The sequence below is a fragment of the Rubrobacter calidifluminis genome (assembly GCF_028617075.1).
In the GTDB taxonomy this organism is placed as follows: Bacteria; Actinomycetota; Rubrobacteria; order Rubrobacterales; family Rubrobacteraceae; genus Rubrobacter_E; species Rubrobacter_E calidifluminis.
This window is the reverse complement of the sequence record NZ_JAQKGV010000015.1, coordinates 1-55,971: the sequence shown is the minus strand read 5'-3', so window position 1 is coordinate 55,971 and position 55,971 is coordinate 1. Positions and strand designations below refer to the sequence as shown.

Sequence of the window (55,971 nt, the reverse complement as noted above, 5' to 3'; positions counted from 1 at the left end):
CGAATCCATCCCCGCGGGGACCAGGATCGGTCACGTACACCTCAAGGTCTCCGACCTCGAGCGTGCCATCGGCTTTTACCGCGACCTGCTAGGCTTCGAACTGGTGACACGCTTCGGGGAGGCAGCGGCGTTTCTGTCGGCGGGCGGCTACCACCACCACATCGGGCTCAACGTCTGGGAGAGCAGGGGCGGCTCACCACCCCCACCCGGTTCCACGGGGCTCTACCACTTCGCCATAAACTATCCGGAGCGCAGGGACCTGGCCCGGGCCCTGAAGCGGCTTCTGGATGCCGGCTGGCCGATCGACGGGGCCTCGGACCACGGCACCCACGAGGCCATCTACCTCCACGACCCCGACCACAACGGCATCGAGCTCGCCTGGGACCGGGATCCGGGAGAATGGCCGAGGCTCGGCGGGAGGCCCACCTTCACCAGGCGGCCCCTGGACTTCGACGGGCTCCTCGCCGAGCTGGAGTCCCCGGTGACCGGCTAGGCCCTGGGGCCTGCCTCGCGCACTTCGCTGGGGACAGCCTCGCCGAACTTCTCGAAGTTCTTCTCGAAGAGCGTGGCGAGCTTCTTCGCCTGCCGGTCGTAGGCCTCTTTGTCGGCCCAGGTCTCGCGCGGGTCCAGGATCGAGGCGGGCACGTCCGGCACCCGCTCCGGCACCTCCAGCCCGAAGACCGGATGGGTGTGGGTGGAGACGTTATCGAGCTCCCCGGAGACCGCGGCGCGGACCATCCTGCGGGTGTAGGCGAGCTCGACGCGGCTTCCGACCCCGTAGGGCCCGCCGGACCAGCCGGTGTTGACCAGGTAGCAGCGCGAGCCGTGTTCTCTGATCCTGCCGGAGAGCATCTCGGCGTAGGTCGTCGCCGGGAGCGGCAGGAAGGGAGCACCGAAGCACTCGGAGAAGGTTGCCTCGACCTCGGACTCCATGTCCGCCTCGGTCCCGGCGAGCTTGGCGGTGTAGCCGCTGAGGAAGTAGTAGGCGGCCTGCTCCGGGGAGAGGATGCTTATCGGGGGGAGGACGCCGAAGGCGTCGGCCGTCAGGAAGAGGATGGCCTTCGGGTGTCCGCCCATCCCGTCCGGGACGACACCTTCTATGTACTCGAGCGGGTAGGCGGCGCGGGTGTTCTCGGTGATCGAGGCGTCAGAGTAGTCCTCCCTGCGGGTCCTGCGGTCCACGACGACGTTCTCCAGGATGGTTCCGAAGCGTATCGCGCCGAAGATCTGGGGTTCCTTCTCGGGGGAGAGGTCTATGGTCTTGGCGTAGCAGCCGCCCTCGAAGTTGAAGATCCCCCGGTCGGACCAGCCGTGCTCGTCGTCGCCGATGAGGTGCCGCTCGGGGTCGGCGGAGAGGGTGGTCTTGCCGGTCCCGGAGAGGCCGAAGAAGAGCGCCACGTCCCCCTCGTCGCCCATGTTCGCCGAGCAGTGCATCGGCAGGACCCCGTGCTCGACCGGCAGGACGTAGTTGAGGACGCTGAAGATGCTCTTCTTGATCTCCCCGGCGTAGCCGGTACCGAGGATCAGGACGACCCTGCGGGTGAAATCCAGCCCGACGAAGGTCTCGGAGTTGGTGCCGTCCTCCTCGGGTTCGGCGAGGAACCCGGGGAGCGAGATGACCGTCCAGTCGGGCTCGAAGTCGTCGAGCTCTTCGAGCGCCGGCCGGCGGAAGAGCTGGTAGGCGAAGAGAGCCTGCCAGGCCTGCTCGGCTATCACCTGCACGTTGAGGCGGTAGCGGGGGTCGGCGCCGGCGTAGACGTCGGCGATCCAGACCTCCTCCAGCCCGTCCACGTACGCCGCGGCCTTCTTGAGCAGCCGCTCGAAGTCCTCGGGGTCGAAGGGCTGGTTCGGTCCCCACGCCACCCGCGACTCGGTGTTCTCGTCGCGCACGATGAACTTGTCCTTCGGCGAACGCCCGGTACGCTTGCCGGTCTTCGCGACCAGGGCCCCCGAACCGGAAAGCATCCCCTCGCGCCTCCTCACGGCGGCCTCGATGAGCCGCGCGGGGGGCAGGTTCTCGTGCAGCGTCCCGGGTTTCTCGACCCCGAAGCGTTCGAGCGTCGCCTTGCGTACCAGCATGTCCATAGATGCTCTCCCTCTCACCCTCTGAGTGCGCCCCACATCCTCTGCGGAAGCGCAAAGACCTGCCCAGGAAGTTTAACATTTGGCATACTCCGCCGGCTCGCGCGCAAGACCGGCCGGTGGTAAACGGGTTCACTTCTCTGCGAGGAGGGAGAGCTTTGCGCGAGGTAAGGGTCGAGGAGGTGACCGCCGCGGTGCGCGACGCCTGCATCGAGGCGAACGTCTCGCTCGGGGTGGATCACCTGGCGGCGCTGCGCCGGGCGCTCGAGCGGGAGCGCTCGCCCCAGGGCCGCGAGGTGCTCGAGAAGCTGCTCGAGAACGCGCGGGTGGCCCGGGAGGAGCGGGTCGCCTTCTGTCAGGACACCGGGTATGCGGTCTTCTTCGTCGAGGTCGGGCAGGAGGTGCACTTCACCGGCGGGAGCCTCCCGGAGGCGATAGACGAGGGCGTCCGGAGGGGCTACCGGGAGGGGTACCTGAGAAAGTCGATCGTGAAGAGCCCGGTGGAGAGGATCAACACCGGCGACAACACCCCGGCGACCGTCTACTACGAGATCGTGCCGGGGGAGGCGCTCCGCTTCACCGTCCTGATAAAAGGTGCCGGATGCGACAACATGAGCGCCCTCAGGATGCTTACGCCGGCCGAGGGGGTCGAGGGGATGAAGCGCTTCGTGGTGGAGACGGTCGAGCGGGCCGGGCCGAACGCGAGCCCGCCGGTGACGGTCGGGGTGGGGATCGGGGGACCGTTCGAACGCGCGGCGCTCCTGGCCAAGAAGGCGCTCACCCGACGCTCGGGCGAGCCGAACCCGGACCCGGCGATGGCAGGGCTGGAGCGCGAGATCCTCGAGGAGATCAACGCGACCGGAATAGGCCCTGCCGGCTACGGCGGCACCGAGACCGCGATCGCGGTGCACATCGAGAGCGCACCGACCCACATCGCCGCCTTCCCCGTGGCGGTGAACCTGGACTGCCACTCACACCGGACCCTCTCGTTCGAGCTGTGAGTGGGACGATGGAGCTCAGGATTCCGCTCTCGCGGGAGGATATCGAGCCGCTACGTTCGGGGGACGTGGTGCGCCTGCACGGGGTGCTCTACACCGCCCGCGACGCCGCCCACGCCCGGATGAAACAGGCGCTGGAGCGCGGAGAGCCCCTGCCGTTCGACCCGGAGGGACAGGTGATCTACTACACCGGCCCGGCCCCGGCGAAGCCCGGCCACCCGATAGGCCCCGCCGGGCCGACGACCGCCTCCCGGATGGACCCCTACGCGCCGCTGCTGATAGAGCGGGGCCTGCGCGGGATGGTCGGCAAGGGTGTACGCTCACGGGAGGTCGTGGAGGCGATGCGCAGACACGGCTGCGTGTACTTCGGGGCGGTGGAGGGCACGGCGGCGCTCCTGGCGAAGTGTGTGAGGGAGGCGGAGGTCGTCGCCTACGAAGACCTCGGGGCCGAAGCGGTCCGCCGCCTCCTCGTCGAAGACTTCCCCGCCGTGGTGATCAACGACCTCCACGGCGGCGACCTCTACCGCGAGGGCCGGGAGCGGTGGCGCAGGCGCTGAAGAAAAAGTTGCGCGGGTTGAAACCCTAAGGCTCCCGGTGCGTAGAGTTGTGACAGAGCAGGCCGGGCCGCCACCCATCATCCCCCCTCCCTTCCGGCCCGGCCTCTCTGGTTCGAGACGCAGGGAGATGGAGATTGAGATCGGAGAGCATCCTTTCGGCCGTGGTACTGCTGCTCAGCGCGCTGCTCGCGGGCTGCTCCGCCGGTGGAGGGGCCTCCACCGGCGGGACCTCGGCCTCCGCGGGGACCGCGGGCGGTTTCACCGCGGGCGTCTCGTCGGGAGCATCCTCTGTAAGGCAGGGCTCCTCCACGGGTGGGACCAGCGGTCAGCAGGCGACCCTGAGGCTCTCCGGAACCCCGGGGGTGGCGTTCTCGGGACGCTGCACCGTCGGGGGCAGGACGGAGACCTTCGAAGGCAAGACGCCCGCCGTCTACACCTACGAACCCGGCGGACGACAGCTTGAGTGCCAGATCCACCGGCAAAGCACCGGCGGCACCCTGGAGGTCACCTTCGATGCCCCCGGAAGCCACACCACCCAGCGGATGAACTCCCCGAACGGTACGCTCGAGATCACCTACAGGAACGGCAGCCTCTCGGTCTCGCAGTCTTCGAGCTAGCCGAGAACGAGGTCCCTGACCTTCCGGACGTAGGCGTCGGGGTCGGTCTTGCGCCGCAGGCCGCCCTCGGACATGTAGCGCACCTTCCCGAAGATCTCCCTCTCGGGCCAGCCACGGTCGTGCAGCCCGAACACCCAGCCGACGTTGGCGTAGGAGTTGGGGTCGCGGCCATCGAGGAAGTACCTGTTGTTCAGGTAGAGCGCCGTCCTGTAGGCGTACTCGGGTGTGCCGGTCCACTCCAGGATCTTCTTTCCCCAGTACATCCGCATGTGGTTGTGCATGTATCCCGTATGACGGAGCTCGTTCATCGCCGCGTTCCAGTACGGATCGTGTGTGGCGGCGTCCTCGAGCTGGCTGCGGGTGTAGATGTGCTCGCGCTCATCATCCCTGTGCTCCGCCAGTGTCCTCCTCGCCCACTCCGGGAGGCTCGAGTAGCGGTGGTAATCCGGGGTGTAGAAAACGAAGTTGATCGCCAGCTCGCGCCGCACGACGAGTTCTTCGAGGAAGGCGGCGACGTCCTCTTCGGGGGCGCCAGAATCCAGGACGCGCAGTGCGACGTAGACGGGAGAGATCTGCCCGAAGTGCAGGTATTTGCTCATGTGCGAGACGTCGTCCGTGTGAGGCTGGTTGCGGTTTCTGGCGTAGGAGGAGAGGTGCTCGCGCAGAAACCTCTCCAGGAGCCGCCCTGCCTCCTTCGTCCCACCCCGGAAGAGGTGCCCGACGGGAGGAACGCTCCGGTCGAGGTCCATCGCCCGGAGCACCGCCTCTGCGTCCGTGAGGTCGAGCCCTTTGCACCTCAGGCCCAGCGAACTCCGCTCCACCTCCTGCTTCTCAGGCAGCACAAGGAAGTCCTCGAGGTGGTGTTTTATCTTCGGGCGCAGCGTCCGGGCGGCGGTCTCCCGCTTCTCCGAAGCCAGCTCGATGGGGACCACAACGTCCGACTCGACCTGTACGACCTCACACCGCGCCCCGCGGGCGACCTCCTCGCGCCAGCGCCTCTGGTGGTGGAGGTACCCGCGGTCGCAGACGACGAGCGCGGCGTCTTTTGCGGCCTCGAGCGCCACCTTCTTCGGCGATCCCCGCCGCACGAGCATCTTTATCCCGCGTTCTTCCAGGGCACGCTGCGTCTCCCGCAGTCCCTCCAGCATGAACGCGTGGTGGCGGAGGTTGGCCTCCGGGTAATCGTCGGTGAGGCCGAAGACGACGAGGAGAGGAAGATCCAGCGCGTTGGCGCGTGATACGGCGTACTCCAGGGCGGGGTTGTCTTCCGCCCGCTGCGACTGCTGCATCCAGTAGAGGACGTAGTCACCCCGCACCACGTCTTTACCATTCAGGGGTTGGACACGTTCCTCCCGGACCCCGTCTCCCGACATCTCACACCTCCGCGGCTCGCTCTACGGGGAGAATAGGGAGCCCGGCGGGAGGGTGTTGGGTGAGCGGACACAGCCGCGGCGGGATATGCCAGACTATCCGGAAGCGTCTCCCTGGCGCCCGGAAAGCCAGCCACCGAGAGCGGCGAGCAAACACGCGGGGGCGGAACCCGGACGGGTGAGGCCCGGAGATGCCTGGGGTCCGGCCCTACCTGGGCTCGAAGCGCAGCGCGGCGGAGTTGATGCAGTAGCGCTTGCCCGTGGGCTCCGGGCCGTCGTCGAAGACGTGGCCCTGGTGGGCGCCGCAGTTCGCGCAGTGGACCTCGATGCGGCGCATGAAGAGGCTGTCGTCGACCTCGGTTCCGATGTTCTTCTCGTCGATCGGGGCCCAGAAGCTCGGCCAGCCGGTCCCGGAGTCGTACTTGGTCTCCGAGCTGAAGAGGGGCGTACCGCAGACCACGCAGCGGTAGACCCCCTCCTCGTGGTTGTCCCAGTAGCGCCCGGTGAAGGGCGGCTCGGTCGCCTTCTGGCGGGTCACCGCGTACTCCTCGGGGGAGAGCTCCCGGCGCAACTGTTCGTCGGTCTTTCCTGTTTTCTCGCTCATACCCCGATTCTAGCACCACCTCCGGCGCGCTCCAGGAACGAGAGCGCCTCCTCCACAGAGACCACGTCGGCGTACTTGGCCTGGATGTCGAAGAGGTTCGCCTCGTGTGGAGGTGCGGCGCGGTCGCCGACGCACTCGCGGGGCACGAGCGCCGGGTAGCCGTGCTGCAGCAGGTCTATGGCCGTCGCCCGGATGCAGCCGCTCGTCGTCGCGCCGCAGAGCACCACCGTGTCCACCCGCAATGAGGTGAGGACAGCGGCGAGGTTCGTCCCGAAGAACGCCGACGCCCCCTTCTTGACGATGAGGGTCTCGTCCTCGCGGCGCCCCAGGCGGGGGTCCAGCTCGACCCAGCGGCTGCCGAGCCGCAACTCACCCAGAGAAGGGACCTTCCTGACCCAGAGCGCCCCGTCGACGAGGTTCTCCTCGAAGCCGATGGTGGTGAAGATCACCGGGAGGCCGCGCCGGCGGGCGGCGTCGAGCAGGCGACGGGTGGCCTCTATTTCGGCGGTCATGTCCGCCCCGAGGGGGCACTCGGGGTCGGTGAAGCCGCAGCTGAAGTCCACGACCAGGACCGCGGGTCGCTCTCCCAGGGCGCCGAGGCGCCCGCCCATCCGGGCCCGCTCGTAGACGCGGCGGGTCTGCTCGTCGGTCATCCGCGATCACCCAACGCTGATCGGGCGCTCACCGGCCGTCCCGGGAAGCTCCTCGCCGAAGCGCGCCCGCTTCACGAAGCGCCCGGCGCCGGGGCTCGCGACCAGCTCGCCGTTCTCGACCAGGACCTGCCCGCGCAGCAAAACGGTCTCCGGAACCCCGGTGACCTCGGTGCCCTCGTAGAGGTTGTAGTCGATGTTCGAGTGGTGGGTCGAGGCGGAGATGGTCTTCTTTTTGTTCGGGTCGAAGATTACGATGTCCGCGTCGGAACCCACGGCTATCGTGCCCTTGCGCGGGTAGAGCCCGAAGAAGCGCGCCGGGGCGGTCGAGAGCAGCTCGACCATCCTGTTGAGCGAGATGCGTCCCTCCCGCACGCCGAAGTTGTGGATCATCATCAGCCGATCCTCGACGCCGGGGCCTCCGTTTGGGATCTTGGAGAAGTCGTCTTTGCCGAGGGTCTTCTGGCCGTCGAACTTGAACGGGCAGTGGTCGGTCGAGATCACAGAGAGCACGCCCGTGGAGAGCGCGTGCCAGAGGTGCTCCTGGTTCTCCTTGGGGCGCGGCGGCGGGGTGTAGACGTACTTGGCGCCCTCGAAGTCTGGCTTGTCCAGGTAGCTCTCGTCGATGAAGAGGTACTGGGTGCAGGTCTCGCCCCAGGCCCGCCAGTCGGCCTCCCTCGCGCGGGCCACCGGTTCTATGGCCTCCCTGCACGAGACGTGGACGACGTAGAGCGGGGCGTCGGCGAGGTGGGCGAGCTGGATGGCGCGGTTGGTCGCCTCGCCCTCGGTTATCGGGGGACGGGTCGCGGCGTGCCACTTCGGCTCGGTCTTCCCCTCCGCGAGCGCCTGCTTGACGAGCACGTCTATCGAGTCGCCGTGCTCGGCGTGCACCATGACGAGGGCGCCCGTCTCGGAGGCCAACTGCATCACCTTAAAGAGCGTCTCGTCGTCCACCATGATCGCGCCCTTGTACGCCATGAAGAGCTTGTAGCTGGTGACGCCCTCCTCGGGGGCCTTCGCGAGGTCCTCGAGCGTCCCCTTCTCGTGGAGGTCGGTGACGGCGAGGTGGAAGCCGACGTCGATGACCGGCTTTGCGCGCTCTATCTTCTCGTGCCAGGTTTCGAGCGCCTCCGGGAGCGTCTGCCCGGCCTGCTGCAGGCAGAAGTCCACGATCGTCGTCGTCCCGCCGAAGGCCGCGGAGATCGTGCCGGAGGTGAAGTCGTCGCAGCTCACGGTCCCGCCGAAGGGCATCTCCATGTGGGTGTGCGGGTCGACGCAGCCGGGGATGACGTACCTGCCGCTCGCGTCTATGACCTTCTCCGCCCGCACGTCGAGCGAACGCCCGATGAGCGAGATCGTATCGTCCTCGATGAAGATGTCCCCCACGTAGTCGTCGGCGGCGGTGATGATGCGGCCGCCTTTTATCAGAACGGACATGCTTCTCCTTTCCTCGTCTCTCCTCCTCCAAGATACCCTATCCCGCGGCGACGAGCCTCCTTATCGCGTTGAGCATGACCTCGACCCCGAGCGCGGCGTCCGCCGGGTCGCCCTTCTCCTCGGGCGAGTGGCTCACGCCCTCCTCGCAGGGGACGAAGACCATCGCGGCCGGCACCCGCCCGGCGACGCACATGGTGTCGTGGGCGGCCCCGGAGGGCATGCGCAGGTAAGGCTCGCCGCTCGCCCGGGCGGCCTCCTCGAGCGCCCCGACCACCCGCTCGTCGAGCGGGGTCACCGACAGGCTCTGGCGCTCCGAGTAATCGGACGTGGCCCCGCGCCGCCGCGCGGATTCTGCGGCGAAGTCCCGCAGGCGGCGCGCCACGCCGCGGAAGGCGCTCTCGTCCACCCCCCGGATGTCTAGAGAGAAGCGGGCCCGGGCGGGGACCGCGTTGATCAGGTTAGGTTCCAGCTCCACCTCGCCCACGGTCCCGACCGTACCCCCCGGCGCCTCCCTGGCGAGGCGCTCCAGCTCGAGCATGCACTCGGCCATGACGAGCCCGGCGTCGCTGCGGAGGTCCATCGGGGTGGCCCCGGCGTGGTCGCTGCGCCCGAGGACGGTGATGTCCGCGTGGACGTAGCCGGCTATCGCGTCGACGATCCCCAGGCGGTTTCCGGTGTCCTCGAGCACCCGGGCCTGCTCTATGTGCAGCTCGATCCACCCGACGAGGTCGTCGAGGATGCGGGCGCACTCCCGCCACCGCTCCGGCTCGTAACCGGCCTCCTTCGCGTGCTCGAAGAAGGTGCGCCCGTCGTCTATCGCCCGGAAACTCCTGAGCTCCTCCTCCGAGAGCCGCCCGGCGACGATGCGGCTGCCCAGGACCATCTGCCCGAACCCCGAGCCCTCTTCCTCGAGGAACGAGATCACCTGCAGGGGCAGCCCGAGCTCGAGCTCCTCGTTCAGCCGGCAGACCTCGAGCGCCGCCACGACCCCCATCGTCCCGTCGTACTTGCCGCCGTTGCGGTTGGAGTCGCAGTGCGAGCCTATTCCGAAGACCCTCTCCCCGGCGGGACGGTTGCGGGCGACGAGGTTCCCGACGGGGTCCTCGGTGCACCCGAAGCCCACGGCCTCCAATTCCTTGATGAAGTAGTCGAGGGTGTTGCGGTACTCCGGGGTGTAGGCGTAGCGGCGTATCGCCTTACGCGAGCGGGTGTAATCCGGCCCGGCGAGCGTCTCGATGTCGCGCTCCATCCTGCGGGCGCTCCTCTCGCGGTCTATTGAGATCCAGCGTTCGCTCATGACGATCCTCCCCGGACCGAGACACGCTCTCCGAGCGGCACCGCCGCAGCGCCGAGCAGCCCGGAGAAACCCCCGAGCGAGGCGAGGAGGCTATCCTCCGGTATGTCGCGGGTGATGAAGACGACGCGCGAGCGGTGGTCCCTATCCGGCCAGCGGTCGAGGTGCTGCGGCGGGTGGATGACGTGCTGGACGCCGTTCAGGACGACGGGCCCCGGTCCCCCCGTGTCCAGGAGCCCCTTGACCCGCAGCACGCTCTCGCCGCGGGCGTGCAGGAGCATGCTGAGCCAGATCCCGAAGGCCGTCCAGTCCACCGGCCCGTCGAAGGTGACCGAGACGGTGTGGGTCGAGGCGGTGTCGTGCTCCTGCAGCCGCGGGAGATCCCGCTCCCCCACCCGCACCACGGGAGAGAGGAGCTCCCTCACGTCCACCTCTCCGAAGGATGCCTCGACGATGCGTACCGAGGGGTTTATCGCCCCGATGCGCGCCTCGAGCTCCTCCTTCGCTCCCGGACCGGCGAGGTCGGTCTTGGTGATGACGATCTCGTCCGCCGCGGCGACCTGCTTCGTCGCCTCGGGGCTCCCGGAGAGCTGCATCGCGCCGTTCACCGCGTCCACGGTGGTTATGACGAGGTCGACCGTGAAGTGGTGGGAGAGCACGGGGTGGGAGAAGACGGTGTGGAGTATGGGGGCGGGGTCGGCGAGCCCGGTCGTCTCTATGACCACGCGGTCGAGCGCGGGGATCTCACCCCGCTGGCAAAGGTCCAGAAGCTCCCCGAGCGCCGCCACCAGATCCTCGCGCTCGCTGCAGCAGACGCACCCGCTTCCCAGAAGGAGCGTCCTCTCGGCGACGGGCCTGAGCAGGTGGTGGTCGAGCCCGACCTCGCCGAACTCGTTGACGATGACGGCGGTGTTCTCGAGCTCCGGCTCCCGCAGCACACGCGAGAGCAGCGTGGTCTTGCCGCTCCCGAGAAAGCCGGTCACGACGGTCACCGGGATCGTCACCGTCCACCCCCTTCTTTCAGACTCTCGAGCAGCGCCGCATCGAGCGGGTCCGGCACCCTGCCCGAGAGCCGCTGCGCCGCGGGCCACAGAGCGCCCAAGTCCTGCACCAGCTCCGATCTGCCCTTGCGGTCACGCAGCAGGTACTTGCTCCCGCTCCAGTCCTCGACCTTCAGGCCGTAATGTGGGAGCACCCCGTTGAGCAGGGCCACCCTGTGGGCCCTGTCCCGGCGCCGGTCCCGCTGGTGCTCGCCCGGGTCGGAGCCCGGTCCGGCCGCGAGCGCCCGGTCCGTGACGTGACGGTCGGTCCAGTGGAGCCGCCCGACGAAGTCCTGCCCGCACAGCACACACACGAGGTGCTCCCCCGCCCGCTACTTCGTCGCCGGCGTGTCGATCCCGTACATGTTCAGCCCCGGGTCGTGGTTGGGCTGGTTGCGCGGGAAGCGCCTGACGAAGTCGTCGGCGATCTCCTCCATCGTCACCCACTTCGTCCCGGGATGCCCGTTTATGTAGTCGATGAGGCGCTCGAGCATCAGGAGAACCTGCGGCCTTCCGCTGACGTCCGGGTGGATCGTCAGGCAGTAGGTCGCGTAGTCCATCTCCCGGTAGACCCAGTCGAACTGATCCCGCCAGAGCTGCTCTATGTCGCGCGGGTTGACGAAGCCGTGGCTGTTGGGAGAGGCCTTGATGAACATCATCGGCGGCAGGTCGTCCAGGTACCAGTTGCCCCCGATCTTGACCAGGTCTATCTCCTCCCCGCGCTCGAGCGGCTTCATCCACTCCCGTGCGGGCCTGGAGTAGTCGATCTTGGTCCACGTGTCGCCGACCCGGGCGTAGTAGGGGGTGAAGTCCCTATGCTGCAGCGAGTGGTCGTACTTGTACCCGAACTCGAGCAAAAGCTGGTTGGTCGCGTTGGAGACCTCCCACCACGGGGCGACGTTCCCGACCGGCCGGCGCCCGGTCACCTTCTCGATGAGCTCGATGCAGTACTCGAGCACCTCCCGCTCCTGCTGCGGCGTCATCGCCACCGGGTTCTCGTGCGAGTAACCGTGGCTCCCGACCTCGTGCCCCGCGTCGACCACCATCTTCACCTGATCCGGGAAGGTCTCGATCGAGTGCCCGGGGATGAACCACGTGGTCCTCATCTCGTACCGCTCGAAGAGCTTGAGCAACCGCGGCACGCCTATCTCCCCCGCGAACATCCCGCGCGAGATGTCGTCCGGCGAGTCCTCACCCCCGTAAGAGCCGAGCCACCCGGCCACCGCGTCTATGTCCACCCCGATGGAGCAGAAGATCTCTTTCTCCGGCACCTTTCCTCCTTTCCTCGAAACGATCACCCAAAACACCCCTTGCCACACCACGGCCGGCGGCGCCCGCCCCCAGAGCCTTGCATTAGCCCCGGCCATGGCGGTAGTATTGTACGTACAAATAACGTCGAAATCAAGGAGGGAGAGGATGTTTCCGAAGGTGGCTGTTCTCTCGTTGGGTGGGACGATCTCTTCCGTACGGGGTTCTGGGCCCGGGGTGGTACCCAGGCTTACGGGGAAGGATCTGGTGGAGAGCGTGCCGCAGATCTCCGGGGTGGCGGAGGTCGAGGCGGAATCGCTGAGGCAGATGCCGAGCTCGGACCTTACCGTAGAGGACCTCATCGAGGTGGCCGGGGAGGCGCGGCGGAGGATCGCCGGGGGGGCGCACGGGGTGGTGATCACGCAGGGGACCGACTCGATCGAGGAGACCGCCTTCGCGATGGACCTGCTCGTCGAGGGAGATGCGCCCGTCGTCGTAACCGGGGCGATGCGCAACCCCACACTCCCCGGGGCCGACGGCCCGGCGAACCTGCTCGGTGCGGTGCGCGTCGCGGCGGCTCCGGAGGCGAGGGGTCTTGGGGCGCTGGTGGTGATGAACGACGAGATCCACGCCGCCCGTTTCGTCAGGAAGACGCACACCCAGAGCCCTGCGACCTTCCAGTCGCCCGTGGCCGGGCCTCTGGGCTGGCTCTCGGAGGGCGTGGTGAGGCTCGCCTGGCGGATTCCGGCGCGGCACACGGTGGAGCCCCCTCCGGCGGGAGCCGGGCAGCAGGTCGCGCTGCTCAAGCTCGCCGTCGGCGACGACGGGAGGCTGCTTTCGGCGGTGCGGGAGACCGGGTACGCCGGGCTCGTCATCGAGGCATTCGGCGGCGGGCACGTCCCGTCGAGGATGGTCGGGGAGGTCGAGCGGCTCGCCTCCGAGATGCCGGTCGTCCTCACCTCCCGCACCGGGAGCGGCGACGTACTCCGGAACACGTACGGGTTTTCCGGCTCCGAGATGGATCTGCTCTCGCGCGGGCTCATCTGGGGCGGGGTGCTCGACGGGCTCAAGGCCAGGCTCCTGCTCACCATCCTGCTGCGCCGGGGAGAGGGGCCGGACGAGATAGAAGCCGCCTTCGAGGGGTGGTACATCTAGAGCATCACGTCGCCCGAATTGGGGCCGAGCGTCTGTCCCACGTAGAGCGAAGCCCTATCCGAGACCAGAAACGCGACCGTCTCCGCGACCTCCTCCGGCTCGCCGAAGCGCCCCAGCGGGAGCTCCGCGGCCTTGGCGCGGCGCCACTCCTCGGAGAGGCCTTGCACGAGCTCGGTGTTGATGGGGCCGGGGGCGACGGCGTTAACCCGCACCCCTCGTGCAGAGACCTCGCGGGCGAGAGCCTTGGTCAGCCCGATGATTCCTGCCTTCGCGGCGCTGTAGTGACACAGCTCGATGCCCCCGATCTGTCCGAGCTGGGAGGCCACGTTGACGATCACCCCGCGCCCGCGGGAGAGCATCTCGGGCAACGCCTCCTTTATGCACAGGAAAGTCCCCCGCAGGTGCACGGAGATCATGCGGTCGAAGTCCTCGACGGTGAGCTCGACGAAGGGCTTCTGCTGCAGAAACCCCGCGTTGTTGACCAGGACCTCCGGCGCACCGAAAACTTCGTGCGCCCTCTCGAAGAAGGCGTGGACGCTCTCGGGGTCGGAGACGTCGCCGGGGACGGCCTCTGCGACGCCTCCGGCTTCGCGTATCGCCGAGGCGGTACCTTCCGCGGTATCGGGCTTCAGATCGTTTACGGCCACGGCGTAGCTCTCCTCCGCCAGCCGAAGCGCCACGGCGCGTCCGATCCCGCTCCCCGCCCCGGTGACGAGGGCGACCCTGATGCGGTTCGCTGTCAACGGCACCTCCTTTTGGACGAGGGCCGCCCACCGCAGCGGCCCCCAAACCGGCTTAACGAAAACCTCAGACCGAAGAGGGTTCTTCGAGGAGCTCGAGCTCGGCCTGGGTCGCTCCCCTGACCTCGCGGGTGCCGAACATCAGGAACCCGGAGACTATGACCGCCAGAGCCCCGGAGAGGAACGCGGCGGTGGTCACGCCAAGCCCGGCTTCGAGGAAGGCCGTCAAAAGCGCCGAGCCGACGATCGCGCCGATCGGGCCCATGGCGTTCACGACAGTAGTCCCCGTACCGCGCATCCTGGTGGGGAAGGACTCACCCATGTAGAACAGCAAGGCCGCGTACGGCCCGATGATGAAGAAAAGCCCTATCGTGTAGGTGGCGAGGACGAACGCACCGCTGCTCGGGCCGAAGAGCATCGCCGAGTAGGCCACCCCGGCGATGAGCCAGCCTATCGCGATCGTCCGCCGGCGTCCGACGATGTCGCCGACGAACCCGTGGCAGAGGTATCCGATGTAGGCTGCCGCGTTGGAGACGACGAGGAAGATCAGGGCGCTGCTGAAGGAGACCCCCTTGCCCTGGGTGAGGATCGTGGTTCCCAGAACGACCAGGACCTGGATTCCGATCCAGTTGGTCAGGAACGCCAGCGCCAGGAAGATCGTATGCTTCCTTATTCCAGGCTCGAAGATCTGACGGTAGGTGTTGCGGTCGCTGTGGCGTACGTCGATGCCGTACTGCCTGCCGAAGCGTACCGCCTCCTCGTGCCTCCCCTCCTGCTCGAGCTTCCTCGCGTGCTTCATAGCCTGGAACCGCGGAGACTCCCGAAGCTTGAACCCCAAAACGGCGATTATGATCGCCGGGGCGGTCGCGACCAAAAACGTCCCGCGCCAGCCGACGCCGGGAACCAGGACAGCCGCCAGCGCAGCACCGACCAGAACCCCGATCGGCCATCCACCCTGCACCATGCTGTAGATGAGCCCCCGCCGCCTGCGGTTGCCGTAGATCTCGTTGAGGTAGGCGGCGTTCACCGCCTGCTCCGAGTACCCAAGCCCGGAGAACGCCCGCACGACGATCACATACCACGCGGCGAAAGCGAGCGAGGTCAGCCCGGAGCTTATCGCCGCCCCCACCGTCGTGAGGATGAGCGAAGGCTTGCGCCCCAGCCGGTCGAGCATCGGGCCCACCAGAAGCGAGACCAGAAACACCGCCACCGAAACCCAGGTGGCCACAGCAGTGCTAGTAGCCGTCGACCACCCGAGATCCTGCGCCATCTTCGGCAGAAGCGTCCCGAAGAGCGTGTAGTCGTAGACCGAAAACACCCACGCGAGAAACGCAACGATCGAAGAGTAGACCAGCGCCCGCTGCGGAAGGCTCGTCTCTATGCGCGGCGCACCCTCGAACCTCCCATCCCCAGTCCCGCGAGACACCTCAGATTCACCAGTCGTCATCCTTCCTCCTCTCTACTCAGCCTCCCGACGGACGGCGCCATCCCGTCAACCCCGTCCATATTTGTCCGTACTAATATGATATGTACGCACAATATTCGTGTCAAGTACATCTTGTATTGCTCCGGGCATGCCGGGAACATAATAAAAATGTCCGTCCCTTTACACTTCGGCCAGGAAGCGAAAAATCCCGTGGGGTGAGACCGGGATATTCAGACCTGTGGACGAGGTCGCGATACTTTCGTCCGGTTCAATCGTGCTGGAGGATCGGGGGTCGGTAGCCGGCGGCGCGTGCCTGCCGGGCGGAGGCGAAGCAGCGCTCGGGGTGGGTGGCCTGGTAGTAGGGGTCGCCTGTGGGGAGGTGGTAGATCTTCTGTCCGTCGCGGGTGATGTTGCCCTTCACCTGGTAACCTCTCGGGCAGGACTCCTCGGATGAGGGGGCCACGCCCGGGGATCTTCCGGCGGAGCCTCTGGAGTCGGGGCCGGTGCCACAGCCGGGGGAGCCCTCGCCTATCCCGTTGCCCCGGTTGGTCTCCCGGCAGCGTTCGGCGCGGGGGAGGCCCCAGATCCCGCGGTGCGCGCGCCTGGCCTGCCGCTGGTCTGCGGCGAACCGTGCGGCGTAGCGGTCGTTGGGCGGGATGATGAGTAGCTGGGCGAGTCCCCTCCTCAACAGTTCATCCTCCAGCATGGTCTTCCGGTCCACCCACACGTAGGCGAGCAGCCTGCCGTAGCGGTCCTTTCGCTCCTCGTCGAAGGTCAGGCGCACCCGGCGGCCCTCCAGCCGCGAGCGGGTAAAGGAGGCCGCCCGGAGTGCGAGAGGCTGGACGGGATAGCCGGGACGCACGTCCTCGGGGGTGTCGGCGCCTATGATCCGCACGGTGCTCTCACCTCCCACCGGAGGCGAGACCTTCAGGGTGTCGCCGTCGACCACCCGGCTCACGACGACCCGGACGCCCGCGGAAGTGGTGGAGGCGGTGGATGACGGCACTCCCCCCACCTCCAGCCCCCCATCTCCGCTGCAGCCCGTCAGAACGAGCAGAGCTGCGAAGGAGAAGAGAAGCCCCAGCCTCGCGAGGAGGCAGAGCTCCGTCTCTCGTTCCATCTCCATTCTTTCTCCCGCCCAGAGACGACCATCACGGCCCTTCGACCACGCGTCCCCGCACACATCCTCCACACACCGGTTTGGCGCGTGGCCACACGCAAAACTATACTCGTTATCGCAAGATAACACCTGGTCCCGCAGGGACACGGAAGGGAGATCGTACATGGAAGGCCAGCGACGCAAGCCCGCTGCCTACCGCAGGCTGTCGGACATGCTGCGGGAGGCCATAGAGAGCGGCGAGTTCGAAGAGGGCGCCCAGATGCCGACCGAGGCCGAGCTCTGCGAGCGCTACGGCGTCAGCCGCCACACCGTGCGCCAGGCTTTCCAGTCGCTGGTCGCCGACGGTCTCGTCTACCGCGTCCCCGGGCGGGGCACCTTCGTCACCGGCCTCTCCAAACGCGGCAAGTACCTTCGCTCCATCGGCACCCTGGAGGAGATGATGTCCTGGACCGGCACCGAGATGGAGGTGCTCGATCCGGTCGAGATCATACACGATGAGGAGCACGCCACCAGCCTCGAGCTCCCCACGGACGAGGTCGCCACCCTCACCATCCGCCGCCTCTACGAGGGCAACCCCTTCGTCCTCACCCGCGTCTACCTCACCCCCGACGCCGGAGAACGCCTGCAGAAGAAGAAGCTCCCCAAAGACGGCCCCGGTACCGTCATCGGGACCGTGGAGAGCGTGCTCCCCTCACCCATCGTCGGGGCAAGCCAGGAACTCACCGCCATCCCGGCCCCAGAGTGCATCTCCCGCCACATCGACTGCAAACCCGGTGATCCCCTCCTCTACGTCGAACGCCTCTACTACCTGGAAGACGGTACCCCCGTAGAACTCGCCATCTCCTACTACAACCCCAGCCGCTACTCCTACCGCCTCGAACTGCGCCGTGGAGACATACACTGACCCCGTTTGACTCCAGAGATTTGTACGTACATAATTGGAAGAAAGAACATCTCTCAGCGGGAGGGTGTTGCATGGCAGGAAAAGAAGGCTGGAAGGGACGTTTCTACGAGGACTTCGAGGTGGGGGACGTCTACGAGCACCCGCTGGGACGGACGGTGACGCAGACGGACAACATCTGGTTTACGCTTCTGACGCAGAACACGGCGCCGGTGCACTTCGACGCGCACTACGCGGCGCAGACCGAGTTCGGGAGGCCCCTTGTGGACTCCACCTTCACGCTGGCGCTGGTGACGGGGCAGAGCGTCACCGACGTCTCGCAGAACGTCTTTGCCAATCTGGGGTGGGATGCGGTCAGGCTTCCGGCGCCGGTCTTCGAGGGGGATACGATCTACTCGCGCTCGGAGGTGCTCTCTAAGCGGGAGTCGCGCAGCCGCCCCGATGTGGGGATCGTGGAGGTGAGGACGGAAGGGTACAAGCAGGATGGGACCGTCGTCATCGAGTTCAGGAGGACCATCATGGTCTACAAGCGGGGGCGGGGGCCGAAGAGGGCACGCCCGCGTCCGCAGGAAAGGGGGGAGGGGTGAAAGGCGGGTGGAGGATGGAGGAGCTCGCCTCCTTCCTCGCGGGGCTCCGGTACGAGGATCTCCCGGAGGAGGCCGTGCTCCGGAGCGAGGAGCTCTTCCTGGACTGGGCGGGCTCGGCGCTCGCCGGGGGGCGGGAGCGGCCGGTCCGGGCGATAGAGCGGGTGGCGCGGGCGCTGGGGCCGCGGGAGGGGTCGTGTGAGGTTCTGGCCTTCGGGTGGCGCACCTCTCCCCTCTTCGCGGCGCTGGTGAACGCCGCCTCCTCGCACGCCGTCGAGCAGGACGACGTGCACAACGCCTCCGTGCTGCATCCGGGGGCGGTCGTCTTCCCGGCGGCGCTCGCGGCGGCGCAGGAGGAGGGAGCCTCGGGGAGGGAGCTCATCACGGCCGCCGTCGCCGGGTACGAGGCCGGGGTGAGGGTCGGGGAGTTCCTCGGGCGCTCGCACTACAGGGTCTTCCACACCACGGGCACGGCCGGGACGCTCGCGGCGGCGGCCGCGGCGGCGCACGTTCTCGGGGCGGACGAGGCGGAGATGGCCGACGCCCTGGGCTCGGCCGGGACCCAGGCGGCGGGGCTCTGGCAGTTCCTCTCCGAGGGGGCCGACTCCAAGCAGCTGCACACCGCCCGGGCCGCGAGCAGCGGGCTCCTCTCGGCGTACCTCGCGCGGGAGGGTCTCCGGGGTGCGCGGGGCATCCTGGAGGGGGAGAAGGGAATGGCCGCCGGGATGTCTTCGGATGCCGACGCGGGGAGGCTCACGGCGGACCTCGGGGAGCGGTGGGCCGTGCTCGAGACCTCGTTCAAGCATTACGCCTCCTGCCGGCACTCGCACCCGGCGGCCGACGCCCTGCTCGCCGGGATGCGGGAGCACAGGCTCGCCGCGGAGGACATAGAGGCGGTGCGGGCGAGGGTGCACGCCGGGGCGATAGAGGTTCTCGGGGACGTCGTCGAGCCCGCGAGCGTGCACCAGGCCAAGTTCTCGATGGGCTTCGTGCTCGCGCTCGTCGCGCTGAGGGGCCGCGCGGGGCTCGAGGACTTCACCGAGGAGTCGCTGGACGACGGGGAGATAAAGGCATTCGCCCGCCGGGTGGAGATGGTCCTCGACCCCGAGGTCGACGAGGCCTATCCGGGGCGTTGGATCGGGCTGGTGGACATAAGGACGAAGGACGGGCGGGAGGTCACCTCGCGCGTCGACGTACCCAAGGGCGATCCCGGCAACCCCCTGAGCCGCGCGGAGATAGAGGAGAAGGTGCGCCGCCTCGCCGCCCACGGTGGGACGAGAGAGGAGGTGGCGGAGCGGCTCGTCCGCTTCGCCTGGAACCTGCACGAAGAAGACGGGGTGGGCCCGCTGCTCGTCGAAGGAGCCGGGGAGGTGAGATCTTGAGCCACGAGAAGCTGCGGCAGAGCGTACGCCAGGTCTGCGCGCGCTTCGGCGAAGAGTACTGGCGGAAGCTCGACGAGCGGCGCGAGTACCCCGAGGAGTTCGTGCGGGCGATGACCGAGAGTAGGTTCCTCGCGGCGCTCATCCCCGAGGAGTACGGGGGGCTGGGGATGACGCTCGCCGAGGCCTCCGTGATCCTGGAGGAGGTCAACCGGAGCGGGGGCAACGCCCAGCCCGCCCACGCCCAGATGTACGTGATGGGGACGCTGCTCAGACACGGCTCCGAGGAGCAGAAGAGGGAGTACCTGCCGAAGATAGCTTCCGGGGAGATCCGGCTTCAGGCCTTCGGGGTCACCGAGCCCGGGGCCGGGACCGACACCACCTCCATAGAGACCTTCGCCCGCAAAGAAAGCGACCGCTACGTCATAAACGGGCGCAAGATCTACATCTCCCGCGTCCAGCACTCGGACATGATGGTCCTCCTCGCCCGCACCACCCCGCGCGAGGCGGTGAGGAAGAAGTCCGAGGGGCTCTCGGTCTTCCTCGTGGACCTGCGCGAAGCCGTGGGCAACGGCCTCACCGTGAAGCCCCGGCGGGTGATGCTCAACAACGAGACCAACGAGCTCGTCTTCGAAGACCTCGAGGTCCCGGCGCAGAACCTCCTCGGCGAGGAGGGCGAAGGCTTCCGCTACATCCTCGACGGGATGAACGCCGAGCGTATCCTGATCTCCGCCGAGTGCGTCGGCAACGGCCGCTGGTTCGTCGAGAAGGCCACGGAAAGGGCGAAAGAGCGGGTGGTCTTCGGGCGGCCCATCGGCGAAAACCAGGGGGTGCAGTTTCCCATAGCCCGCGCCCACGTCGACGTGGAGGCAGCGGACCTGATGCGCTTTAGGGCCGCGGAGCTCTTCGACCGGGGAGAGCCCTGCGGGGCCGAGGCCAACATGTCGCTCCTGCTCGCGGCCGACGCTGCCTGGAAAGCCGCGAACGTCGCGCTGCAGACCTTCGGGGGCTACGGCTTCGACACCGCATACCACGTCGAGCGGAAGTTCCGCGAGACCCGGCTCTTCCAGGTCGCCCCCATCTCCACCAACCTCATCCTCTCCTACGTCGCCGAGCACGTGCTCGGGCTGCCGAGGTCGTTCTAGGATGCTGCCGCTCGAAGGCATGACGGTCGTCTCTTTGGAGCAGGCGGTCGCCGCCCCCTTCGCCACCCGCCAGCTCGCCGACCTCGGCGCGAGGGTCATAAAGGTCGAACGTCCCGGGGTGGGGGACTTCGCCCGCCACTACGACGAGAAGTCCCGCGGGCTCTCGAGCCACTTCGTCTGGCTCAACCGCTCGAAGGAGTCGATCGCGCTGGACCTCAAGAAGGAAGGATCGAAGGAGGTGTTGCGGCGTCTGATCTCCCGCGCCGACGTCTTCGTGCAGAACCTGGCCCCCGGCGCCGCCGGGCGGCTCGGCTTCGGCGCGAAGGCGCTGCGCGCCGGGCACCCCCATCTCGTCACCTGCTCCGTCTCCGGCTACGGGGAGAGCGGCCCTTACCGCGAGAAGAAGGCCTACGACCTGCTGGTGCAGTGCGAGACCGGCCTCGTCTCGGTGACCGGCACGCCCGAGACCCCCTCGAAGGTCGGCATCTCCGTCGCGGACATAGCCGCCGGGATGTACGCCTTCAGCGGGATCCTCACCGCGCTGTTGAAGCGGGAGCGCACCGGGGAGGGCTCGCATATAGAGGTTTCGCTCTTCGAGGCCCTCTCCGAGTGGATGGGTTTCCCCGCATACTACACGATGTACTCCGGGGAACAGCCGCCGCGCACCGGGGCGGAGCACGCGGCCATCGCCCCCTACGGACCGTTCCCCTGCGGCGACGGCAGGACGGTGTTCCTGGGGATCCAGAACGAGAGGGAGTGGGAGCGCTTCTGCCGGGAGGTGCTGCAACGCCCGGAGCTCGCCGGAGATCCCCGGTTCTCCTCGAACCCCAGGAGGGTGGAGAACAGAGACGAGCTGCATGAGGAGATCGGACGGGTCTTCGGCGCCCTCTCCTCCGAGGAGGTCATAGGGAGGCTCGACGCCGCGAGGATAGCCAACGCCCGGCTGCGCAGCGTGCGGGAGTTCCTGGAGCACCCGCAGCACGAGGCCCGGAGGCGCTGGCGGAAGGTCGACTCCCCGGTCGGGGCGCTCGACGCCCTCCTGCCGCCCGCCGTCCCGAACGCGGAGGAGCCAGTGATGGGTCCGATCCCGGAGGTCGGGGAGCACACCGAGGCCATCCTCGAGGAGCTCGGTTACGACGAGGATGGGGTGGAAGCGCTACGCCGCGAGGGCGCGCTCTGAGCAACACACCATGAGGAGAGGACCGGGGACGCACCCCGTGAGACGCCCGGGAGGGCGGTGAGCGTGTCCATGCTCGGACTGCCAATGGATCTCCCGGTCTCTGCCGCCGGCACAATGGCCCTGGTGCTCAACCTCCCGCGGCGAGAATTCGCTCGTGGACCTCGAGGTCCTGCTCGCCGAAGAGGACGAAGCGTATGAGGCGTACGTTCTGGAGCCCGGGGGCCTCATCGAGCACGGTCCCGATGGCCACCCGGGCCGCCATCTCGACCGGGTAGCCGAAGACGCCGGTCGAGATGGCGGGGAAGGCTATGGAGGTGATACCGTGCTCGTCAGCGAGGCGTAAAGCGTTGCGGTAGCAGTTCGCGAGAAGCTCAGCCTCCGGGTGGTCCGAGCCGTAGACCGGGCCCAGAGTGTGGATGACGTGGGCGTTGGGGAGGTCGTGGCCGCCGGTGATGACCGCCTCGCCGGGGCTTATCGGGGCGAGGGGGCGGCATTCTTCCTCGAGGCCCGGGCCGGCTGCGCGGTGGATCGCCCCGGCCACCCCGCCACCGGTGGTGAGCCGGGCGTTGGCCGCGTTCACTATGGCCTCCACGTCCGGCTGCCGCGTGATGTCTCCCCGGACGCATTCTATCGTCACGCCGTCGACCTCGCGTTTCAAAATCCCTCACCTCCTCCGTTCCCGAGCGTCCTGCCGGTCCTGTCGACGTAGGAGAGCTCTCCCCCCTTCCAGACCGCCTCCACCGAGAGATCGGGTCTGAGCACGGTGATGTCGGCGTCGTAACCCGGGGCGAGCCGTCCCTTGCGCCGCCCCTCCCCGATCAGACGCGCCGGCGCGGTCGAGGCCATGCGGGCCGCCTCGGGCAGGGTACACCCGGTGAAGGCGAGGATGTTCTGGAAGGCCTCCTCCATGGTCAGGAGGCTCCCCGCGAGCGCGCCGCTTCCAAGCCGGGTGACGTTCGTCTCGCGGTAGATGCGGCGGGTGGCAAGCGCGTACTCCCCAGGCCCCATTCCGGTCGCCGCCGTAGAGTCGGTGACCAGGCAGATGCGGTCGGGGCCGAGCATGCGGAAGGCGAGCGCGACCATCTCCGGGTGGATGTGGATGCCGTCTGAGATTAGCCCGCATATCGCGAGCGGATGAGCGAAGGCCGCCCCGGGAAGACCGGGCTCGCGGTGGTGCATCCGGCTCATCGTGTTGAACAGGTGGGTGAGCGCCAGAACCCCGGCGTCGAGGGCCCTGTAGGCCTCCTCGAAAGAGGCGTCCGAGTGCCCGGCCGAGACGACGACCCCGTATCTACGGGCGGTCTTGATGAGCTCCTGCGCCCCCTCGAGCTCCGGGGCGAGGGTAACCATCCTGATAGGGCCGAGCTCGAGCAGTCTGGCGAAGAGTAAGGGATCTGGAGGGACGATGTGGGCGGCGGCGTGCGCCCCCCGGCGCCTCAGGTTGATGAAGGGTCCCTCCAGGTGTATGCCGAGCGGCTCGGCCATCCCGCCCCGGCGCGCGACCTTTTCGGCGAGGACGGGCAGGGTCTCCTCGTAGAGGCTCTCCGGAGAGGAGATCACGGTCGGCACGTAGGAGGTCGTCCCGGTGGCGAGCAGCCGCCGGGAGAGCTCGTCGATCCTCTCGGGCGAGGAGGCGACGTCAACGCCGAAGGCTCCGTTGACCTGCAGGTCGACGAAGCCGGGCACGAGCAGGGAGTCTCCATAATCCCTCACCTCACCGGGGTCCAGCGGCTCGCGGCTCAACTCCCTTATCGCGCCGCCCTCGATGAGGACCGTCCCTTCGGACCAGACTTCGTAGTCGGTCACCACCCTCCCCCTGAGGGCGATGCGCCCGGCGGGCTCTCTATCCGGCAAAATCTCGCCTCCCCCTGGCATCACGGTCCATCTTCCCAGTTATCCTCCGGGGTCTCAACCTCCCGTGACGCGCGGGACGCCGGGGCAGAAGCCGGGCGCACGTCGGGGGTGCGGGAGAGCAGATAGAGCCCGGCGAGCACCACGATCGCGAGCGCCCCTATGGCGATGCGGTAGGAGGGTGCCCCGAGGCCACCGAAGGCGTCCAGAAGGAGCGCTATGAGGGCGGGGCCAGCGACGGCGGAGAACCTCCCCGCGAGGTTGTAGAACCCGAAGAACTCCCCGGTCTTCTCGGGCGGGGCGAGCGCGACGAGCATCGCCCGGCTCACGGTCCAGGTGGCGCCGAGGGCGATCCCGACGACCGGCCCGACGAGGAGGAGCACCCGGGGACCGGGCGCGACCGCGGCCAGAGCTATCGCGACCAGCCACAGCAGGAGCACCACGACGAGCGCCCGCTTCGGCCCCACACGGTCGGAGAGGTGCCCGAAGCCGGCCGACCCCACGATGGCGAACACCGTGGAGAAGAGCAGCAGGTTGCGTATCCCCCCCGAGCTCATCCCGAAGACCTCCCGGCCGTAGAGCGCCATGTTGGAGACGGCGGTGTTCGCCGCGTCGGTGTAGAGCACGGTGGCGGCGATGAACGTCCCGGCCCCGGGGTAGGACCGGAGGTTCCGGATGGTGGTGATGACGTCCCGGTAGACCGCCGGGGGGCGTACGTCCATCGGCCGTCGCACCTTCGGGTCCGGTACGAAGAAGAAGGCCGGCAGGCTGAAGAGCAGATACAGAACTGCGGTGGGCACGAACGCGTTCGAGCTGCGGGCGGCGCCCGTCCCGATCCACCATCCCAGAGGGCCGAGAAGCTCCTTCACGGCTGAGGCGTCGCCGACAAAGAGCTGCAGGAAGAGGAGCGCGAAGATAGCGCCGACGTAGCCCAGCGCGGTACCGTAACCGCTCACCCTCCCGGTCCCGCGCCCGGCCGAGACGCCGGGCAGGAGCGCGTTGTAGAAGACCGTCGCCGACTGGTAGCAGAAGTTCGCCGCGACGAAGAGCGCCACGATCACCGCCACCTCCTCAGAAACGCCCAGCAATGCGGTGAGGACGACCGAGACCGACACCAACACGACGAGGTATGGTTTTCGGCGCTGGCCGAGGTCCGAGACGGCCCCGAGGAAGGGCGAGAGGAGGAGCACCAGCAGGGCGCTCCCGGCGGCGGCGTAGTTGACGGTGTCCGCCCCGGCGCCGAGCTCCGATCCGAGCCACAGCGGGAAGTAGACGCTCAGGATCGAGACGGAGAAGATCGTGCCGGCGAAGTCGTAGAGCGCCCAGGCGATCACGACGGGCCAGGTGGCCCGCCGGCCGGGGACGGTGGCCGCCGGTGTGCGCAAGTCCATCGTGGAAGCGATTATATGCCGCTACCCGATGAAGGTCCTGTAGAGCAGGAAGAGGTTCAGGCAGATGATGAGCCCGGCGACGACCGCCGCGGCCACCGTCGTGGTTCTCCCGTTCACCAGGGGCCCCATGAGTTTGCGGTCGCTGGTGAAAATCAGGAGGGGAACCAGCGCGAAGGGTATCCCGAACGAGAGGACGACCTGGCTTATGACCAGCGCCCAGCTCGGGTCCACGCCGAGCGCGATGACGACGAGCGAGGGGACTATCGTGATCGCCCGGCGCAAGAAAAGCGGGATCCTGCGCCGGATGAACCCCTGCATCACGACCTGACCGGCCATGGTCCCGACCGAGGAGGAGGAGAGCCCCGAAGCCAGAAGCGCTACGCCGAAGATGACCGCCACCGCCTCGCCCTCGACGTTCGCCAGGCCGTGGAAGGCCGACTCTATGCTCCCCCCCACTCCCCCCCGACCGTGGAAGAGCGCGGCGAAAACCACCATCATGCTGGCGTTGACCAGCCCGGCGATCCCCATCGCGACGATCACGTCTATCAGCTCGAAGCGGAAGATCCTGCGCCTCTCCTCGCTCGTGCGGCCTACGATCCGGCGCTGGGTCAGCGCGGAGTGAAGATATATCACGTGCGGCATGACCGTCGCCCCGAGGATCCCGGCGGCGAGCAGCACGCTCCCGTTCCCGGAGAAGCCTGGCACGAAAGCCCCCCGGAGAACGGCTGCGGGATTCGGCCTGGCATAGAACACCTCCAGCGCGAATGCGACGACTATGACCCCCACGAGAACGCCTATCCCAGCCTCGAGCGTCCTCGTCCCACGTCTCTCAAGCGCGAGTAAAGCGAAGACCGCCGCCGCCGTTATGAGCCCCGAAGGAAACAGTGGTAGCCCAAAGATCAGGTTCATCCCGATCGCCGCCCCCACGAACTCCGCCAGGTCGGTGGCCACCGCCACGACCTCCGCCTGCAGCCAGAGGAAGACCGTCACCGACCGGGGAAACCTCTCCCGGCACACCTCCGGAAGATTCCTGCCCGTCGCGATCCCGAGCTTCGCCGAAAGCGCCTGCACCAGCATCGCCATCAGGTTGGCCGCCAGGATGACCCACAGAAGCGTGTACCCGAAGCTCACCCCCCCGGAGACGTTCGTCGCGAAGTTGCCGGGATCCACGTACGCAACCGCCGCGATGAACGCCGGTCCCAGAAACGGCCACAGTCTCCTCAGAAAACCCTTCCTGCCCCCCTCGAGCGAGGCGTGGGCAGCCCGCGCCACCATCTCCTCGCCCCGCAGCAAAGGCTCCTCGGACCTACCGCTCAAAATACACGCCTCTCCATCTACGCCTTGAATTTAGCCGTGGCTAATATTACTATCAGCTCGCGTTAACCGTCAAGGGAAGACGGTTCTGGAAAAAGAGCTGTCCTGGGCTAACATTTACGATGACGCCGATGAATACGAATTCGCAAACCCAGCCCTCGGTTTCGGTCGGGGACTATCTGAAGAGCGTGTGGGAGGTAGCCGGCACCGGTGCGGCCTCGACGAAGGACGTGGCGGAGCGGCTCTCGGTCTCTGCTGCTTCGGTATCGAACATGTTCGTGCGGCTACAGGAGATGGGGCTGGTCCGGCACGAGCGCTACCACGGGGCGTCTTTGACGGAGCGGGGAAAGAGGGAGGCGATGCGGCTGGTCCGGCGGCACCGTCTGATAGAGACTTTTCTCCTGGAGCACCTGGGGTATTCGTGGGACGAGGTACACGAGGAGGCGGAGAGGCTCGAGCACGCGGTCTCGGACACGTTCACCGAGCGTCTGGCGGAGTACCTCGGGCATCCGGCGCACGATCCGCACGGAGATCCCATCCCGACCCCCGAAGGGATGCTGGAGCCGGACCGGAACAAGCCGCTGCGCGACGTCGAAGAGGGGGAAGAGGTTCGCGTCTCGCGGGTGGACCAGCGCGACGAAGCCGTGCTCGCCTATCTCGGGGAGCAAGGGCTGGTACCCGGCACGGCGATCAGGGTGCTGGAGGTACGCGGGGTGGACGGGGTGGTGACGGTCGAGGGGGAGGACGGATCCGTACACACCCTGGGTGAGCCGCTCACGCGTTCGATCTTCGTGCGCGCCGACAGCTGAAGGTGCCCTACTTCCCGCGGGGCAGTCCGTAGGCGCTCATCGTGCCGGACTCGTCGGAGACGTAGACTCTCCCGTTCGCCACGATGGGGCTCTCCCAGTGGATGTCCCCGATGGTCCCGCCCGCACCCTTCCGTTCGCTCGACCACAGGAGGCGTCCGCTGGTGGGGTCGAGCGCGAGCAGGTCTCCGTCCGAGGCCGCGAACAGCACCCCGCCCGCGACGACCGGCGTGGTCGTCCTGTAGTCCTTCTTCCACTCCAGACGCAGGCGGGTGCGGCCGCCCGCATCGGTCGCCACCCGGTAGGCCGCCATCCCGCAGGTGCCGGCGACGATGACGCGCAGCCTGCCTCCGTTCCTCCAGACCACGGGCTGGGTGAAGGTGGCGCATCCAGCGGAGCGTATGGTCTGAAGCGCTCCGCCGACGTGACCGGGACCGCCCCTCCCGCTCATGTTCCCGCGGGAGATCAGACGCAGCTTTCCGTCCTTGCCGCCCTGCACCAGCAGATATGGGGTTCTGCTCCGGAGTATCCGGGGCAGGACCGCGGGGGAGGCGCTCGCGAGGTCGAGGTCTTGCGCCTCGAGCTTCCGGTAGTTCTCCGGGGTGTAGGAATCGACGAGGCGCAGACCGGGAGCCGCGAGCCTCAGCACGCTGTCCGCGTAGTCGCCGCGGGAGGGGGCGTAGGGACCGTTGCCGCTCGCCGCGTAGACGCTTCCGTCCGCCGGATCCACGACGGCCCCGCCCCGGCCCCAGATGCCGGAGCGCTGCGAGTCGCACTCCCCGTTCGAGAGCAGATGCCGGACGTTCGCACAGAGGCTGTTGTAGACGTGCTCCTCTCCCGTCCTCTCGTTCACCGCCACGACGTGCCCCTGGTATGGCGGGGCGTCGCCGAGGTAGCCGCTCGTGGTCGCGTACACCCACCCGTCCGCTACGTTGAGCGCCGAGGAGCCCTTCTCGGTCTCGGGCATCCTGGTGACCGGAGCCGGCCAGCCGTTGCCTTCGATCTCCCTGCCGCTCGCAGCCCTGTACCGGTGGATTCTGCCGTCGAGCCCGTAGGAGAAGACGAGAGAGCGGGCGGGATCGGCGACGGGCGAGGAGGTGGTGATCTTTGGTCCGGAAGTCCTGCGGAGCCAGAGCCTCCTGCCGCTCGCGGCATCCAGCGCGACGAGCGAACCGTTCTCGAGCGTCGCGTAGAGCACGTCGCGCTCCTTCCCCGACGCCCTGACGCCGTGCAGCAGCACCGGGGAGGAGTCGGCGACGTCGGGGAGCTTCGCCCGCCAGATCCTGCGCAGCCTCCCCACGCTCTTGCGGTCTATGAGCCTCTCGTGCGGGTTGACCCCGTTGCGATCGGGGCTGAAGCCGAAGCGCACCCAGTCGACCTTCTCCGCGGCGGGCAGGGTCGAGGCGAGGTCCGGCGCCGCCTTCGTCCGCGTCCCGGCACCCTGGTTCCCGCCGCACGCGACGGCCGCGAGGAGCAAAACCAGGAGCGCCGTGCTCCATCCCTTCACGAAAACCGCAGGCTCCTCTCGCTCTGGCTACCGGTGAGTCTACATCACGTCGTGGCCCAGGCCCCGGCGGCCGGCGCATCCGGTTTCTTCCGCCGGGCGCGGACGGCCTGCGCGAGCTCGCGCAGAACCGGCACTGTCGTCTCCCACCCCATGCAGGAGTCGGTGACGGACTGGCCGTAGACGAGAGGTTTCCCGGCGTCGAGATCCTGCCGGCCGTCGACGAGGAAGCTCTCGAGCATCACCCCGACGATGCCCCGCTGCCCGCCGGAGACCTGCTCCGCCAGCGCGCTGGCCACCTGCGGCTGGCGCCGGTAATCCTTGCCGCTGTTGTCATGGCTCGCATCGACCATCACCCGCGGCGGCAGGCCAGCGCCGCGCAGCTCCCCGAGCGCGCCCTCCACGCTCTTCGCGTCGTAGTTGGGCCCGTTCTTGCCGCCGCGCAGGATCACGTGACAGTCCGGGTTGCCGCGGGTGGTGACGATCCCGGCGAGCCCCTGACGGGTCACCCCGAGGAAGCTGTGCGGGTGGGCGGCGGCCCGGACGGCGTCCACGGCGATCCTGACGCTCCCCCCGGTCCCGTTCTTGAAGCCGACCGGCATCGAGAGCCCCGAGGCGAGCTGGCGGTGCACCTGGCTCTCGGTCGTGCGCGCCCCGATCGCACCCCACGCGACGGCGTCGGCGAAGAACTGCGGGGAGATTGGGTCGAGGAACTCGCACCCGGCCGGGAGCCCGAGCTCCGCGATCTCCAGCAGCAATCTGCGCGCCAGATGCAACCCCTCGTTGATCGCGAAGCTCCCGTCGAGGTGCGGGTCGTTGACGAGGCCCTTCCAGCCCACCGTCGTCCGGGGCTTCTCGAAGTAGACCCGCATGACGACGAGGAGCTCCTCCCGCAACTCGTCGGCGATCCCCCGGAGCCTCCGGGCGTAGTCGAGGGCCGCCTCCGGGTCGTGTATCGAGCAGGGCCCGACCACGACGATGAGCCTGTCGTCCGAGCCGTCGAGCACCCGCACGATCTCCTCCCGCGCCCGGCCGACGCTCCGGGCCTGCCCCTCCGAGAGCGGGAGCTGCTCGGAGAGGATCGCCGGAGGCAAGAGCGGCCGGATGCCCGTGACGCGCAGGTCGCTGGTGCCCGCGGATCCGTCGGCGCGGAGTACCTCCTCCACCCCGGGCAGCAACTCGAGTGTCCTCTCGAGCCCGTCCGGGGGTTCTCCCTCCACCCACACCGCGATCCTCCCCGTCCCCGGGAACATGCCGGCCTCGAGCCCCGCCTCCCTGACCTGCGCCCGCACGGCCTCCGCCTGCGCCCGCGAACTCCCGGGCCGCATCAGGACGAGCATCTCCCTCATCACCATCTCCTCTTCTCCCTCCGTCTTCTCCCAAACGAAAGGCGGAGGCTCCAGGAGCCTCCGCCCTCCGAATCTTCCGCCGAACCGACCGCGGTTAAGCCGGGTGAACCCCGCCGGCCGGCCCGTCCCTCCGGAGGGCCCGCCGGATAAAGTAATAGAAGCGCACGTTCATCCCGTGACCGGCGATCATGGCCGGCATTCTACCCGCCCACACCCTACCGGTCAAAACTGCTCCGGCGCCCGAAAGCGAAGTACGCCACCGGCCCGAAGAAGTTCACCGCCTGCGCGACCACCCAGGCGGCCTTCGGCCCCCTCACCTCGCTCTCCTCGCGCCGGTAAAGATCCACGAGCGCCGCCACCTTCAGCCCGAGCTCGACCGTACCCGCCAGAACAATCGCCGCCCGCTGCCCCCGGCTCAGCTCCCCCCAGCGCCTCTTCCCGGCCACGGTAGCCTCCTCTCTTCCGAAGATCGACACCCGGCATGATAACATTATTTCGTTGTTTGGCGAAACAACGAAAAAGGAGCGAGGTGGACAGTACATTCAGGGCGCTGGGGGATCCGAGAAGGCGGGAGGTTCTGCGGTTGCTCGGGGAGGGTGATCTGAGCGCGGGGGAGCTTGCGGAGCGGGTGGGGGTGGCGCCCTCGACGATGTCGGGACATCTGAGGGTGCTCAGGGAGGCGAACCTGGTCGTGGCCGAGCGGCACGGGACGACGATCGTCTACAGCCTGAACGTCTCCGTCTGTGAGGAGATCGTGGGGGCGGTGATGGAGCTCTTCGGGGTGGGGAAAGAGGGCACGAGGAAGGTCCGGGATGCGTACGGGCTGGCGGACTGAGCTGCCGCTTTTGGTCCTGGTCGCGGCGATGTTCGCGGCCGGGGCCCGGGCGTGGCAGCTGGTACCGGGCCGGGTACCGGTGCACTGGGATCTCTCCGGGAAGCCGGACGGGTACGGGGGCAGGTTCGAGGGGCTCTTCCTGCTCCCGCTGATCACGCTGGGCGTCTATCTGTTGATGAGGTTCCTGCCGCGGGTCGACCCCCTGCGGGAGAGCTACGAAGCCTTCGGGGGGGTCTACCTCGTCTTCCGCTACGCGGTCGTGATCCTGCTCACCCTCGTCTACGGGTTCATGCTCGCGTGGGATCTGGGCTACGAACTCTCCCTCTCCCGGGCGATCACGGTCGTGCTCGGGATGCTGTTCGTGGTGCTGGGCAACTTCCTGGGCAAGGTGAGGCCCAACTGGTTCGTCGGCATCCGAACGCCGTGGACGCTCTCGAGCAGGCGCTCGTGGGTCAGGACCCACCGCCTCGGGGGATGGCTCTTCGTGCTCGCCGGACTGGCGCTGATGGGGATGGGCCTGGTGTACCCCGCGGCGGGTGCGGTCGCGATCGGGCCGACAGTCCTCGTCTGCGTCGCGGTGCCCCTCGTCTACTCCTACCGCGTCTGGAAGGCCGACCCGGACAGAGATTCTCCCGTATGGAAGAGACCTCCGCGCGGCGACTAGCGGCCCTGCTTGCGGCGGCGCAGGCTCTCCCAGCTCCCGTCGGCGTACCAGCCGCCGTCGACTGAGAGGGTGTGGCCGTTGACGAAGCCGCTCTCGCGCGGTTCGGCGAGGAACGCGACGGCCCGCGCGACGTCCGCGGGCGAGGCGAAGCGCCCCATCGGCACCCTTCCCTCGATGTCCGCGTCGGTGTAGCCGCCCCCGGCCTGATCCTCGGCGTCCATCTCCGTCTTCACCCATCCGGGGCAGACCGCGTTCACCCGCACGCCGCGCCCGCCCCACTCCGCGGCGAGGGTGCGGGTGAGGCCGACGAGGCCGTGCTTGCTCGCGTTGTACGCCGCCCGGTCCGCCACCCCCAGAAGCCCGGCCACGGAGCTCACGTTGACGATGCTGCCCGAGCCCCGCTCCAGCATCACCCGGCCGAACTCCCGGCACATCAGGAAAGGACCGGTCAGGTTCACCGCGAGCGTCCGGCTCCAGTCGGCCAGCGTCGTCTCCTCGGCGGGGACGATCCTGCTGATCCCGGCGTTGTTCACCAGCACGTCCACCCGCCCGAAACGCTCCAGGACGCTCGCGGCCATCCTCCGGACGTCGCTCTCCTCGGATACGTCACCCGGGAGTGCCATGGCCCCGGCCCCGAGGCTGCGCAGCTCGTCCAGCGTCGCCTCCGGCTCGCGCACGTCGTTCGCCGCCACCCGGTAGCCGCGCAGGGCCAGCTCGATCGCCGTGGCCCGGCCTATCCCGCGCCCCGAGCCGGTTACGACGGCGACCGGGATCTCCCCCCTCATCAGCAGGATCCCCCCGAAGAGCACGAGGAGGTGGCGGAGACGACGGCACCCGCCGCAGCCGCCTGGGCCGCGAAGAAGTCATCCTCCCGCGCCTGTCTCACGGCCCCGCTCACCGCCCGGCCGATCAACTCACCCCTGGTCAGAGAATCGAGCCGTTCATGGGCCCGCTCCCGCTCTCCCGCGCGGAAGACCACGTCCACGAGGTCACAGGCCTTGATCAGGCCGAGGAGCGCCGCGTCGCGCGGCAGCGGCTCCGCTCCGCCGAAGACGACCTCCCGCACCCTCTCCCTGACGTCACGTTCCGGCCGGCCGTCGAGCGTCGGGTAGCGAACGCTCGAGATGAGCCAGAGCACCCGCCGCCGGTCGCGCCGGAGTATCCCCTTCTCGACCAGACGAGGGAGCAGAGCGTCCTTCGGATCCCTCCGGCCGAGACGCTCGACCCAGAACCCGGGCTCGCGCGGCTCCCCGGAGCGTATCATCCCGGCGACCTCGTCCAGAAGCCCGTCGCCCGTAGGGGTTTCGTCCAGCGTCACGAGCCGGCCATCCTGCATCCCGAGCCTCCCCGCGAGCACGAGCTCCATCAGGAGAGCCCCGGCGATCCCGTACTGCAGCGACCCCGAGACCGCGGGCTCGACCGCGCCGCTCTCGTCGTCGAGGGCGAGAAGCAAGAGTTCTTCGGCCAGGGTGAGCATAGTCCCTCCCGGTCACGAACAGGATCGCAAGATCTTACTACAAAACCCGCTGCGGAGCCCTCATCGCCGGGTGACGACGGGGTTCGGCGGCTCCTCGCCGCGCAGGACGGCGAGGAGGTTGCGGGCCGCCATCTCGGCCATCCTGTTCCTCGTCTCAATCGAGGCGCTGCCGATGTGCGGGGCGAGCACCACGTTCTCCAGCTCCAGGAGCTTCGGGTGCACCCCGGGCTCGTTCTCGTAGACGTCGAGTCCGGCGGCGAAGATGCGGCCCTCTGCAAGGGCCTCCGCGAGCGCCTCCTCGTCCACCACGGGACCGCGGGCGGTGTTGACGAGCACGGAGGTGCTCTTCATCTTCCGGAGCTCCTTAGAGCCGATCAGACGATGCGTCTGCGGGGTGAGCGGGACGTGCAGCGAGACGAAGTCGCTCTCTGCCAGAAGCTCTTCCAGGTGCACCCGCCGGGCCCCGAGCTCGCGCTCGGCCTCCGCCTTGCTGCTGCGGGCGGTGTAGAGGACGCTCATACCGAAGCCCCGGGCGCGCCGGGCGACGGCCTGTCCGATGCGCCCCATCCCGACTATGCCGAGCGTCTTGCCCCACACGTCGAGGCCGACGAGGAGCTCCGGACCCCAGTGGCGCCACCTCCCGGCCCGGACCATCCGCTCGGCCTCCCCGAGCCGCCTCGCGGCGGCCAGCATGAGCATGAACGCGGTGTCGGCGGTGGTCTCGTCGAGCACGCCGGGGGTGTTGGTGACGATCACGCCGCGCTTCTCCGCCGCGGCGACGTCGATGTTGTCGTAGCCGACGGCCATGTTCGCGACGACCTCGAGCGAGGGTCCCGCGGCGTCGAGCACCTCCGCGTCGACCCGCTCGGTCAGCGTGGTGAGAATCCCCGAGGCGCCGCGGACGGCGCGAAGGAGCGCCGTCCGCGGCGGGGGATCTTCCTCCGAGAGAACCTCCACGTCGAGGCCTGAGAGGAGGTCCAGCCCGACCTCGGGGATCCTGCGGGCTACCAGGACCTTCTGCGGCAGCTCAGCCATCCTCCTTCAGGAGCTGGCGCAGGACGGTCTGGAGGATGCCGCCGTTTCTCACGTACTCGACCTCGACGGGAGAGTCGACCCGGGCCTTCACCCGGAACTCCCTGGTCTCGCCCTCTTCGGTGGTGGCGCGCACGGTGAGCTCCTTGCCCGGCGAGAGGTCTTCGAGGCCCAGGATGTCGTAGGTCTCGCGGCCGGTGAGGCCCAGTGAATCGGCGCTCTCCCCGTCCGTGAACTGCAGCGGAAGGACGCCCATCCCGATCAGGTTGGAGCGGTGGATGCGCTCGAAGCTCTCGGCGATGACGGCCTTTATCCCGAGCAGGAAGGTTCCCTTGGCCGCCCAGTCGCGGCTCGAGCCGGTGCCGTATTCTTTGCCCGCGATGACCAGGAGCGGCACGCCCTCCTCCTGGTAGCGCACGGAGGCCTCGTAGATCGTGGTCTCCTCCCCGTCGGGCAGGTGGACGGTGTAACCGCCCTCTTTGCCGCCGGCGAGCTGGTTCTTCAGGCGGATGTTGCCGAAGGTCCCCCGCACCATCACCTCGTGGTTGCCGCGGCGGGAGCCGTAGGAGTTGAAGTTGCGCGGCTCGACGCCCTTGGAGATCAGGTACTGCCCGGCCGGGCTCTTGGAGGGGATCGCCCCGGCGGGGGAGATGTGGTCGGTGGTGACCGAGTCGCCGACCTTCACCAGAACCCGCGCCCCCTCTATGTCCTTCAGGGGTTCGGGCTCGGGGCTGAGGTCCTTGAAGAACGCGGGCTCCTGGATGTAGGTGGAGTCCGGATCCCACTCGTAGAGCTCGCCCGAGGGCACCTCGACCGCATTCCACTGCTCGTTGCCGGTGTAGACGTCGGCGTACTGCTCCCTGTAGAGAGAGGGGTCGAGGGCGCCGGCGATCTCGCGGGCGATCTCCTCCTGCGAGGGCCAGATGTCCCTGAGGTAGACCGGGTTGCCGTCGCCGTCGTGCCCGAGGGGTTCGTTCTCCAGGTCTATGTCCACCCGCCCGGCGAGCGCGTAGGCGACCACGAGCGGCGGGGAGGCCAGGTAGTTGGCCTTCACGTCCGGGTTGATCCGGCCCTCGAAGTTGCGGTTGCCCGAGAGGACCGCCGCGACGACCAGGTCGTTCTCCTCGATCGCCTCGTGGATCGGGTCGGGGAGCGGCCCGGAGTTGCCGATGCAGGTGGTGCACCCGTAGCCGACCACGTCGAAGCGCAGCTTCTCCAGGTAGTCCAGGAGCCCCGAGGTCTCCAGGTACTCGGTGACGACCTTCGAGCCCGGCGCGAGGCTCGTCTTCACGTGCGGCGCGACCGAGAGGCCCTTCTCGACCGCCTTCTTCGCCAGGAGCCCCGCCCCGACCATCACCGAGGGGTTCGAGGTGTTGGTGCAGCTCGTTATCGCGGCGATGACCGCCGATCCGTGCCCGATCCTGTCTTCCTCGCCATCGAGCGTGACGGTGACCGTCCCGCCGGGATCGGCCTCCTCGCCGCCCGAAGAGGGGTGCGCTTCCGGCTCGCCCTCCCCGGTAACGCCCGCCGCGTCGGCCGGGGCGTCGCTCGCCGGGAACGACTCGGCGGACTGCTCCTCGATCGGGGCGTCCTTCTGGGTGCCACTCCCGTTCGCGTGCCCGTTCGTCGCGCCGGTGATCTCGGCCAGCGCCCGCCGGAAGTTCGACTTGACCTCGGAGAGCCGGATCCTGTCCTGCGGCCTCCTGGGTCCGGCCAGGCTCGGCTCGACGGTCGCCATATCCAGCTCGAGCGTCTCCGAGAAGCGCGGCTCCGGCGTCTCGTCGGTGCGGAAGAGCCCCTGCTCCTTGGTGTAGCGCTCGACGAGGTCCACCAGATCCTCGCGCCCGGTGCCCCGCAGGTACTTCAACGTCTCCTCGTCCACCGGGAAGAACGAGCAGGTCGCCCCGTACTCGGGCGCCATGTTCGCTATCGTCGCCCGGTCGGGCAGCGGCAGCTTCGAGAGCCCCTCGCCGTAGAACTCGACGAACTTGCCGACGACCCCGTGCGCCCGCAGCATCTCGGTCACCGTGAGGACCAGGTCGGTCGCCGTCACCCCGTCGCCCAGAGCCCCGGTGAGCTTGAACCCGATCACCTCGGGGGAGAGCATGTAGTAGGGCTGGCCGAGCATCACCGCCTCGGCCTCGATGCCGCCCACGCCCCAGCCGAGCACCCCGAGGCCGTTGATCATCGTGGTATGGCTGTCGGTGCCGAGCAAGGTGTCCGGGAAGGCCACCCCGTCGCGCACCTGCACCACCTTCGAGAGGTACTCCAGGTTGACCTGGTGGATGATACCGGTGGCCGGCGGGACCACGCTGAAGTTGTCGAAGGCCTGCTGGCCCCACTTCAAAAACTCGTAGCGCTCGCGGTTGCGCTCGAACTCGCGCTCGGCGTTGATCCGCAAGGCCAGCGGCGTCCCGAACGCGTCGACCTGGACCGAGTGGTCGATCACCAGGTCGACCGGGATGAGCGGGTTGATCTTCTTCGGGTCGCCCCCGACGGCCTTCATCGCGCTGCGCATCGCCGCGAGGTCCACGATCGCCGGAACGCCCGTGAAGTCCTGCATCACAACCCGCGCCGGCAGATAAGCGAGCTCTTCCCCGACCGAATCCGGCCAGGAGGCCAGGGTCTCGACGTCCTCTTCGGAGACGAACTTGCCGCCGCACTCCCGCGCGAGGGATTCCAGGATCACCCTGAGCGAGAACGGCAGCGAGAAGACGTCCCCGGAGACCTTCTCATCCAGCTCCTTCAGACTGTAGTAGGCGACCTCTCCGGAGTCGCTCGCAAGCTTCTTGCGTACGCCAAAAGAGTCTTTTACGCTCATCGCCTCCCGCCTTTCTGCGATGTCAAACTCGATAAGCCCGAAGACCTCGATGCCTCTCGAAAGTATAACAGTAAGCGTGGACGCTTCCCCGCTCCGCCTAGGTCACGTCCCGCCGCCCGAAAAGGAGCGCCGAGAGCAGAAGACAGGCGACGACGTAGGCGGAGAGGATGAGGGCGGCCTGGGTCGGGTCACCGGTGCTCTGCCCCCCGGAGAAGGCCTTCGGCGCGCTGCCGAGCGAGCTCACCAGATCGGAGGAGTTCTTGGAGAGCAGCGCGTCGAGTATTCTCTGGAAGAGCTCGCTGTTGGCCGAGAGGCTCGAGATGAGCGTCTGGAAGACGATCCCGTAGATGAGGCCGAGCCCGATCGAGAGCGCCGTCCCCCGGAACAGGAACGCGAGGAACATCCCGAGCGAGGCCCAGGCGCCGAAGATGAGCCAGGTGACCCCCATGCTCTTCAGGAGCATGGAGGCCTCCGGCCAGGCTACCGCCCGCACGCCGAGAGCCCCGGCGACGACGTAGCTCGAGACGAGCCCGGCGGCGAACGAGACGACAACGAAGGCCAGGGTGACCACGGCGACGGCGAGGACGCGCCCGGCGAGCAGGCCCGCCCTCCCGACGCCCTGCGTGAGCGAGGTCTTCACGGTGTCCCAGCCGTACTCGCTCCCGACCGAGAGTGCCCCGAGGATCAGGACGAACGGCGCGGCGAGCGCTGCGAGGAACGAGGGGATGTTGAGCGTGGCCTCCTTCGGGAGCATGTAATCCCTGAAGTCTCTCAGACCGCGCCCCGAGAGGTTCCCGACGAAAGATTTGCCGCCGTTCACGGTCGTCTCGTAGGCGTTGTAGAGCTGGTAGTAGTCCAGGAAGGCGACGGCGACGACGAGGATGAGCGCGAGTATCCAGGTGGAGGGCCGCCGGAGGAACTTGTAGACTTCGAAGCGGAGGCACGCGATCACGTCCCACCCTCCCCCTCCCGCTCGCCTGCGAGCTCGAAGAACGCCTCCTCCAGCGACCGCCGGGCCACCCGCAGCTCCAGCAGCTCCATCCCGGACTCGACCAGGGCGCGGGCCACCGCCGGCGCGGCCTCGGGGGCAGCGGCGAGACGCAGCTCGCCGTCCAAAACCTCGACTCCCCCGACGCCTTCCACGGAGCGGAGGATCTCGCCAGCCCTCCCGAGGGGCTCGGCCCGCACGACGAGACCACCCACCCCGCGCAGGTCTTCGACGGAGCCTTCGGCGACCAGACGCCCCCGGCTTACGATCCCGACCCGGTCGCACACCTGCTCGACCTCGGACATCAGGTGGCTGCTGAGAAGCACCGTCCTGCCCTCCTCCCTGAGCGAGCGGATCAGGGTGCGCATCTCGGTTATCCCCTGCGGGTCGAGCCCGTTCGTCGGCTCGTCGAGGACGAGCAGCTCCGGGTCCTTCAAGAGCGCCGCCGCCACGCCGAGACGCTGCTTCATCCCTAAAGAGTACTTTCTGAACTTCGTCCTCGCGCTCTTCCCGAGCCCGACCTGCTCGAGCACCTCGCGCAACCTCCCCCGTCCCGCCCGGATCCCGGCGTAGCTCGCCACCCCGCGCAGGTTGTCCATCCCGGAGAGGAAGGGGTAGAAGGCCGGCGTCTCGACCAGGGAGCCGATCCGGGAGAGCACGGCCGGATCCCCGGGCCTCCGTCCGAGCACCCGGGCCTCCCCGGCGGTGGGCCGGATCAGGCCGAGGAGCATCCGCAGGGTGGTCGTCTTTCCCGCTCCGTTGCGCCCGAGGAACCCGTAGATCTCACCCCGCCGCACGTGGAGGTCCACGCCGTCCACGGCGAGCACCCTCCCGTAGCGCTTGGTCAGCCCCCGGGTCTCGACGACGAGGTCGCCGTCATCCTCTGGTGAACCTCTCAAAGATCTCCTTTCACAGGACACGCCCACAGAGTTATACCGCCCGGGGTCATGGGGCGCAAAACACCCGGCGCACCGCGTATACTGCCGCCATGACGAAGCGCGGCTACACGCGGGAGACGATCCGGGGGGCGCCGAGCGAGTGGGACGTCTCGCGTCCGCTCTCCAGCTACCTCAGGCTCTTCGGCCGGCTCGTCTCACACCCCCTGCAGTTCTTCGAGGTCCTGCCGAAGCTCGGTGACGTGCGCGCCCCGGCGCTCTTCCTGGCGTTCTCAGGGCTTCCAGCGGCCGTGGCGTGGTTCTTCGCGGGGGGAATCCGGGAGGCCGCGGCGGCGCTCCTCCTGCCGCTCCCGCTCTCCCTCGCGCTCGGCGCACTCTACCACCTGGGGTCGATCGGGGGGCGCTTCGGTTACCTGATGACCTGGCGGACGCTCGCGTACCCGCTCGGGTACCTGGCCGTGCTCTCCGCCGTACCGGGTCTCAGGTGGGTCCTCGGGGTGCTCTTCGGGGCCGGGCTCATCCCGGCCGGGCTGCGCATCGTGCAGGAGGTTCCTCTGAGGCGCATCCTCTACGCCGCCCTGCCCACCACCGCCATCCTGCTCCTCGCCGCGGCCCGGGTGTTACTTTAGGAGGTCTCGCGCAGGTCGCCGACGTACTCGAGCGCCACGTGCTCGGTCTCGACGAAGCCCATCGTCCGGTAGAAGTTGCGGGCGCTCCTGTTGTCCTTCGTGGCGACCAGCTCGATGAGCGAGGCCCCGCTCGCGAGAGCGAGCTCTTTCACCGCCTCGATCAGGAGCCTCCCGAACCCCCTGCGCCGGTACTCCTGCGAGACGACGAGCATCGGCACCTCGACCACCCGGTCGCCGTGGGCGAGATCCGGCTTCACCCAGGCGCTCGCGGCCCCGACGACGCCACACCCGAGCTCGGCCACGAAGACCCGGGCCCGCGGCTCCTCCAGAAGCTCGAGCAGCCTCTCCCTCACCGCCCCCTGCGGCGGCTCCACGTCTCCAACAGCCCTCGCCAGCTCGCAGGCCAGCTCGTAGAGGACCCCGGCATCCTCGGCCCGGGCGTCGCGCACCCGACCCTCCGTGGTCTTCGTCTCAGAGGTCAGACCCATCTCGCAAGAAATCTCCAGGCCCTGATATTCTTTCCGATACGTCAGCTAGATGGTACCGCAAGGAGGGACATGGGACGCAGGGCCACCGTGATCGTGCTGGACGGCGTCGGGGTCGGAGACGCTCCCGACGCGGCCAGGTTCGGCGATGAGGGCGCGAACACGCTGGCCCACACCGCCCGGGCCGTGGGCGGCCTCAGGCTGCCGAACCTGGCCTCCCTCGGGCTCGGCAACGTCCTGGAGCTGGAAGGAGTGCCTCCAACCGAAGAGCCCCGGGCCTCCTGGGGCCTCATGACCGAGCGCTCGGCGGCGAAGGCCACGCTCGCCGGCCACTGGGAGATGATGGGGCTCGTGCTGGAAGAGCCGCTCCCCACCTACCCCGAGGGGTTCCCGGAGGAGATCATCTCCCGTTTCGAACGGGAGACCGGGAGGAGGGTGATCGGCAACCGCCCGGCCTCCGGCACGCAGATAATAGAGGAGCTCGGGCCAGAGCAGGAGAGGACGGGCGCCTGGATCGTCTACACCTCCGCCGACTCGGTCTTTCAGGTCGCGGCCCACACCGGTGTGATCCCGCTTCAGGAGCTCTACGCGGCCTGCGAGAAGGCCCACCGTATGCTCATCGGCGAGGGCAGGATAATGGTCGAGCGGGTCATCGCCCGCCCCTATCACGGAGAGCCCGGCTCCTACGAGCGGGAGAACGAGAACCGCCACGACTACGGCATCGAGCCCTTCGGGGAGACCTATCTGGACAGGGTGGAGGCCTCGGGGAGGGAGGTCGTCGCCGTGGGTAAGATCTACGACATCTTCGACGGCCGGGGGATAACCCGCCACCTCCCCGGCAAACCGGACGACATGGCGAAGGTGGACGCGGTGCTCAAGGCGCTCGGCGATCTCGAGAAGGGCTTCGTCTTCGCCAACCTGGTCGACTTCGACGCCAAGTACGGCCACCGGCGCGACCCGGAGGGGATGGCGGAGAACCTGGAGCGCTTCGACCGGCGCCTCCCGGAGATCCTGGAGACCCTCGGCGAAGAGGACCTCCTCATCGTCACCGCCGACCACGGCAACGACCCGACCTTCCGCGGCACCGACCACACCCGCGAGCGGGTGCCGCTGCTCCTGGCGGACGCCAGCGGGAAGGCGCGCCCGCTCGGCGTGCGCCGGGGATTCTCGGACGTCGGGGCGACGGTCGCCGCCTGGCTCGGCGCGGACCGCGGAGGGCTGCCGGGAGAGAGCCTGCTCGGCTGAAGAACCCTACGGCAGCCCCGAAACCACCCTCTTGACCCTGGGAATCGAAGGAGAGCTCATAGAGAGCCCGCTCACCCCGAGCCCCACTAACGTGGGGATGAGATCCGGACCGGAGACCGTCTTGCAACCCGTCCTTCTGGCACCATAGGGGGTAGCCCGTAGCGGTTGTCCGGACCGAAGGAGGGACGCAACGTGACGGCGGGACGCAGTCTGACCTCCTGTCCGGGTTCCCTGTAGGAAAGCCTGTAGCGTCGGACTATCGAGGCCATAATCAGAGGCCCCTCCATCTCCGCAAAGGGCTTGCCGATACACTGCCGGGGCCCCCCTCCGAAGGGGAAGTAGGCATATCTGGGAAGTCCCCCGGTTGATCCGTCCAGCCACCGCTCCGGTCTGAACGTCCTGGGTTCGTAGAAAAATTTCGGGTCCCGATGCGTGACCCACTGGCTCACGACGACCTCGGTACCTGCCGGCATGGTGTAGCCGCCGATCTCCACGTCTTCCGCAGCTTCACGGGTGAAGGCGAAGACCGGGGGATAGAGGCGCATGGATTCCTTGAAGACCGCCGTGGCATAGCGGAGCTTCGGGACGTCGGCGAAGTTCGGCTCGCGCTCTCCGACGACCTCCTGCACCTCTCTGGAGAGGAGCTCGTCCGACTCCGGATTCTCGGCGAGAAGGTGGAAGGCCCACGTCAGGGCGTTGGCGGTGGTCTCGTGTCCGGCGAGGAAGATCGTCATCACCTCGTCGCGTATCTGATCGTCACTCATCCCCTCACCGGTGTCTTCGTAACGGGCGGAGAGCAGCATGGAGAGCAGGTCATCCCGCTCTCCGGCGTCTCCGGCGCGTCGTCTGTCATCGATGATGGAGCGGATGATCGAGTCCAGACGCCGCATCTCCCGGCGGTAGCGGAGGTTCGTCGGGGTGGGGATACGCTCGGGGAGCGGGTACATGTTGCGCCCCGGCCCCTCCAGCCTGTCGCCGATTGGCAGGAGGGCGCGGCTCACGGCCTCCGCGCTCTCTTTCACGTCCGCGCCGAACGCCGTCAGGTTGATGATACGCAGCGTCACGGCCATCATCTCTTCGTGCAGGTCGATCTCTCGGCCCGGCACCCACTCCTCGAGCATCTCCTCCGCGCAGCGAACCATCGTCTCGGCGTAGGCCTCGATCTTCTTTCTGTGGAACGCTGGTTGCATGAGACGGCGGTTTCGCCGCCACGAGTCTCCATTGTTGGTGAGCAGGCCGTTGCCCATGTACGATAGGCTGTTCTTCTCCACGACGCCTTTGCGAAAGCTCTTGTTCTTCCTGACGACCACTTCCTCTATGGCGTCCGGATCGAAGATCAGCCACAGAGAAGCCGGCACCCTCGTGCGCACGATATCGCCGTATTTTCGTGCCCTTTCGAGCCCTCTGAGCAGGTCGCGCGAGGCCACGACCATGAACTCCGGACAGAACGGCGGGACTTTCCCTGACATCTATCTCCTCCTGGCGGCTCGCTGCAGCTTCCGAAAACTGTGAAAGATACGTCCTGTCTCTACAGGGCGACCGGCCTCCTCGTACGCCTGCTCGTTGAGAGTCTCCCTTCCAGGACGTAGTCGGCGGGATCGGCCTCCCGGGTCATGCGCCTGAAGCGCCAGGTGAAGCCGGGCCAGAGGGTGTAGTTGCGCCCCCTCTCATCCAGATACCAGCTACGGCATCCTCCAGACGTCCACACCGTCCCGCGCAAAGCTCTCTGGAGACGGTCGTTGTAGTCTCTCTGAACCTCTTCGCGTACTTCCAGCGTCTCCGCACCGCGCCTCTCCAGCATCTTCAGGCAGGAGAGTACGTATTCGATCTGGCTCTCGATCATGTACACCTGCGAGGTGTGTCCGACGCCGGTGTTGGGACCGAGCAGCAAGAAGAGGTTCGGGAACCCGGTGATGGTCGTCCCATTGTACGCTTCGGTGCCTTCGCGCCAGACGTCTGCGAGGAGCGTGCCGCCCCGCCCCCGTATCCTGTGGGAGGCCGGAAGGTCGTGGATCAGGAAGCCGGTTCCGAAGATGATCGCATCGACCTCACGTCTGCTGCCCCCGGACCCCACTACCGTGGAGCCTTCGACCTTTGCGAGACCTTCGGTCAGCACTTCGGCGTTGGGCTGCATCAGGGCAGGGTAGTAGTCGTCGGCGAGGAGGATGCGCTTGCAGCCTATGGTGTAGTCCGGGGTGAGCCTCTCGCGCAGCTCCGGGTCGGGAACCTGGCGATGCAGATGAGCTCTGGCGAGCAGCTCTATCGCCTTCATGAACCGCGTGTCTACGCTGAAGCCGAGGACGTAGCTCTCCCGTCCCCAGTAGATCCCCGACCTGAGGAGCTTCTGCAGCCCCGGTACACTCTTGAGCGCCCACTTCTCGAGCCTCGTGAAACCCCGATCCCGACGCGGGATGATCCACGGCGGCGTGCGCTGAAAGACGTGCAGGCTCTCGACGAGGGGTTGTATCTGGGGGACGAACTGGATGGACGAGGCCCCGGTTCCCACCACGGCGACTCGCTTGCCCTTCAGGTTGTAGTCGTGGTCCCACTGCGAGGAGTGGAAGTAATGGCCTTCGAAATCTTCGAGGCCGGGGACGTCTGGAAACGAAGGGTCGCTCAGGGCCCCCATGCCGGAGACGAAGACCTTCGCGAAGACGCGTCCGCGGGTGGTCTCTATCTCCCAGCGGCGGAGCTCCTCGTCCCAGTCCGCCGAGAGGATCTCGCTCTCGAACCGGACGTGGGGCATGATCCCGTACTCCCTGGCACACCGGCGGAGGTACTCTTGTATCTCCTCCTGCGGGGAGAACTTGCGGCTCCACTCCGGGTTGAGCGCGAAGGAGAACGAGTAGAGGTGGCTCGGCACGTCGCAGGCGGCTCCGGGATAGGTGTTGTCCCGCCACGTCCCGCCGACCTCGTCGGCACGCTCCAGCAGAACGAAGTCGTGGAGACCTTCCTGCTTCATGCGGATGGCCATCCCGAGCCCGGCGAAGCCGGTGCCGGCGACGGCGACGTCCACGACCTCCTCGAAGCCTTCGCTGTCTCTCCGATCCGCGGTATCCTGATGGCTCACGGTCTGCACGGGCCTGGAACCTCCTCGATCTTACTTTCCATCACGGGGCGTTCTTGACGAAGCTCGGGAGCGGACGGCTCTCGAGCATCTTCTCGAACCGGCTCCTGACGACCGCGTCGGCCTGCGCCGGGAAGTGACGGGCCAGGGCGAGCCCCGCGCGCCCGGTGAAGCTGGTGAAGACGTCGCGTGCGCGTGTCTTGCACGCGCTCACCACGGCCTCCGCGGCGTTGGAGACGGGCTCTTCGGGCACCAGGCCATCCAGGGAGGCGTTCTGCGACTCGACGACGTCATGGATGGGTGTCTTCATGTAGCCGGGGTAGATGGTGCTGACGGTTATGCGCCCGGCGTACTCCAGGCGCAACGCGTCGGAATACGCTGCGAGAGCGCGCTTGCTGGCGGCGTAGGGGGCGGCGTAGGGGACGTTGAGTATGGCGAGGCCGCTGGAGACGTTGACGACGTGGCCTCCGCTCTTCAAGAGGTGCGGAAGGGCGGCGGCGGTGGTGTTCCACGCCCCGAACAGGTTGACCTCCAGCGTCTTGTACGCTTCTTCCTGTGGAAAATCTCCAGCGTCCGCTCCGCGACCTATCCCGGCGTTGTTGATGAGGATGTCGATCCCGCCGAGGGATCGCGCCGCCTCTTCGATCGCGGCTTCGATGCTCTCTCTGCTGGTCACGTCGCCGAAAATCGTGCCTTCTCCGGGGGAGAGGTCGATGCCGACGACGCGCGCCCCCTCTCTGCGCAGGGCCTCGCAGGTGGCCCTGCCCACGCCGCCGGAGGCCCCGGTGATGACGACCCTCATGCCCCGCAGGGGGATCCGAGCGGGCCGCTCTCCAGCCGCGAGGGAAGAGAGCGCCCCGAGGGCGGCGAAAGAGAGTCGTCTTGAGGGGGAGCGCTTTATCGCCGCGCCGGCGGCCGCGCCCAGAGCCCGGGCGAGAAACTCCGCTGATGGCCTGAGTCTCATGTGCTGAGGGCCTCCTTCCGTGCCGTTGAAGCGTTTTCGTGCTGCGCGGGAGCCGGTGGTATCGCGGGCGGCATGCCTGCCGTGTACCCTCTGAAGCGGCCGTAGAGGACTATCCCATCGATGCAGCGTCGCAGCGCTCGTATCTCGCGCAGTACGGCGGCCGGGCTCAGAGGGAGGCGCGAGTCCGGCGGCCACATGCGCGCGAGATCCTCGACGAGGGGGTGGCTCAACTCTTCCTGAGCTCGTATCGCTCTGGCGAGGACTTCGCTGCCCTCGGAGATGATGCGACCGCTTCCTCCGCGTGTGATCAGGGGCCCGAAGAGGTAGCAGTTGGTCAGACCCGGTAGGAAGACGGACCCGACGCGCACCGGAACGCCGTTTTCGTACTTCAAGAGCTCTTCGCCCACGGGGAGCGCGACGTCTCTCTCCGAGGGGACGTGGACGACGGCATCCACCGCGGCGACGCTTCCGTCGACGAAGTGAACGTCCTCGCCATCGAAGCGCGCGACCTCCGGCTTCACTTCGAGAGCGCCGCGTCGTATCTGGTGCAGGGCTTCGGAGCTGACGATTGGTTCCTCCAAAAGATCGCGTCGCAGGAGCCGTGACGGTGGTTGATCTCTCAAGATCATACGGGAGAGAGGCCCGACGAGCCGCCCCAGAAACCGCTCGTCGGAGAGCCACCACAGCCGTTCCTCGAGCTCTGAGAGAGGCACGCCGAGCAGCGTCTCCGGAAGGAGAGAACCGCCCCTGGTGGAGACGTAGCATTTCCTGGAGCGTCGTCCTATCCTGGTGGCGATGGCGCAGGCGAGGTTGCCGTCTCCAATGACGAGCACCCTCTCATCTTCGAGATCTCTGGTTTCTTCTTCGTTTGTGGCGTAAACCCGCTTGCCTGAGAAATGACCGGGGAGGTCCACCCGGGGTTTCTGCGTGCGCGCCTCGGTGAGGACGATGCCGGCGTAGTGCCGTATCTCGCCGTCCTCCAGCTCCAGCCGCCACCCGCTGTGTCCGTCTCTGCCATCGAGCGGTCGCGCTCCTTTTACGCTTCGCCCGAACTCTATCTTCCCGTCGAGGTCGTGTTCCCGTGCGAAATCTCTCAGGTAGGCGCGTATCCGCCCCTCGCCGGGGAACTCCGGCCACTCCTCGGGGACCGGGTAATCGGGGTGCTCGATGGACCGTTTCGAAGAGGTGGCCATGAGTGTCTCCGTCAGAGTGTTCCCGACGCCGTTGCCCCCGGCGAGATGGTCGTAAGGGACTCCGTCGTCTCGTAGAGCCTTCGCCGCGCCGAGTCCGAAGTACCCGGCTCCTACGATGCAGTATCTCCTGCGCGGGGAGGTGGATCCGGCCTTCACTCTCTCTCCTTCTCTGAGCCTGCCTGCCGTGCGAGATCCGCGGAACCACTCAGAAACGCGTGCGCGTCATCGGCGGTGCGCTCAGGGATCTCTTCCATCGGGACGTGCCCTACACCGGGGTAGGTGACGAGCCTGGCCTGGGGGAGATCTCGCATGAACCTGCGCGCCATGGAGGGGGAGATCCAGCGATCCTCCTCTCCCCACATTACGAGGGTGGGGGCGCGCACGTCTCTGACGCGCCGGAAATCCTCGAACCTGCTCAGGTGCGGCAGGTTCTCTTTCAGCGTCCTCCGGTTGCCTTCACGTAGCATGAGCAGGTGGTACCTCTCCACGACGTGATCTCTTATCCTGCGCGTGTCCCCGTAGACCTGCCTGACGTTAGCTTCGACCAGAAAGCGCGGCGAGAGCACTCTGTAGCTGGACCCCAGCACGGGAGTGGCGATGAACTTCAAGATCGGCGGCAGCGGCATGGGATAGCCCGCCGCGTCCACGAGCACCAGACGATCGACCTTCCCGGGGCGCTCGGCGGCGTAGCGCCACGCGAAATATCCTCCGAGCGAGTTACCGGCGACGTGAAACCTCTCCAAACCCAGCTCCTCGGTGAAGTCGTCTATGAAACCCACCATCCACTCAATCGTGAAGCGACCCCCTCGCGGCGGCCCGGTGAGGCCGAATCCAGGGATGTCCAGCCTCACCATCCGGTAGTGGTCCCTCAACCTATCGACCCATCCATCCCACGTGTGCAGCGACGAGAAGGTGCCGTGCAGAAGAAGAAGCGCGGGGGCTCCCTCTCTCCCCTCGTCCTTGTAGTGCACCCGCGCCTCACCCAACTCCATAAACCGCGAAGCCGAATCGGCGTACCTGCGCTCTACCTCCCGCGCCGGGAGATCCCCGATCCCCAAACCCTCCCTTATGCCCCGAAAGATCTTTCCTACGATTCCGCCACCCCTCTCAATACAGGAAATCTCGCGCTATAAAATGATCTATCTGTGGTAATCTGATGATAACTTCAGGATGGGAGCAGGTCAACTACACGGATGGTTACGAGGGAGAGGGCGACGGATGGAAGTTGAGGCGACGTTTCGGCATGTGGGAATTTCCGTGGGAGTGAGACTGCATGTAGTGGAGGCCGGTCCGGAGGATGGGCCCATGGTAGTTTTGTTGCATGGGTTTCCGGAGTTCTGGTACGGGTGGCGGGAGCAGATCCCGGCGCTGGCTGCAGCGGGGTGTCGAGTGGTGGTTCCGGATCAACGGGGGTTCAATCTCTCTGATAAGCCGCGCTGGGTCTGGGAGTACCGGATGGAGGAGCTGGTCGACGACGTGCGGGTCTTGATAGAGCAGTGTGGAAGAAGCAGCGCGACTGTGGTGGGCCACGACCTCGGTGGAGTCGTAGCCTGGTTTCTCGCACTGTGGCAGCCTTCGGTCGTGGAGCGGCTCGTGATACTGAACGCACCGCACCCGCTGGCGTTCAGCCAGCTTCTGCCGGCCAGACCGTCGCAGATGGTGTACAGCTGGTACATCGCGCTCTTCCAGCTCCCGTATCTTCCCGAGGCCGTCTCGCGGCTTACCGGCTGGCGCATCCTGCGGCAGGCGCTCCTCGCTAGCAGCCGGTCGGATGCTTTCTCGAGATCCGACCTCGACGAGTACCGCGAGGCCTGGGAGAGAGATGGGGCCTTCCAGGGAATGCTCAACTGGTACCGGGCGCTCGTGCGCCACGCTCCCCCGATCCCCGAAGATCCGCGCGTCAAAGCCCCCACCAGAGTCATCTGGGGTGAGCGAGACGACTTCCTCGTCAAAGAACTCGCCCGTGAGAGTATCAGATTCTGCGACCGCGCCGAGCTCATCATGCTCCCCAACGCCACCCACTGGCTCCAGCACGAAGAGCCACATGTAGTAAACGACGCGATCCTTGGCCTGCTCGAGGAATCCCTCGCTCTTGACAGAACCTAAACACATACGATACTTTACCCTTTTAGGTTATCATCCGATGCCTTCTACTGAACGGGGAGGTCGGTTCAATGAAAGGAATCTTCTCGGACGAGTGGGTGAAGGAATGGGCCAAAGAGATAAACAACAGCGACACCTACAGGGATGTGGGTAGAGACTGGAATGAACCTATCGTGCTGACGATGCAGGCTGATCCGGCCATGGGAGTAGAAGAAGAGGTCTCGGCATATCTGGAGCTCTCCGGTGGGGAGTGTAAGGAGGCCCGGATCGCCACGGCAGAAGATATCGAATCTGCGCCCTACACCATCACCGCGACGCCGGAGGTCTGGAAGAGCCTGCTCGACGGGCGGCTCGACATAGCGCGGGCGCTCGTGCGCGGTCAGATGAAGGCGGTTAAAGGAGATCGGGGCAGGCTCTCTTCGAACATTCAGGGGGCGAGGGAGTTGCTCGGCGCGGCCCAGAGGGTCTATGAGCGGGTACCCAGGGAGCAGCTTCCGGTGGGATTTCAGGGGTAGTCTGGATCATGGAGGAGCGAGCAGACCGGGTCGAGCAGCTCCGCAGCCAGGAGAGGCTCACGATGCAGCAGCGCATCGAGGCATTCTTCCGGCAGAGCGGCGGTCCGAACAACCCACAGATAGACCGCTTCATGGAGAAGCATCTTCGTTATGGGGCCGACCACGGCGACTACGGACACAAGGAGACCATAGAAGACGCTTTCCAGGACGCGGTACTTGAGGACAAGAGCCTTCTCACACTCTATGAGCTCTACATGCGCTGGCGTTCTCAGCGCAGAGAAGAGGAGCATCGGGAGAGCGGCAAGCTCGAGGAAAGGATTGCGCGGCTAGAAGAAGAGGTTCGTTCACTGCGCGAGGTCATCGAGCGGGGAGCCGATCAAGACACGAAGCCCCGTTAGAGAGCGGGTGGAGAGGGAAAAGGAGGAGGCGAGTTCTCAAAGTGCCTGAGATGGAGACGCAAGACAACGCCGTCTTCCGCTCGAACGGGTGGGATCGGACGGGATCGTGGAGTAGCGGGTTCAAGCTCGACCGGTCCCGAGACAGGGTCACTCTGGATGAGTTCACGCCCGAGTTAGTGGAAGAAATTGAGGCCGAACTCGACGAAGTACGCGCGAGCATAACCCGAATCGGGCGATTCCGGGAGATCTCACGAGTCCTCGCCAGGCACGGGCTGCTGTATTTGCTCAGGGACAGCTCCCTCGCCGGGGCGTTCGGAGCTGGGAAGAGACCCGTCGAGGGTAGAGCCGACTCTCTGGAGAAGATCGGGGTGCGACTCCGGCTCGCCTTCCAAGAACTCGGGCCGACGTTCATCAAGCTCGGGCAGGTCTTGGTTACCCGGCAAGAGATACTGCCCGAGCAGATCACCACCGAGCTCTCGAAGCTCCTCGACTACATTCCCCCGATGCCGTTCCCATACCTGGCGAGCGTCATCGAGAGAGAGCTCCCCGAAGGGCTCGGCACCTTCCGGTACATAGATCATGAAAATCCCATCGGATCTGCCTCGCTGGCACAGGTCTACAGAGCAGAGCTGCGCGACGGAACCCCGGTCGCCGTGAAGGTGATACGTCCCGGTGTCCGGGAGCTCTTCAACACCGACATCACCGTGATCCGGTTTCTCGCAAAACGACTCCACAAGCTGCTCCCCGCGCCCGTGGCTCTCTCTCTCGATCTCCCCGGCCTCGTCGGCGAGTACTACAGTTCCTCGATGGAAGAGCTCGACATGACCGCCGAGGCCGAGGCGATGGGGCGGGCCCGGCGCATACTCGAGGAGCACCAGTTCGAGACGGTGCGGGTCCCCGACGTGCATCTGTACACCCGGAGTGTGCTGGTGATGGAGTTCGTGGACGGCTGGGATCTCACGGAGTTCCCGGTAGACTTTCTCACCTTCGAGGAGCGGCTGCAGCGGATGACCGACCTCGCACACTATTACGTCTACGCTTTCCTGAGCGGCGAGTACCACGCCGATCCGCACGCCTCCAACATCCTCATAGACCGGCACACCAAGGATGCCGTCGTCGTGGACTGGGGGATGATCGGGCGCATGGACGCCGTGCATACCGAGGCGATCTTCCGCTTTCTGATGCACATCCGGCTCAACCAGTGCTCCGACGCGGCGGAGATCTGCGCCGAGATCATCGAGCCGACGAAGTACACGAACCTCTCCAAGCTCAAGGACCAGTGGCGTGGGATGTACATGAGGTATGTGGACAGCCCGCAGTCCAGCAACTACAACTGGGGGAACCTGCTTCTGAGTTCCATCAGGATCGGGATGCAGAACCACTGCCGCATCCCGACCGGGCTCGCGCTGTGGACGAAAGGGTTCACCGCCGCCGAAGGCACAGCCCGCTGGCTCTGTCCCGAGGTCTCATACCACGCCCTGGTCGAGAGCGCAGACGTTCAGATAATGCGCAGCATCCTCATGCGCCGCTTCAACTACCGGGCCAACGCAAGCCTCGTCGGCGAGTTGGGGGAGCTCGTTTCCACCTTTCCCCGGCGCATGAACCAGATCTTCAAGCGCCTTGCGTGGAACGACCTCTCGATAAAGCAGGAGTACAGGATCTCCGAAGATTCCATAAGGGACCTCAGGAAGATCTCCAGAGACATCAAGAAGGGCATGAACCGGCTCGCGATCTCCACCATCGCGTCCCCGCTGTTGTACCTCGGCGCCAGGGAGCTGCTCCGCACTCGCAGACGTTAAAGAGACACCAGAGGAGAAAGGAGAATTCATGCCAGAGTCGTTTCTGGAGCGCATGCTCTTGCTGCAGGCCGGAGCCGTCTCGGCGCTGCGAGAGCGGGTGCAGATGACGGTGAACGTGCTCGTGGAACTGGGGCGCGTGGAGCTGGAAGAGTCTGGAGGAAACCACGGGGCAAAGGCCCTCATCTCACAGCTCAACTCACTCTCCGAGGGGTCGCGAGATCTCCTGGAGATCTTCGCGCGCCAGGGGCTGCGCAGCGCCGGTCTCGCCGATGAACACGATGCGGAAGGAATGCGGCGTAGATTGGAGTATCTTGAAAGCCGTATTCAGAGGCTCGAAGAGTCAAACAAATAGATCGTTCAATGCCCGGTTCCTCCTCTGGCAAGAACACACTCTCCGAACGTACGTGGCACGACAGCGAAGGCATGAATTTAAAGTGTCTTCTCTACAGTTCCGAAACCACCTTCTTGGCCCTGGGGATCGAAGGAGGGCTCATAGAGAGCTCGCTCACCCCGAGCTCCACCAGCGTGGGGATGAGATCCGGGTCGGAGGCTGCCTCCCCGCACACCCCAACCCATATCCCCTCTTCCTCCGCCGCCCGGCAGCTCATCTCGATCAGCTTCAGGACCGCCGGATGATCGGCCCGGTAGAGGCTCTTGAGCTTCTCGTTGCCCCTGTCGGCCGCCAGGGTGTACTGCACGAGATCGTTCGTGCCTATCGAGAAGAAGGAGACTTCCCGCGCAAGCTCTTTCGCGCACAGCGCCGCTGCAGGGGTCTCTATCATAACCCCGACTTCGAGCTCCCCTTTTGGCTTTCCCTCCGCTTCGAGCTCTCTCTCGCACTCTTCTATCAGTCGTCTGGCTTTCCTGACTTCCTCCACCCCCGTGACCATGGGGAACATGACTTTGAGGTCGCCTTCCGTGGCGGCCCTGAGCAGCGCTCTTATCTGTATCTTGAAGAGTTCCGGCTCGTCGAGGGACATCCTTATCCCCCGCCAGCCTAAAAAGGGATTCTCCTCTTCGGGTTGGTCTATGCCGGGGAGCTCTTTGTCTCCTCCCACGTCGAGGGTGCGCACGATGACGGGTCTGCCGGAGAAGGTTCTTGCCACCGTGGCGTAGGCTTCGTACTGCTCCTCTTCCTCCGGCAGGCTCTCCCGCTGCATGAAGAGAAACTCAGTGCGGAAGAGCCCCACCCCTTCGGCCCCCCACCTGAGGGCTTCCTCGGCTTCTCCGGGCGAGCCGAGGTTGGCAGAGACCTCTATGCGCCTGCCGCTTCTGGTCCTGGCCAGGACGTGCCGGAAGGTCTCGAGCGATTCCCTCTCGGCGCTCGCCCGACGCTCCTTCTCTTCGAAGAGGGTTAGCTCCTCGGGGTCCGGGTCTGCCACCACGTAGCCTTCTCCTCCGTCTACGGCCACGACGGAGGCCGTAGAGAGCTCTTCGACGGCTTCGCCTCCAAGCCCCACGACGGCCGGGATGCCCATCGAGCGGGCCATGATCGCGACGTGGGAGGTCTTCGAACCCTCAGCCGTCACGATGGCGAGAACCTTCTCCTTCGGGAGCGTCGCCGTCTCCGAAGGGGTAAGGTTCTGCGCCACGACGACGGAGGGTCCCTCCATCTGCGAGAAGAGCGAAGAAGAGGAGACGCCCATGATCTCGGAGGCTATCTGGTGGGAGACGTCCCTCACGTCATCGGCCCGGGCTCTCAGGTACTCATCCTCCATTCCCTCAAAGAGCTTGGCGAACTCCTCTGCACTCTCGAGCAGGGCGACCTCGGGGCTTTTCAGCTCCTCCTTTATCTTCCTCTCCACCTCCGAGGAGAGCTCGGGGTCTTTTACAAGCTCCACGTGCGCCTCGAGGATCCCGGCCTCCTCGGAGGATCCACGCCTCTCGAGCTCTTCCCTGGTTTGGGAGATCCTCCGCGCGACCCTCTCCACCGCTGCGTGAAAGCGCTCTACCTCCCGCCCGACGTCCTCCTCGCGGATCGAAGTACGCTCGGGTTCGAGCCTCTGGGGACGGTAGCGGAAGAGGGGTCCCACCGCAACGCCCTCCGAGGCCGCGACCCCGGTAACACGCCTGCCGGCCATGCCCTACTCCTCCTCTTTAGAGATGATCTCGGCGAGGGCTTCGACCGCCTGCCGCTCGTCCTCGCCGGTAGCCCGGATCGTGACCCGATCGCCGCACTTTGCGCCGAGCGTCATGAGTCTGATGGGACTCTTGGCGTTGGCCTCGTTGCCGTCCTTCACAACCACTATGTCCGACCTGAAACCCCTGGCCGTCTTCACGAACCTCGCCGCGGGCCGGGAGTGCAGGCCAGCCTTCGGTACCACGGACACCTCGCGTTCGAACATCCATTCCTCCTTCCCTGTATCCCGTGAGTAAAGCCGGTGCGGCCCCGCGTCGCAGGGGCGGGGTCGCAGAGCCTTCAGGAGGCGACCACCTCCCTTGTCCTGCCCGCGCTCTCCTCCTTCCTGTCGGCGCCGCCGGTGAACTGCTTGGCCGCGATCACGGGAACCGCACCCACGACGGTTCCGCGGCGATCGCCAGCAGGCACAGCGGCCAGTGTCCGACGAGCCGATCACGAAGATACCACCGTGGGGCGCCCGCAGGGTGCAACCGAACACGAGCGAGAGCGCCCCGGCCACCGCCGAGCCTACCATGTTCGAAGGTATCACGCGCAGCGGGTCGGCCGCGGCAAAGGGGATTGCCCCCTCGGTGATGAAAGAGGTTCCCATGATCCAGCTGGCCTGTCCGTTGCTCCGATCCGCCCGGGTGAAGAGCCCGGGACGCAGGAGGGTAGCCAGCGCGAGCCCCAGCGGCGGGGTCATCCCGGCGGCCATCACCGCGGCCATCGGTCCGAACGCGCCGCCCGCCAGTCCTGCGATGGCGAAGGCGTAGGCGGTCTTGTTCCTGGCCCGCCCATGTCGAAGGCCATCATCGCGCCGAGGATCACACCGAGCAAGATGGCGTTTGCGCCCTGGAGGTTCTTCAACCACCTCTGCAGAGAATCCGTGGCAGAGGCGATGGGCTGGCCGAGCACGACTATATCAGAGCGCCCCCACGATGGATCCGACGATCGGGTAGACGAGTATTGTCATCAGCCGTCCGAACCCGCCGGGCAGTTTTATCCTCTTGAGAAGCATGACCACGGCCCACGGGGAGACCCGACCCGTCGTGCAAGAGGCCCCGTCGGCTGCTGGCCGACTGCGGCTACGCCCATGATTACTGCCGGGCGCTCGGTGATGACGTGCGGCAATCCCGCACGTCATCACCGAGCGCCGTGACCAGCAGGAGCGCCGGAGGAGGCAGGTTCGCAGGCCGCCGGCTTCCGACCGGGAGGCCTACCGCAGACGCAACTTCGTGGAGAGGTGCGTCAACCGCCTTATTAAGCAGTAGCGCGCGGTGGCGACGAGGTACGAAAACGAGTCGCTAACTACTGGCGCTGGTGTGATCGCCTCGCTGATGATCTGGTCGTCCTCATGAATCGTCAGACACGCCCTAGTACTCTGAAGGGCACATAGAAAATACCAGCCGGTCGTCATTCTAGTTCGGCATGTTTTTGGCCAGCTCAGATCGGCAGGTTGAACAACCGCTTGGCGTTCCCGTAGAGAACCGCATCACGATCTTCATCGCTCAGATCCAGCGTGTTCTTCACAAACTCGACACCCTGACTCATCCACCCATAGAAGACAGGGAAAGAGGAACCGAACATGTAATGGTCTGCACCGTTGACCTTCAAGGCACACTCGATCTGCTCCCTGCCCCACGAATGAGGGTGGGTGAGATCGAAGAAAATATTGTTCTTCAGAAACTCCTCGATCTGCTCGCGCCCGGTCGGGTCCAAGCGAAGGATCGACTCCTGCTTGTTGGATGCGTGCGGCATCAACAGCTCCGTATTGGCGAACCAGTTTCCGCCCAGCATCGTGTGGATAAAGCGCAGGTTCGGATACTTGGCGAATATACCGCTGAATAGCTCGCGTCCGACGGCGATCGCCTGATCGACGATACGGCCAAACTCCCGGCGCAGGTTGGTATAGTCGATCACTGAACGCCACTCGACCGGTAGCGGCGTGTGGTGAACGATAACCGGGACCTCCAGTTCGTTGAGCACCTTCAGGTAAGGATCAAAGGCCTCGTCATCTAGATAAAGCTGTCCATAATGACAGGCGACCTGAACCCCGACAAAACCGAGTTCCTTGATGCATCTCTCTAGCTCGTAGATCTCTTCCTTAGCACCCCAAGGCGGCACGCAAGCGGTGGCGAACAGTCGTCCATTGGATCTCTCGACGATCTCGGCGGCGTTGTCGTTGACCCGCTTGCAGACGTCCAGCGTCAGCCATTCCTGCCAGACAGGAACCCGCATTATAGCGTAATCTACTCCAGCATCGTCCATCGCAGCGAGCTTCGCCTCAGCCGAGTAATCGCCCTCGACATAGTTGAGGTTCGAATGCCCCTTCGGTTTCTCAAGGATCAGCTGTCTCTTCCCATCGTCCAGCGTCTCCACCCGCGCGATCTCACCAAAACCGCGCGGGGCTGAGCTCAGAAATCCGTAAAGAATCTTCTCGTTGGAGAAAAGATCCTCCGGCAGATGATGAACGTTGATGTCCACAACTGGCATTTCAGTGCTCCTTTCTCTGTCCATAGAGTCGCGAAGATGGTAGTATGATCAGTATCATGTCCTCATTTTTAGCGGCTTCCATCAACCCAACTTGCGCCGCCCGATCAGCGTAGAGATCGTCACCGCCACCACAAGCACCGCCCCATAAAACACATCGCTTATCCACCCAGAAGCCCCAAGCAACTGCAACCCCACTATCCCCGTCTCCAAAAAGTAAATCGCTACAAAACTGCCAACCGGGTTGAACCTCCCCGGCTCAATCACAGCCGTCCCGAGAAACACCGAAGCAAAGGTCGGCAACAGATAAGTCTGCGAAGAGTTGGGATCGAACCCGCCACTGCTTGCCACGCTCAGAACACCCCCCACTCCGGCAAAAAGTCCCGCCATCACAAACGCACCAAACCTCAGCCGGTTGACCCTCACCCCTGCAAGCCGGCTCACCTCCTGATTCGAACCAACCGCCCTCAGATACCTCCCAAGCGGCGTGAAGCTCACCACATAAGCCA

At 66.7% G+C, this 55,971-nt stretch carries 56 protein-coding genes (1 of these 56 only partly in view); 21 read left to right on the top strand and 35 right to left on the bottom strand.

Translation table 11 applies throughout. The features are described from left to right. Positions 1-493, top strand: partial view of a VOC family protein gene (locus PJB24_RS12475; protein ID WP_273846357.1) — the 3' portion only. The gene continues 8 nt to the left of window position 1, outside the view; the window shows 493 of its 501 coding nt (coding positions 9-501); the start codon falls outside the window, past its left edge; its stop codon occupies positions 491-493. On the opposite strand, the gene pckA is transcribed toward PJB24_RS12475, so the two are convergent. Beyond that, positions 490-2,085: a phosphoenolpyruvate carboxykinase (ATP) gene (gene pckA / locus PJB24_RS12470; protein ID WP_273846356.1), complete on the bottom strand. Its 1,596-nt coding sequence runs from the start codon at positions 2,083-2,085 to the stop codon at positions 490-492. The genes PJB24_RS12475 and pckA overlap by 4 nt on opposite strands. A 155-nt stretch (positions 2,086-2,240) precedes the next feature. Here pckA and PJB24_RS12465 point away from each other — a divergent pair, with 155 nt between their 5' ends. The 3 genes from PJB24_RS12465 to PJB24_RS12455 all read left to right on the top strand — a co-directional run bounded on the left by PJB24_RS12465 (position 2,241) and on the right by PJB24_RS12455 (position 4,254). Next, on the top strand, positions 2,241-3,083 hold the full coding sequence (locus PJB24_RS12465; RefSeq protein ID WP_273846354.1) for a fumarate hydratase: 843 nt from the start codon (positions 2,241-2,243) through the stop codon (positions 3,081-3,083). Between the two features lie 8 nt (positions 3,084-3,091). Next, on the top strand, positions 3,092-3,637 hold the full coding sequence (locus PJB24_RS12460; protein ID WP_273846353.1) for a Fe-S-containing hydro-lyase: 546 nt from the start codon (positions 3,092-3,094) through the stop codon (positions 3,635-3,637). Between the two features lie 134 nt (positions 3,638-3,771). After that, positions 3,772-4,254 carry a hypothetical protein gene (locus tag PJB24_RS12455; protein ID WP_273846352.1) on the top strand — a complete coding sequence of 161 codons (483 nt, stop codon included), beginning with the start codon at positions 3,772-3,774 and terminating at the stop codon, positions 4,252-4,254. On the opposite strand, the gene PJB24_RS12450 is transcribed toward PJB24_RS12455, so the two are convergent. The 8 genes from PJB24_RS12450 to PJB24_RS12415 form a co-directional block, all read right to left on the bottom strand. After that, on the bottom strand, positions 4,251-5,627 hold the full coding sequence (locus PJB24_RS12450; RefSeq protein WP_273846351.1) for a deoxyribodipyrimidine photo-lyase: 1,377 nt from the start codon (positions 5,625-5,627) through the stop codon (positions 4,251-4,253). The two genes, PJB24_RS12455 and PJB24_RS12450, sit on opposite strands and share 4 nt — an antisense overlap. A 205-nt stretch (positions 5,628-5,832) precedes the next feature. After that, positions 5,833-6,228 carry a peptide-methionine (R)-S-oxide reductase MsrB gene (gene msrB / locus PJB24_RS12445; protein WP_273846350.1) on the bottom strand — a complete coding sequence of 132 codons (396 nt, stop codon included), beginning with the start codon at positions 6,226-6,228 and terminating at the stop codon, positions 5,833-5,835. After that, positions 6,225-6,881, bottom strand: coding sequence for an isochorismatase family protein (locus tag PJB24_RS12440; protein ID WP_273846349.1), 657 nt, complete (start codon positions 6,879-6,881; stop codon positions 6,225-6,227). Before PJB24_RS12440 ends, msrB begins: the two co-directional genes overlap by 4 nt. Before the next feature lie 6 nt (positions 6,882-6,887). Then, a complete protein-coding gene (hydA, locus tag PJB24_RS12435; protein WP_273846348.1) occupies positions 6,888-8,315 on the bottom strand; it encodes a dihydropyrimidinase in 1,428 nt (475 codons plus the stop codon). A 37-nt stretch (positions 8,316-8,352) separates the two neighbouring features. Beyond that, on the bottom strand, positions 8,353-9,612 hold the full coding sequence (locus tag PJB24_RS12430; protein ID WP_273846346.1) for a Zn-dependent hydrolase: 1,260 nt from the start codon (positions 9,610-9,612) through the stop codon (positions 8,353-8,355). Beyond that, positions 9,609-10,613 carry a CobW family GTP-binding protein gene (locus PJB24_RS12425; RefSeq protein ID WP_273846345.1) on the bottom strand — a complete coding sequence of 335 codons (1,005 nt, stop codon included), beginning with the start codon at positions 10,611-10,613 and terminating at the stop codon, positions 9,609-9,611. Before PJB24_RS12425 ends, PJB24_RS12430 begins: the two co-directional genes overlap by 4 nt. Further along, positions 10,610-10,963: a hypothetical protein gene (locus tag PJB24_RS12420; protein ID WP_273846343.1), complete on the bottom strand. Its 354-nt coding sequence runs from the start codon at positions 10,961-10,963 to the stop codon at positions 10,610-10,612. The genes PJB24_RS12425 and PJB24_RS12420 overlap by 4 nt, the downstream gene beginning before the upstream one ends. Before the next feature lie 18 nt (positions 10,964-10,981). Beyond that, positions 10,982-11,920: a polysaccharide deacetylase family protein gene (locus tag PJB24_RS12415; RefSeq protein ID WP_273846342.1), complete on the bottom strand. Its 939-nt coding sequence runs from the start codon at positions 11,918-11,920 to the stop codon at positions 10,982-10,984. A 145-nt stretch (positions 11,921-12,065) separates the two neighbouring features. On the opposite strand from PJB24_RS12415, the gene PJB24_RS12410 reads away from it, so the two are divergent. Then, positions 12,066-13,052: an asparaginase gene (locus tag PJB24_RS12410; RefSeq protein WP_420541939.1), complete on the top strand. Its 987-nt coding sequence runs from the start codon at positions 12,066-12,068 to the stop codon at positions 13,050-13,052. Here PJB24_RS12410 and PJB24_RS12405 read toward each other — a convergent pair. From PJB24_RS12405 to PJB24_RS12395, 3 genes are all read right to left on the bottom strand, one after another. Continuing rightward, positions 13,049-13,795, bottom strand: a complete 747-nt coding sequence (locus PJB24_RS12405; RefSeq protein ID WP_273846340.1) for an SDR family NAD(P)-dependent oxidoreductase — start codon at positions 13,793-13,795, stop codon at positions 13,049-13,051. The genes PJB24_RS12410 and PJB24_RS12405 overlap by 4 nt on opposite strands. Positions 13,796-13,859: 64 nt before the next feature. Then, a complete protein-coding gene (locus PJB24_RS12400) occupies positions 13,860-15,239 on the bottom strand; it encodes an MFS transporter (RefSeq protein ID WP_273846337.1) in 1,380 nt (459 codons plus the stop codon). 247 nt (positions 15,240-15,486) lie between these two features. Then, a complete protein-coding gene (locus tag PJB24_RS12395; RefSeq protein WP_273846336.1) occupies positions 15,487-16,338 on the bottom strand; it encodes a thermonuclease family protein in 852 nt (283 codons plus the stop codon). A 163-nt stretch (positions 16,339-16,501) separates the two neighbouring features. On the opposite strand from PJB24_RS12395, the gene PJB24_RS12390 reads away from it, so the two are divergent. From PJB24_RS12390 to PJB24_RS12370, 5 genes are all read left to right on the top strand, one after another. Further along, positions 16,502-17,242, top strand: a complete 741-nt coding sequence (locus PJB24_RS12390) for a GntR family transcriptional regulator (RefSeq protein WP_273846335.1) — start codon at positions 16,502-16,504, stop codon at positions 17,240-17,242. A gap of 71 nt (positions 17,243-17,313) precedes the next feature. Further along, positions 17,314-17,826 (top strand): MaoC family dehydratase, encoded by a 513-nt coding sequence (locus PJB24_RS12385; RefSeq protein ID WP_273846334.1) that lies wholly within the window; start codon positions 17,314-17,316, stop codon positions 17,824-17,826. A gap of 14 nt (positions 17,827-17,840) precedes the next feature. Further along, the gene (locus tag PJB24_RS12380) at positions 17,841-19,205 is read left to right on the top strand and encodes an MmgE/PrpD family protein (RefSeq protein ID WP_420541941.1); all 1,365 of its coding nucleotides are present in this window, start codon (positions 17,841-17,843) and stop codon (positions 19,203-19,205) included. After that, positions 19,202-20,347 (top strand): acyl-CoA dehydrogenase family protein, encoded by a 1,146-nt coding sequence (locus tag PJB24_RS12375; protein WP_273846331.1) that lies wholly within the window; start codon positions 19,202-19,204, stop codon positions 20,345-20,347. The genes PJB24_RS12380 and PJB24_RS12375 overlap by 4 nt, the downstream gene beginning before the upstream one ends. 1 nt (position 20,348) lies before the next feature. Further along, on the top strand, positions 20,349-21,527 hold the full coding sequence (locus PJB24_RS12370) for a CaiB/BaiF CoA transferase family protein (protein WP_273846330.1): 1,179 nt from the start codon (positions 20,349-20,351) through the stop codon (positions 21,525-21,527). Positions 21,528-21,654: 127 nt separating this feature from the next. Here the strand turns inward: PJB24_RS12370 and PJB24_RS12365 are convergent, their stop codons facing one another. The 4 genes from PJB24_RS12365 to PJB24_RS12350 are packed head-to-tail and all read right to left on the bottom strand — an operon-like array spanning position 21,655 to position 26,044. Beyond that, entirely contained in the window at positions 21,655-22,185 is a 531-nt protein-coding gene (locus PJB24_RS12365; protein ID WP_273846329.1) for a macro domain-containing protein, read from the bottom strand. After that, entirely contained in the window at positions 22,182-23,381 is a 1,200-nt protein-coding gene (nagA, locus tag PJB24_RS12360) for an N-acetylglucosamine-6-phosphate deacetylase (RefSeq protein ID WP_273846328.1), read from the bottom strand. The genes PJB24_RS12365 and nagA overlap by 4 nt, the downstream gene beginning before the upstream one ends. A gap of 20 nt (positions 23,382-23,401) precedes the next feature. Beyond that, on the bottom strand, positions 23,402-24,769 hold the full coding sequence (locus PJB24_RS12355) for an MFS transporter (protein WP_273846327.1): 1,368 nt from the start codon (positions 24,767-24,769) through the stop codon (positions 23,402-23,404). A gap of 21 nt (positions 24,770-24,790) precedes the next feature. Further along, positions 24,791-26,044 (bottom strand): Nramp family divalent metal transporter, encoded by a 1,254-nt coding sequence (locus tag PJB24_RS12350; protein WP_420541940.1) that lies wholly within the window; start codon positions 26,042-26,044, stop codon positions 24,791-24,793. Between the two features lie 170 nt (positions 26,045-26,214). Here PJB24_RS12350 and PJB24_RS12345 point away from each other — a divergent pair, with 170 nt between their 5' ends. Further along, the gene (locus PJB24_RS12345) at positions 26,215-26,892 is read left to right on the top strand and encodes a metal-dependent transcriptional regulator (protein WP_273846325.1); all 678 of its coding nucleotides are present in this window, start codon (positions 26,215-26,217) and stop codon (positions 26,890-26,892) included. Positions 26,893-26,899: 7 nt separating this feature from the next. Here PJB24_RS12345 and PJB24_RS12340 read toward each other — a convergent pair whose 3' ends face one another. The 3 genes from PJB24_RS12340 to PJB24_RS12330 all read right to left on the bottom strand — a co-directional run bounded on the left by PJB24_RS12340 (position 26,900) and on the right by PJB24_RS12330 (position 30,188). Continuing rightward, entirely contained in the window at positions 26,900-28,396 is a 1,497-nt protein-coding gene (locus PJB24_RS12340) for an outer membrane protein assembly factor BamB family protein (RefSeq protein ID WP_273846324.1), read from the bottom strand. 44 nt (positions 28,397-28,440) lie between these two features. Continuing rightward, positions 28,441-29,748 (bottom strand): 3-deoxy-7-phosphoheptulonate synthase, encoded by a 1,308-nt coding sequence (locus PJB24_RS12335; RefSeq protein ID WP_273846323.1) that lies wholly within the window; start codon positions 29,746-29,748, stop codon positions 28,441-28,443. 209 nt (positions 29,749-29,957) lie between these two features. Next, positions 29,958-30,188 (bottom strand): PLD nuclease N-terminal domain-containing protein, encoded by a 231-nt coding sequence (locus PJB24_RS12330; RefSeq protein WP_273846322.1) that lies wholly within the window; start codon positions 30,186-30,188, stop codon positions 29,958-29,960. Between the two features lie 83 nt (positions 30,189-30,271). Here PJB24_RS12330 and PJB24_RS12325 point away from each other — a divergent pair, with 83 nt between their 5' ends. Then, complete coding sequence (locus PJB24_RS12325; RefSeq protein ID WP_273846321.1) at positions 30,272-30,577, top strand: metalloregulator ArsR/SmtB family transcription factor; 306 nt, start codon at positions 30,272-30,274, stop codon at positions 30,575-30,577. Continuing rightward, positions 30,555-31,241 (top strand): SdpI family protein, encoded by a 687-nt coding sequence (locus tag PJB24_RS12320; protein WP_273846319.1) that lies wholly within the window; start codon positions 30,555-30,557, stop codon positions 31,239-31,241. Before PJB24_RS12325 ends, PJB24_RS12320 begins: the two co-directional genes overlap by 23 nt. Here PJB24_RS12320 and PJB24_RS12315 read toward each other — a convergent pair. From PJB24_RS12315 to PJB24_RS12290, 6 genes are all read right to left on the bottom strand, one after another. Continuing rightward, positions 31,238-32,026 carry an SDR family NAD(P)-dependent oxidoreductase gene (locus PJB24_RS12315; protein WP_273846318.1) on the bottom strand — a complete coding sequence of 263 codons (789 nt, stop codon included), beginning with the start codon at positions 32,024-32,026 and terminating at the stop codon, positions 31,238-31,240. The genes PJB24_RS12320 and PJB24_RS12315 overlap by 4 nt on opposite strands. Further along, positions 32,026-32,718, bottom strand: a complete 693-nt coding sequence (locus PJB24_RS12310) for a GOLPH3/VPS74 family protein (RefSeq protein WP_273846316.1) — start codon at positions 32,716-32,718, stop codon at positions 32,026-32,028. The genes PJB24_RS12315 and PJB24_RS12310 overlap by 1 nt, the downstream gene beginning before the upstream one ends. A 60-nt stretch (positions 32,719-32,778) precedes the next feature. Further along, entirely contained in the window at positions 32,779-33,753 is a 975-nt protein-coding gene (locus PJB24_RS12305; RefSeq protein ID WP_273846315.1) for a 2-hydroxyacid dehydrogenase, read from the bottom strand. Continuing rightward, positions 33,746-36,571 (bottom strand): aconitate hydratase, encoded by a 2,826-nt coding sequence (locus PJB24_RS12300; RefSeq protein WP_273846313.1) that lies wholly within the window; start codon positions 36,569-36,571, stop codon positions 33,746-33,748. Before PJB24_RS12300 ends, PJB24_RS12305 begins: the two co-directional genes overlap by 8 nt. A 97-nt stretch (positions 36,572-36,668) precedes the next feature. Further along, complete coding sequence (locus PJB24_RS12295; RefSeq protein ID WP_273846312.1) at positions 36,669-37,523, bottom strand: ABC transporter permease; 855 nt, start codon at positions 37,521-37,523, stop codon at positions 36,669-36,671. Further along, on the bottom strand, positions 37,520-38,458 hold the full coding sequence (locus tag PJB24_RS12290) for an ABC transporter ATP-binding protein (RefSeq protein ID WP_273846311.1): 939 nt from the start codon (positions 38,456-38,458) through the stop codon (positions 37,520-37,522). The genes PJB24_RS12295 and PJB24_RS12290 overlap by 4 nt, the downstream gene beginning before the upstream one ends. A gap of 89 nt (positions 38,459-38,547) precedes the next feature. On the opposite strand from PJB24_RS12290, the gene PJB24_RS12285 reads away from it, so the two are divergent. Beyond that, positions 38,548-39,084 carry a hypothetical protein gene (locus PJB24_RS12285; protein ID WP_273846309.1) on the top strand — a complete coding sequence of 179 codons (537 nt, stop codon included), beginning with the start codon at positions 38,548-38,550 and terminating at the stop codon, positions 39,082-39,084. Here PJB24_RS12285 and PJB24_RS12280 read toward each other — a convergent pair. Further along, positions 39,081-39,572, bottom strand: coding sequence for a GNAT family N-acetyltransferase (locus PJB24_RS12280; protein WP_273846307.1), 492 nt, complete (start codon positions 39,570-39,572; stop codon positions 39,081-39,083). The genes PJB24_RS12285 and PJB24_RS12280 overlap by 4 nt on opposite strands. A 69-nt stretch (positions 39,573-39,641) precedes the next feature. Between PJB24_RS12280 and PJB24_RS12275 the strand changes: the two genes are divergently transcribed. After that, on the top strand, positions 39,642-40,814 hold the full coding sequence (locus PJB24_RS12275) for a phosphopentomutase (RefSeq protein ID WP_273846305.1): 1,173 nt from the start codon (positions 39,642-39,644) through the stop codon (positions 40,812-40,814). A gap of 86 nt (positions 40,815-40,900) precedes the next feature. Here the strand turns inward: PJB24_RS12275 and PJB24_RS12270 are convergent, their stop codons facing one another. From PJB24_RS12270 to PJB24_RS12250, 5 genes are read right to left on the bottom strand one after another with little or no spacing between them, the layout of a single operon-like run. Next, the gene (locus tag PJB24_RS12270; RefSeq protein ID WP_273846304.1) at positions 40,901-42,283 is read right to left on the bottom strand and encodes a cytochrome P450; all 1,383 of its coding nucleotides are present in this window, start codon (positions 42,281-42,283) and stop codon (positions 40,901-40,903) included. Between the two features lie 59 nt (positions 42,284-42,342). Continuing rightward, positions 42,343-43,893 carry a flavin-containing monooxygenase gene (locus tag PJB24_RS12265; protein WP_273846302.1) on the bottom strand — a complete coding sequence of 517 codons (1,551 nt, stop codon included), beginning with the start codon at positions 43,891-43,893 and terminating at the stop codon, positions 42,343-42,345. 31 nt (positions 43,894-43,924) lie between these two features. Beyond that, entirely contained in the window at positions 43,925-44,845 is a 921-nt protein-coding gene (locus PJB24_RS12260) for an SDR family NAD(P)-dependent oxidoreductase (RefSeq protein WP_273846301.1), read from the bottom strand. Then, entirely contained in the window at positions 44,842-46,194 is a 1,353-nt protein-coding gene (locus PJB24_RS12255) for an NAD(P)/FAD-dependent oxidoreductase (protein WP_273846300.1), read from the bottom strand. Before PJB24_RS12255 ends, PJB24_RS12260 begins: the two co-directional genes overlap by 4 nt. Further along, complete coding sequence (locus PJB24_RS12250) at positions 46,191-47,096, bottom strand: alpha/beta fold hydrolase (RefSeq protein ID WP_273846298.1); 906 nt, start codon at positions 47,094-47,096, stop codon at positions 46,191-46,193. Before PJB24_RS12250 ends, PJB24_RS12255 begins: the two co-directional genes overlap by 4 nt. A gap of 247 nt (positions 47,097-47,343) precedes the next feature. Between PJB24_RS12250 and PJB24_RS12245 the strand changes: the two genes are divergently transcribed. From PJB24_RS12245 to PJB24_RS12225, 5 genes are all read left to right on the top strand, one after another. Next, positions 47,344-48,144: an alpha/beta fold hydrolase gene (locus PJB24_RS12245; protein WP_273846297.1), complete on the top strand. Its 801-nt coding sequence runs from the start codon at positions 47,344-47,346 to the stop codon at positions 48,142-48,144. Between the two features lie 68 nt (positions 48,145-48,212). Further along, positions 48,213-48,656 (top strand): SCP2 sterol-binding domain-containing protein, encoded by a 444-nt coding sequence (locus PJB24_RS12240; protein ID WP_273846295.1) that lies wholly within the window; start codon positions 48,213-48,215, stop codon positions 48,654-48,656. 8 nt (positions 48,657-48,664) lie between these two features. Then, positions 48,665-49,054, top strand: a complete 390-nt coding sequence (locus PJB24_RS12235) for a hypothetical protein (RefSeq protein WP_273846294.1) — start codon at positions 48,665-48,667, stop codon at positions 49,052-49,054. Between the two features lie 50 nt (positions 49,055-49,104). Further along, positions 49,105-50,853 carry an ABC1 kinase family protein gene (locus PJB24_RS12230; protein WP_273846396.1) on the top strand — a complete coding sequence of 583 codons (1,749 nt, stop codon included), beginning with the start codon at positions 49,105-49,107 and terminating at the stop codon, positions 50,851-50,853. 28 nt (positions 50,854-50,881) lie between these two features. After that, positions 50,882-51,205 carry a hypothetical protein gene (locus PJB24_RS12225; RefSeq protein ID WP_273846293.1) on the top strand — a complete coding sequence of 108 codons (324 nt, stop codon included), beginning with the start codon at positions 50,882-50,884 and terminating at the stop codon, positions 51,203-51,205. Between the two features lie 91 nt (positions 51,206-51,296). On the opposite strand, the gene ptsP is transcribed toward PJB24_RS12225, so the two are convergent. Further along, on the bottom strand, positions 51,297-52,934 hold the full coding sequence (gene ptsP / locus PJB24_RS12220; RefSeq protein ID WP_273846291.1) for a phosphoenolpyruvate--protein phosphotransferase: 1,638 nt from the start codon (positions 52,932-52,934) through the stop codon (positions 51,297-51,299). Positions 52,935-52,937: 3 nt separating this feature from the next. Then, positions 52,938-53,198, bottom strand: a complete 261-nt coding sequence (locus PJB24_RS12215; protein WP_273846290.1) for an HPr family phosphocarrier protein — start codon at positions 53,196-53,198, stop codon at positions 52,938-52,940. A gap of 211 nt (positions 53,199-53,409) precedes the next feature. Here PJB24_RS12215 and PJB24_RS12210 point away from each other — a divergent pair, with 211 nt between their 5' ends. Then, positions 53,410-53,745, top strand: a complete 336-nt coding sequence (locus tag PJB24_RS12210) for a hypothetical protein (protein ID WP_273846289.1) — start codon at positions 53,410-53,412, stop codon at positions 53,743-53,745. Positions 53,746-54,415: 670 nt separating this feature from the next. On the opposite strand, the gene PJB24_RS12205 is transcribed toward PJB24_RS12210, so the two are convergent. Together PJB24_RS12205 and PJB24_RS12200 are read right to left on the bottom strand one after the other, a co-directional pair. Continuing rightward, complete coding sequence (locus tag PJB24_RS12205; protein ID WP_273846288.1) at positions 54,416-55,465, bottom strand: amidohydrolase family protein; 1,050 nt, start codon at positions 55,463-55,465, stop codon at positions 54,416-54,418. Positions 55,466-55,546: 81 nt separating this feature from the next. Next, positions 55,547-55,971, bottom strand: a 425-nt coding sequence (locus PJB24_RS12200; RefSeq protein ID WP_420541938.1) for an ABC transporter permease, incomplete at its 5' end; no start/stop codon positions are given.

Coding starts and splice junctions, on each gene's coding strand:
- pckA (WP_273846356.1), bottom strand. CDS start 2,085: ATGGACATGCTGGTACGCAAGGCGACGCTCGAACGCTTCGGGGTCGAG.
- PJB24_RS12460 (WP_273846353.1), top strand. CDS start 3,092: ATGGAGCTCAGGATTCCGCTCTCGCGGGAGGATATCGAGCCGCTACGT.
- PJB24_RS12450 (WP_273846351.1), bottom strand. CDS start 5,627: ATGTCGGGAGACGGGGTCCGGGAGGAACGTGTCCAACCCCTGAATGGT.
- msrB (WP_273846350.1), bottom strand. CDS start 6,228: ATGAGCGAGAAAACAGGAAAGACCGACGAACAGTTGCGCCGGGAGCTC.
- PJB24_RS12440 (WP_273846349.1), bottom strand. CDS start 6,881: ATGACCGACGAGCAGACCCGCCGCGTCTACGAGCGGGCCCGGATGGGC.
- hydA (WP_273846348.1), bottom strand. CDS start 8,315: ATGTCCGTTCTGATAAAAGGCGGCCGCATCATCACCGCCGCCGACGAC.
- PJB24_RS12430 (WP_273846346.1), bottom strand. CDS start 9,612: ATGAGCGAACGCTGGATCTCAATAGACCGCGAGAGGAGCGCCCGCAGG.
- PJB24_RS12410 (WP_420541939.1), top strand. CDS start 12,066: ATGTTTCCGAAGGTGGCTGTTCTCTCGTTGGGTGGGACGATCTCTTCC.
- PJB24_RS12400 (WP_273846337.1), bottom strand. CDS start 15,239: ATGACGACTGGTGAATCTGAGGTGTCTCGCGGGACTGGGGATGGGAGG.
- PJB24_RS12395 (WP_273846336.1), bottom strand. CDS start 16,338: ATGGAACGAGAGACGGAGCTCTGCCTCCTCGCGAGGCTGGGGCTTCTC.
- PJB24_RS12390 (WP_273846335.1), top strand. CDS start 16,502: ATGGAAGGCCAGCGACGCAAGCCCGCTGCCTACCGCAGGCTGTCGGAC.
- PJB24_RS12385 (WP_273846334.1), top strand. CDS start 17,314: ATGGCAGGAAAAGAAGGCTGGAAGGGACGTTTCTACGAGGACTTCGAG.
- PJB24_RS12380 (WP_420541941.1), top strand. CDS start 17,841: ATGGAGGAGCTCGCCTCCTTCCTCGCGGGGCTCCGGTACGAGGATCTC.
- PJB24_RS12370 (WP_273846330.1), top strand. CDS start 20,349: ATGCTGCCGCTCGAAGGCATGACGGTCGTCTCTTTGGAGCAGGCGGTC.
- PJB24_RS12355 (WP_273846327.1), bottom strand. CDS start 24,769: ATGGACTTGCGCACACCGGCGGCCACCGTCCCCGGCCGGCGGGCCACC.
- PJB24_RS12350 (WP_420541940.1), bottom strand. CDS start 26,044: ATGGTGGCGCGGGCTGCCCACGCCTCGCTCGAGGGGGGCAGGAAGGGT.
- PJB24_RS12345 (WP_273846325.1), top strand. CDS start 26,215: ATGAATACGAATTCGCAAACCCAGCCCTCGGTTTCGGTCGGGGACTAT.
- PJB24_RS12335 (WP_273846323.1), bottom strand. CDS start 29,748: ATGGTGATGAGGGAGATGCTCGTCCTGATGCGGCCCGGGAGTTCGCGG.
- PJB24_RS12320 (WP_273846319.1), top strand. CDS start 30,555: ATGCGTACGGGCTGGCGGACTGAGCTGCCGCTTTTGGTCCTGGTCGCG.
- PJB24_RS12315 (WP_273846318.1), bottom strand. CDS start 32,026: ATGAGGGGGGAGATCCCGGTCGCCGTCGTAACCGGCTCGGGGCGCGGG.
- PJB24_RS12310 (WP_273846316.1), bottom strand. CDS start 32,718: ATGCTCACCCTGGCCGAAGAACTCTTGCTTCTCGCCCTCGACGACGAG.
- PJB24_RS12305 (WP_273846315.1), bottom strand. CDS start 33,753: ATGGCTGAGCTGCCGCAGAAGGTCCTGGTAGCCCGCAGGATCCCCGAG.
- PJB24_RS12300 (WP_273846313.1), bottom strand. CDS start 36,571: ATGAGCGTAAAAGACTCTTTTGGCGTACGCAAGAAGCTTGCGAGCGAC.
- PJB24_RS12285 (WP_273846309.1), top strand. CDS start 38,548: ATGACGAAGCGCGGCTACACGCGGGAGACGATCCGGGGGGCGCCGAGC.
- PJB24_RS12280 (WP_273846307.1), bottom strand. CDS start 39,572: ATGGGTCTGACCTCTGAGACGAAGACCACGGAGGGTCGGGTGCGCGAC.
- PJB24_RS12275 (WP_273846305.1), top strand. CDS start 39,642: ATGGGACGCAGGGCCACCGTGATCGTGCTGGACGGCGTCGGGGTCGGA.
- PJB24_RS12270 (WP_273846304.1), bottom strand. CDS start 42,283: ATGTCAGGGAAAGTCCCGCCGTTCTGTCCGGAGTTCATGGTCGTGGCC.
- PJB24_RS12260 (WP_273846301.1), bottom strand. CDS start 44,845: ATGAGACTCAGGCCATCAGCGGAGTTTCTCGCCCGGGCTCTGGGCGCG.
- PJB24_RS12245 (WP_273846297.1), top strand. CDS start 47,344: ATGGTAGTTTTGTTGCATGGGTTTCCGGAGTTCTGGTACGGGTGGCGG.
- PJB24_RS12240 (WP_273846295.1), top strand. CDS start 48,213: ATGAAAGGAATCTTCTCGGACGAGTGGGTGAAGGAATGGGCCAAAGAG.
- PJB24_RS12235 (WP_273846294.1), top strand. CDS start 48,665: ATGGAGGAGCGAGCAGACCGGGTCGAGCAGCTCCGCAGCCAGGAGAGG.
- PJB24_RS12230 (WP_273846396.1), top strand. CDS start 49,105: ATGGAGACGCAAGACAACGCCGTCTTCCGCTCGAACGGGTGGGATCGG.
- PJB24_RS12225 (WP_273846293.1), top strand. CDS start 50,882: ATGCCAGAGTCGTTTCTGGAGCGCATGCTCTTGCTGCAGGCCGGAGCC.
- ptsP (WP_273846291.1), bottom strand. CDS start 52,934: ATGGCCGGCAGGCGTGTTACCGGGGTCGCGGCCTCGGAGGGCGTTGCG.
- PJB24_RS12215 (WP_273846290.1), bottom strand. CDS start 53,198: ATGTTCGAACGCGAGGTGTCCGTGGTACCGAAGGCTGGCCTGCACTCC.
- PJB24_RS12205 (WP_273846288.1), bottom strand. CDS start 55,465: ATGCCAGTTGTGGACATCAACGTTCATCATCTGCCGGAGGATCTTTTC.